Below are 46,419 nucleotides of genomic sequence, written 5' to 3'. Positions count from 1 at the left end.
GTCCAGGTGGTCGCCTTCGCCACTGGTGTTCCTTCCTATATCTACGCATTTCACCGCTACACAGGAAATTCCACCACCCTCTACCATACTCTAGCTCGACAGTTTTGAATGCAGTTCCCAGGTTGAGCCCGGGGATTTCACATCCAACTTAACGAACCACCTACGCGCGCTTTACGCCCAGTAATTCCGATTAACGCTTGCACCCTCTGTATTACCGCGGCTGCTGGCACAGAGTTAGCCGGTGCTTATTCTGTCGGTAACGTCAAGACACCAACGTATTAGGTTAATGCCCTTCCTCCCAACTTAAAGTGCTTTACAATCCGAAGACCTTCTTCACACACGCGGCATGGCTGGATCAGGCTTTCGCCCATTGTCCAATATTCCCCACTGCTGCCTCCCGTAGGAGTCTGGACCGTGTCTCAGTTCCAGTGTGACTGATCATCCTCTCAGACCAGTTACGGATCGTCGCCTTGGTGAGCCATTACCCCACCAACTAGCTAATCCGACCTAGGCTCATCTGATAGCGCAAGGCCCGAAGGTCCCCTGCTTTCTCCCGTAGGACGTATGCGGTATTAGCGTCCGTTTCCGAGCGTTATCCCCCACTACCAGGCAGATTCCTAGGCATTACTCACCCGTCCGCCGCTCTCAAGAGGTGCAAGCACCTCTCTACCGCTCGACTTGCATGTGTTAGGCCTGCCGCCAGCGTTCAATCTGAGCCATGATCAAACTCTTCAGTTCAAACATCTTTGGGTTTTGAGAAAACCCTAAACTTGGCTCAGCAATCGTTGGTTACATCTTTGATTTCTCGCGGAGTAACTTGCGATGCTGATAATCTGTTGACTAGCAGTCTGACTCCACAAGCACCCACACGAATTGCTTGATTCAGTTGTTAAAGAGCGGTTGGCTGAGTCTTTCGTCTCAACCGAGGCGCGCATTCTACAGCGCCCCGTGTATCTGTCAAGCGGTTATTTTTAGAAGTTTTCAAAGTTTCGCTTGGAAATCCTTAACAACTTCAACCACTTGCGCTTTCGATCTCTCGTTAGCGGGAGGCGAATTCTACAGCGTTAGTCGCTGCTGTCAACACCTCTTTTACACCGCTTTCGACCGAGAAGATCGAACCGTCGACAGGGCCAAACAACACCGCCCTACCCACTCCTTCCGTGCTTCGATGAACTGAAGCCCGCCCACATCGAAACCTACTTAACCCTTTGAAACTCAAGGAGTTTTCCGTTTCGACTGCGCCGGAAGTGGGGCGAATTATAGACACCCAGGATTTGCCGTCAACCCTTTATTTCGCTTTTATTGCAGAAGGGACTTTCTTGCCCAGCAAACGCGGGATCCGGCGCGTAACCGAAGGAAGCCTCAGCACTAATAGCAAGGCACCTATCAAGGCGTATATCGCCCACTCCTTGAGATCCGCACGCACGATCCACAGCATATGCAGTAACCCAAGCCCTAGAATTGGATAAACCAGGCGATGCAATTTCTTCCAGCGGACACCCAATCGCCGCTGGCTATAACGATTGGACGTGACCGTTAACACCAGCAAACCGAGGAACCCAAGCGCCCCAACAATGATGTAAGGCCGCTTGCTCAGCTCGACTCCCAACTGCGACCAGTCGAAACCTAGTATGAACGCCGCGTATCCGCTCAAATGCAGCACAACATAAGCGAAGCACCACAACCCCAACTGGCGCCTGACCGCGATCCACCCCGCCCACCCCGTCAACTTCTGCAGTGGCGTCATGCTCAAGGTAATCAACAACAGGATCAGCGTCCCCAACCCGAGCCGATCCACCAGCACCTTGCCTGGGTCCGGCCCCAGCGAATCCACCAAGGCCTCGTAGAGCCAGAGCAACGGCCAGACTGCCGTCCCGAGGAATACGCCGATCCGCCACGCAAGGAAACGCATCAGTAGTCCTTCCTTAAATCCATCCCCGCATATAAGGAAGCGACTTCATCCTGATAGCCGTTGAACATCAACGTATCGCGGACATTGGGACGGAGCAGCCCGCTCGGCAGACGACGTTCGCGCGCCTGGGTCCAGCGCGGATGATCGACTGTTGGATTGACGTTGGCATAGAAGCCGTACTCGTCAGACGCAATGCTTTGCCACGTGGTCTTCGGCTGCTCGCTCACCAAACTGATGCGCACAATGGACTTCACACTTTTGAAACCGTACTTCCATGGAACCACCAACCTCAGGGGCGCGCCGTTCTGGTTCGGCAACTCCCGCCCGTACATGCCAACCGCCAGGATAGCCAGCGGGTTCATTGCCTCGTCCAATCGCAGGCCTTCCACATATGGCCAGTCGATTAACGCAAAGCCTGAACGCTGCCCCGGCATGACCTTGGGATCCTGCAAGGTTTCGAAGCGTATGTACTTGGCGCTGGATGTAGGCTCGACTTGCTTGAGCAATGCGGAGATGGGGAAGCCGACCCAAGGAATGACCATCGACCAGGCCTCGACACAGCGCAGTCGGTAAATCCGCTCCTCCAACTGATAAGGCTTCATGAAGTCTTCCAACCCATAGCGCCCCGGCTTGCTTACCTCACCGTCCACAACCACGCTCCAGGGCTCGGTTTGTAGCGATCCAGCGTTGGCCGCCGGATCACCCTTATCGGTCCCGAACTCATAGAAATTGTTGTAGTGGGTGGCATCCTTGAACGGCGTGATCGGCTCATCCTTGACCGTCACAGCGCCCCATTGGGTAGAAGTAAGTTTTTCGGCTAACCAGGACGGCGCGTTGCCGGGCTCGACATCGGCATAACGCGCCGCATCGGCAGCGCTGGCCCACTGCGGCAAACTGCTCACGGCGAGACCCGCCATGGTCGCACCGAGCATCTGGCGACGGGAAAGATAGATCGATTCAGGCGTGACGTCCGACTCGCGACAGTCGGACGACTTGGGGATCTTGATCAGCATGACGACTCCGCAGCGTTGGGGGCAGATGCACCAATAGACTGCGGAGTATGGGTGAAATTACATTAAGGCAACATTTAGCGTCGGCGAAGACGCAACAAATATTGCACTGGGCCGGAAGCCGCATAGGCGAGGAATACCAACAACAAGATACGCGGCGGATCACTGAATACCACGGCAAAAACCAGCACCACAGCCAGGATCGCCACGAACGGCACGCGTCCCTTGAGATCGAGCTCCTTGAAGCTGTTGTACTTGATGTTACTGACCATCAACATCCCCGCCGCCGCGACCAGTAAAGCCACCAGGAAGGACATCTTCGACCCCTGGATGCCAAAGTCGCTGAATGCCCAGACCACCCCCGCCACGACACCCGCCGCCGCCGGACTGGCAAGACCAATGAAGTAACGCTTGTCGGCGGTGCCGACCTGGGTGTTGAAACGCGCCAGGCGCAGTGCAGCACCGGCGACATAGATGAAGGCAACCATCCAACCGACCTTGCCCATGTCGCCCAGGGCCCAGCCAAACGCCAGCAAGGCCGGGGCGACACCGAACGCAACCATGTCGGACAGCGAATCGTATTCGGCGCCGAATGCGCTCTGGGTATTGGTCATGCGGGCCACCCGCCCGTCCAGGCCATCAAGCACCATGGCGACAAATATCGCGATGGCGGCAAAAGCGAAATAGCGACTCGCGCCGGAGCTGTCGCCAGCGCTCAAAGCGGCCTGGGCGCTCATGGAACTGATGATGGAATAGAAACCGGCGAACAGGTTCGCGGTGGTGAACAGGTTCGGCAGCAGATAGATGCCACGATGCCGGACCTTACGGCCTTCAGCGTCATGGCCTTCTTCGACATGCTCGTCGATAGGCAACAGGCTTTCGGCGTCAGGAGCCTGGTTCGGCTCGTCGGGACGTTCGCTCATGGACAATACCTTGCAACGGTGTGAAAAGTTCGACAGGTGTCTGGGACGACGGTTCGGCCGCAAACGATGCAGCTTTATACCAGAAGCCGATGCCCAAACGAAAAAACGCGGCCTGGGCCGCGTTTTTTCAATCAAGCTCGCGACTCAGTTCTTGGCTTTGTCGACGATCTTGTTGGCACCGATCCACGGCATCATGGAGCGCAGTTGCTCACCGATGATTTCGATACCGTGAGCGGCGTTGTTACGACGCTTGGCGGTCATCGAAGGATAGCCGGTGGCGCCTTCGCTGATGAACATCTTGGCGTATTCGCCGTCCTGAATACGTTTCAGGGCGTTGCGCATGGCCTGGCGGGATTCGGCGTTGATGACTTCCGGACCGGTCACGTACTCGCCGTATTCAGCGTTGTTGGAGATCGAGTAGTTCATGTTGGCGATACCGCCTTCGTACATGAGGTCAACGATCAGCTTCAGTTCGTGCAGGCACTCGAAGTAAGCCATTTCTGGCGCGTAGCCCGCTTCGACCAGGGTTTCGAAACCGGCCTTCACCAGCTCGACGGTACCACCGCACAGAACGGCTTGCTCGCCGAACAGGTCGGTTTCGGTCTCGTCCTTGAAAGTGGTTTCGATGATGCCGGTACGACCGCCACCGACACCGGCAGCGTAGGACAGGGCTACGTTCTTGGCGTTGCCGGACGCGTCCTGGTAGATCGCGATCAGGTCAGGGATACCGCCGCCCTTGACGAACTCGGAACGTACGGTGTGGCCCGGAGCTTTCGGCGCGATCATGATCACGTCGAGGTCGGCACGTGGCACGACTTGGTTGTAGTGGATCGCGAAGCCGTGGGAGAAGGCCAGGGTGGCGCCCTTCTTGATGTTCGGCTCGATTTCATTCTTGTACAGCGCGGACTGGAACTCGTCCGGGGTCAGGATCATGACCAGATCGGCAGCGGCAACAGCGGAAGCCACGTCGGTGACTTTCAGGCCATGGGCCTCGGCCTTGGCAACGGTGGCCGAGCCTTTACGCAGGCCCACGGTCACGTCAACGCCGGAGTCTTTCAGGTTGCACGCCTGGGCGTGACCCTGGGAGCCGTAGCCGATGATGGCGACTTTCTTGCCCTGGATGATCGACAGGTCGCAATCTTTATCATAGAAAACTTTCATGAATTTCCCCTATATCCGGCCATTCAGGCCATTCGCTAATTTGGTTTAGATGCTCAGTACTTTGTCGCCACGGGCAATCCCGGTGACGCCACTGCGTACGGTTTCGAGAATCGAGGCAGTGCCGATCGATTGGATGAAGCTGTCGAGCTTGTCGCTGGTACCGGTCAACTGAACGGTATAGACGCTGGCGCTGACATCGACGATCTGCCCACGATAAATATCGGTAGTACGTTTGATCTCGGCGCGTTGGGCGCCGGTGGCCTTGACCTTGACCAGCATCAGTTCACGCTCGATGTGAGCGCTTTCCGACAGGTCCACCAGCTTGACCACCTCGATCAGCTTGTTCAGGTTCTTGGTGATCTGCTCGATGACTTCATCGTGGCCCACGGTGGTCAGCGTCAGACGCGACAGGGTCGGGTCCTCCGTCGGTGCCACGGTCAGGCTTTCGATGTTGTAGTTGCGCTGCGAGAACAGGCCCACTACACGAGACAGCGCACCCGGTTCGTTTTCCAGAAGCAGGGAAATAATATGTCGCATGATTAGGTACGCTCCGTCTTGCTCAGCCACATATCACGCATGGAGCCGTCTTTGATCTGCATCGGGTAGACGTGCTCGCTGGTATCGACCTTGATGTCGAGGAATACCAGGCGATCCTTCATCGCGAATGCTTCTTCAAGCCCGGATTTCAAATCTTTCAGGTCGGTGATGCGGATGCCCACGTGGCCATAGGCCTCGACCAGCTTGACGAAGTCCGGCAGCGATTCCATGTAGGAATGCGAGTGACGACTGCCATAACTCATATCCTGCCACTGGCGAACCATGCCCAGCACGCCGTTGTTCAGGTTGACGATCTTCACCGGCAAACCGTACTGCAAGCAGGTCGACAGCTCCTGGATATTCATCTGGATGCTGCCTTCGCCCGTGACGCAGGCGACATCGCTGTCTGGAAAGCTCAACTTGACGCCCATGGCCGCCGGGAAGCCGAAGCCCATGGTGCCCAGGCCGCCGGAGTTGATCCAACGGTTGGGTTTGTTGAACTTGTAATATTGCGCCGCGAACATCTGGTGCTGACCCACGTCGGAGGTCACGAAGGCATCGCCCTTGGTCACCTCGCACAGGGTCTCGATGACGGTTTGCGGCTTGATCACGCTGCCGTCGCCCTTGTCGTAAGGGAACAGGCCACGATCGCCACGCCACTCATCAACCTGCTTCCACCAGGCGGCCACGGATTCCTTGTTCGGAGCCTCGCCGATTTCCTTGAGGATGGCGACCATCTCGGTCAGCACGCTCTCTACCGGACCGACAATCGGCACGTCTGCCTTGATGGTCTTGGAGATCGACGCCGGGTCGATGTCGATGTGGATGATCTTGGCGTTCGGGCAGAATTTCGCCGGACCGTTGATGACACGGTCATCGAAACGCGCGCCAACCGCCAGGATCACATCGGCATGGTGCATCGCCAGGTTGGCGGTGTAGCTGCCATGCATGCCGAGCATACCGATGAACTGACGATCAGTGCCCGGGTAGGCGCCAAGCCCCATCAGCGTGTTGGTGACCGGCAGGTTGAGCATCTTGGCCAATTCGGTCAGCGGCGCGGAGCCACCACCGAGAATTACACCGCCACCCGCATAAAGCACGGGGCGCTTGGCCGCCAGGAGCATTTCGGCGGCCTTGCGAATTTGCCCAGAGTGACCACGTACCGCCGGGCTGTATGAGCGCAGCTTGGCTTTTTTCGGGTAGATGTACTCGAATTTCTCGGCCGGGTTGGTCATGTCTTTCGGCACGTCGACCACCACCGGGCCCGGACGACCGGACTCGGCCAGGTAGAACGCTTTCTTCATGACTTCCGGGATTTCCGACGCATGCTTGATCATGAAGCTGTGCTTCACGATCGGCCGGGAGATACCGATCATGTCGGTTTCCTGGAACGCGTCGGTACCCACCATGGTGCTAGGCACCTGGCCGGAAATGATCACCATGGGAATCGAGTCCATGTAGGCCGTGGCAATACCGGTAATAGCGTTCGTGGCGCCAGGGCCGGATGTCACCAGAACCACGCCGGCCTTGCCGGTGGCACGGGCATAGCCGTCAGCCATGTGGGTGGCCGCTTGCTCATGACGAACCAGGATGTGGGTCACTTCCGGTTCTTTGAACAGGGCATCGTAGACATGAAGAAGAGCACCACCGGGGTACCCGTAGATATATTTGACGCCTTCGTCACGCAAGAAGCGGACGAGCATCTCACCGCCAGATAAAAGCTCCACGTTGTTCACCTCTAAAACGCCAGAATACCGACCCACGAAAAGGGGACGGGTCTTAATAGGTTTACTTCTCGGCAGAGCATGAGCGACGGTGGTCGCCGACTACGTCAGCACTGACTGAGCAAGTATTGGGATCGTCCCAAGTGTTGCGGGCTTTTCCCACCCAGCGCGAGGTAACGCGTTGCGGGTGTAACAGGTCGGCGCGGATGTGCGCCTCATGATCTGCCGAGTGGGTCTGCTTCTGGCAGTCCCTCTACAGCGGACTTTGGATTCTTCTGTTTCGCCCTCTGCAAGTCAAGTCGTCAATGTGCTTTATTGAAGTAAGCACATGAGAACGCAAGAAAAAACCTTTAAACGGCTACTCTGTTAGCTTCAATTGCGCAACCCAGGACAAGGAAACAGCATGCGAATGATCCTTCTGACGGCCAGCCTGCTGGTTGGCCTGAGCCCGATGAGCATGGCCGGCCAGATCTATAAATGGGTGGATGCCCAAGGCGTTACGCACTTTGGCGCCCAGCCGCCCGAAGGGGTGCAGGCCACGACGGTGGGCAAATCTTCCCCTCCGGTGCCCAAACCACCGGCGCCCGCGTCGGGCGGGGTAATTGGCGACCAGAAAGCCATCGACCAAAAGGTGAAACAGCAAGTCGAGGAACAGGAAGCCCAACTCAAGGCGTTCTGCGAACAGGCCCGGACCAACCTGGCGCAATTGCAGAACAACCCCAGGGTGCGGGAGGACGTGGAAGGCGAAATGCGCCGCCTCACGGATGAAGAGCGGCGCCAGCGCATCGATGAGACCCGTACCCAGGTCGAAGAACACTGCCAGTAAAGGCAGTCAGCTGGCGTCACTGATCAACTGGTCGAACTCTTTTAGCAGGACCTGCAACTGCCGGTCCTTGCCCTGCACATTACGAGCAGCGAAGACCATTTCGGCCATTTCCTGAATCCCTGAGGCATTCGGCAACGGAAGATCCTGCTCGAGGATGGCCTTCATCCGCGGCAAGAAGATCCATTGCAGCCATTGCTCGAAATCCAGGGTGTCGACCGCGAACGGCTCGACACTCGCCAGCGCCTCGGCCGAGGGGGAAACATCGCTCCACCAACCCTGGACACGCAGTTCACGCTCGATCAGCAGCAATTGATCGGCGATCTGGGGAAAACGCACGTCCATCAGAGTGAAACCTTGGCCTTCTGGCGAGCCAGTGCCGCGCCTGCGGAATCGCCTTGCTTCTCGCGAGCCTGGGCAATCAGCTCCCAAAGACTTGCTTGAAGTGCCGGGCGACCGCTGGAGAATGTCAGGCCGCGACGGGCCAGTTGTTCGGCTTGCGGCGCATCACCCTGGGCCATGCGCACCTGCGCCAGTCGATAAAGGACCTGAGGTTCGCGCGGCGCTACACGCTGGGCGCGCTCGAGGCTGGAAGATGCACCATTGAGGTCACCGCCGGCCTGCTGCTGTTGAGCAGTGGTCAACAGTGCCAACACCGGGCCGTCCAGTTGCTCATCGGCGGACAAGCCACCCGAACTGGCCGAAGGAATGCTGCTCGGCGTCGACGGCATGTTGTAGCTGCCCTGGTCGATCGGCGAGGTCTCGACAGGGCCGGGCGTGATGGGACCCGGCGTGATCGGCGCGCTGCTGATCGGTGCCGACGTGGTTGCGCCGCCTCCCGGCACCATGACCACAACGCCCGTGTCGCCCTGGGGAATCGCCTGGACCTGGCCTGGCATCGGACGCTTGACCGTCGTTTGACGGAAACCACCGTTGGCCGAGACGCGCTCGCTATTGGACACGGCGGTGCCGGAGTCGACAACCGGAATCGAACCGCGCTGTACGGTAGAGCAACCACTGAGCAAAGCCACGGCGGTTACCGCTGGAATCAACCACTTGTTCACTTGAAACCCTCTTTGCTTAATTCATCCAGTCCTTGACCCAATCCATCACCGATTCGGCGGGATTCTGACCGCCGCATGCTGGGCCGGGCGGCGGTTCGCTGCCGCGAATATACGGCATCTGGACGGCGCCCGGGCAATTGGCGTCGGAGCCTTGTCCGGTGCGCGAATCGACCCAGGCCTGGACGATGTTGTCCGGCTGCGGCATATCCAGCGGCAACGGATCGGCCTTGCGCATGAAACTCGTCCACACCTGCAACGCACCGGTGGCGCCGGTGAACGGCGTCTTGCCGTTATCGTCACGTCCAAGCCAGACCACCGCCAGCAAATCCTGGCTGAAACCGGCAAACCAACTGTCGCGCGAATCGTTACTGGTGCCGGTCTTGCCCGCCAGCGTCAGGGTCCGGGGAAGCACGTTGTAGACCGAGCTGCCGGTGCCTTCACGCATGACCCGCTGCATGGCGCTCTGGATCAGGTAAATGGAAGCAGGATCGAAGCGCTGCTGGACCTGGAACGGATAACGCTTGAGTGGCTCGCCGTCAGCTGTGAGCACACTGCGAATGCCGCGCATCGGGGTATTGAAGCCGCCGTTGGCCAGGGTCTGGTACATGGCCGCCACTTCGATTGGTGTAAGGCCACCGGCCCCCAACAGCATCGATGGGAACGCCGGGAATTCGCGAGTCACTCCCAAGCGCGCCAGGGTCTTGAGCACGTTTGGCACACCGACTTCCAGCCCGAGCCGAGCAGTCGACAGATTGTAGGAATGCGCCAGGCCTTGATACAGGAACACCGTCCCGTGGGGACGACGATCATAGTTTTGCGGCGTCCAGACCTGACCGTCCGCGCCCTTGATCGAAAATGACTCGTCGGACAGCCAACTGGTCAGCGTGTATTGGCTCGGTTTTTCCAGGGCGGTCAGGTAAACCGCGGGCTTGATCAACGAGCCGATCGGGCGCACGGCGTCCAATGCCCGGTTGAAGCCAGCATAATTGGCCTGTCGGCTGCCGATCATCGCCTGCACTTCACCGGTTTCCGGGTTGGTCACCACCATGGCGGCTTCAACTTCATCGGAGCCCTTGCGCCCCGCCAATCGCTTGAAGGTATCGTTGACCGAAGCCTCGGCCTTCATCTGCAGGATCGGGTCGAAACTGGTGAAGATCCGCAGGCCTTCTTCGGTCAAGTCTTCGTCACGGTAGTCTTCGCGCAGCTGACGCTTGACCAGGTCCATGAAACCGGGGAATGAGCTGTCCGCCAGGCTGCCGCGCTTGGTCACGCCCAACGGCATCTTTTTCGCCGCCTCGACCTGCTCGGCTGTTGCCACGCCTTGTTGCTGCAACAGATCCAGCACCAGGTTGCGTCGCTCGAGCGCACGTTCCGGATTGCGACGCGGGTTGTAGGAAGACGGCCCCTTGACCATGCCCACCAGCAACGCGACCTGGTGCAGCTTCAGCTCCGACAAAGGCTGGCTGAAGAAGAATTGGCTCGCCAGGCCAAAGCCATGCACCGCCCGCTGGCCGTCCTGGCCGACGAACACCTCATTGAGGTACGCCTCAAGAATCTCCGGCTTGCTGTAGTGCAGCTCCAGCAACAACGCCATCATTGCTTCGGTCAGCTTTCGGGTCAGGCTGCGCTCGTTGGTCAGGTAGAAGTTCTTGACCAGCTGTTGCGTCAGCGTACTACCGCCCTGGCGCATGTGGCCGGAGGATGTATTGACCCAGACGGCCCGGGCAATCGACTTGGGCGAGACGCCAAAGTGATGATAGAAATCCCGGTCCTCGACAGCGATCAGGGTCTCGAGCAAGAACGGCGGCACCTGGTCGATCTTGATCAGAATCCGGTCTTCGAGGTTCTTGGGGTACAAGCCGCCGATCAATAGCGGCTCAAGGCGCACCACGGACAGCTTGGCGTTGTTGGCGCCGGTCAGCGCGGCCACGTAATCGCCGGAGAAACGCACCCGCACCGGTTGCGCCTGCTCCATCCCTTCATAAAACTGGAAGCCGCGAGTATTGAGGTCGACGGTATTGCCATTGATCGAGGCCGCGCCCGGGCCATTGGCAACGCTTTCACGGCGATAACCCAAAGCATCGAGTTCGGTCAGGAAATCATCCCGGCTCAGCTTCTGTCCGACGAACAGCTCTAGCGGCCGAGCGTAGACCTTGGCCGGTATGGTCCAGCGCTTGCCGGAGAATTTCTCCTGGACCACGGCGTCGAGGTAAACGGCGAAACCGGCGAGCACGACGAGGCCCACCAGGCCGAGTTTAAGGGCCCAGCCCAGCCAAGGCCGCAAGCGGCTGGCGGGTGGTTTTTTAGGGGTGCGGGGGGATCGGGTACGAGTCATGGCGGCGGATTATACGCACTTTGCTGCGCTTCAACATGAGCCCAACCACACAGGCCATCCGGTTTGCGTTAGCGCCGCTTGCCGCCATAATGACGGCCTTGAATTTTTCCAGACTCTGAAGGATCGCCCGTGAGCCAATCACTGATCGCTGCCCTGCAAAACCCTGCCCTTTTCCCGCATCCCGTCGAAGGGTTCCAGGTCATCGAGACCCATATTTCCTGGGTGTTGCTCACGGGGCCCTACGCTTACAAATTCAAGAAGCCGGTCAACTTCGGCTTCCTTGATTTCACCAGCCTCGAGGCACGCAAGCATTTCTGTGGCGAAGAGTTGCGCCTGAACCAGCGCTTGACCCAGGATCTGTACCTGGAAGTGCTGCCTATTACCGGCAGCACCGAAGCGCCAAGCCTGGGCGGCGACGGCCCGGCCATCGAATACGCCCTGAAGATGCGTCAGTTCCCCCAGAGCCAATTGCTCAGCACGCTGCAAGCCAACGGCGAGCTCACCACTGCGCATATCGACGAAATGGCCGCGCAGATTGCCCAATTCCACCTCTCGACGCCCAAGGTGCCCGCCGATAACGCCGCAGGTACACCGGACAGCGTCATGGCGCCAGTGCGACAGAACTTCGAACAGATCCGCCCATTCCTCAGCGACAAGGCAGACCTGCTGCAACTTGAAGCCCTGCAAGCCTGGGCCCAAAGCAGCTTCGAACGCCTCGAGCCGCTGCTGGCACAGCGCAAGGCCGAAGGCTTCACCCGTGAATGCCACGGCGACATCCATCTGGGCAACGTCACCCTGATCGACGGCAACGTGGTGATTTTCGATTGCATCGAATTCAACGAGCCATTCCGCTTCACCGACGTCTACGCCGACACCGCCTTCCTGGCGATGGACCTGGAAGACCGCGGTCTCAAGTCGTTGGCGCGGCGGTTCGTCAGCCAGTACCTGGAACTGACGGGCGATTACCGGGGCCTGGAGCTGCTCAACTTCTATAAAGCCTACCGCGCACTGGTTCGCGCCAAGGTCGCGCTGTTCAGCATGCCCGCCGAAGCCGACCCGGTACAACGCGCCACCACCCTGCGCCAATACCGCAACTACGCCAACCTGGCCGAAAGCTACAGCACCATTCCGTCGCGCTTCCTTGCTATTACCCACGGCGTTTCGGCCGTCGGCAAAAGCCACGTTGCGATGCGCCTGGTCGAGGCACTGGGTGCGATTCGCCTGCGCTCGGACGTGGAGCGCAAGCGCCTGTTCGGTGAGCAGCAAGTAGCGAACGACCCACAGGCCGGCATTTATAGCAGCGATGCCAGCAGCGCGACGTACGCCCGCCTGCATGAAATCGCCGACGTGATCCTGCATGCGGGGTTCCCGGTAGTGGTCGATGCCACTTACCTCAAGCAAGGCCAACGCGACGCGGCGGCCAAGGTTGCCGAGGGCACGGGCGCGCCTTTCCTGATCCTGGACTGCGACGCACCGCAAGCAGTGATCGAAAGCAGGCTCGCCCAGCGCCAAGCGGACCAGAAAGATCCCTCCGACGCAAACCTGGCCGTCATTGCCGCCCAACAGGCCAGCCGCGAAGCGTTGACCCCGGCTGAAATTCTCTGCAGCAAGCGGGTTCAGACCAACGAAAGCGGCACGCTGGATGTCGTGGTCGCACAAATCCGCCAACGCTTGCCGGGCTTGTAAGCAACTATTTCGATCGTGAAGCGACACCCGGCTTCACGGTCGCCAAATAGTGGCAGTATACTGGCGTCATAAAACCAACCGGTGATATGAAATGAGCCATCCCAAGCTTCTCGACACGCCGCTATATGCCTTGTTGCGCAAAGACGACATTACAGGCTTCAACACCGAACGCCCAAAGGGTCCGATCGACATGCGCGGCGGCGACTTCCGTGGCCTTGACCTTCGCGAACTGAACGCCGAAGACGTGGACTTCACTGACGCCTACTTCCGTTCCGCCGATCTGCGTGGCGTCGATTTTCGCAAGTCGTCGTTGGAAGGCGCGAGCCTCGCCCACGCCCAGATTTCCGGTGCCTACTTTCCGCCCGAGCTGTCTGCCGACGAGATCCTGATGTCGATGAATTTTGGTACTCGGCTGCGCTATCGCACTCGCTGAACCTCGTAATCGCGGCTGCGGCTTCCCACGATCTCCAGCGCCCCCGCCCGCGCTGGGCGACACGCCTTGCTTACCTTCCGCCCTTATCGTGCGTAATGCATTAGAAGCTTTGCGCCGCATCCCACCAAAGAATCACGCTTTTCCTACTGAGCGCTACACTCCTGTGAAGCTTGCCCACTGCACCAGTCGGCCGTTCGCAAGGAGGCTCGATGAATGATGAACTGCAACACCTGAAGAACCTGGGCAAGACATCAGCCCAATGGCTGCACGCCGCCGGCATTCACAGCGCCTCGGACCTTCGTCGGCTCGGTGCGGTGGACGCCTACCGCGCCGTTCGCACTCGCGGCTTTCGCGCATCCAAGGTATTGCTGTACGCCATCGAGGGCGCGCTGATGGACATGCATTGGAATGATATTCCCCCTGAGCGCAAGGAAGCCCTTAATAAACAGCTGGACGCCCTGGCGGCGCGCCACAAAGCCTGACCATTTCGTACGCATGCGCATTGTTGCAGCCCAAGAATTCGGGAAATCGAAAAACAGTGTTTGACTTGGTAATGAGAATCGCTATGATTACCACATCCAGTCGCGAGACTGGTCGATATTTGAACAGCCCTTGGTTCGGACTCTCAGATATCTCCTCATCAGGCTAATCACGGTTATTTGACCCGGCTTTTGCCGGGTCTTTTTTTTGCCCGCGAGAATCACTTTTGCTGCTGTTCGCGCATCTGTGCGCAGTAATCCTGAGGGGGCGTAGCCGGGGTGTACCATACATAATCCGCCATGGCCGCCGTGACCTCACTGCCCTCTTCGGCCAGCATCAGGACAACTGGCGCGTCGCTGCTTCCCAGATCAAGTACATGCAACGGCACGCCGACATCCCTTCTGGCGTGCCAGGCGCCGGCGAGCAACAACGCAGGTGTCGGCGCCTCAAGCAATCGCTCGGCCATGCGCCGGTCACGCTGCTGCTGGACAGCCAACATCGCCGGCATTTGCGATTCCGGCAGCAGATCGCAGTGGGATTCGCGGATTTGCTCCAGCAGCACGGTTTTCACAGCGGCCGTATTGGCATGGACACCGTTCAAGGCGGGAGCCCGGCGATAGACCTGCCGGATTTCGTCGTTATCAAGATTGGCCGCCAATACCGGATAAGGCTGCGCCAGGACGAACTCGACGACTGGCCCATACAGGCTCCAATCCCAACCCGGCGACCAATCCAGTGCATCGGGCAGATCCCCGGGCAAGGCAGGTAACCGGCGAACCGCGTCGACCCGCGGCTGCTGGCGCGGCGTCAGCATTTCCAAGAGCACGCTGCCTTGGGCACGCTGGGTGGCCAAGGCCTGGAGCAACCAGCCTTGCAGCGCATGGTGGTCACGATTGTCGTGCTGCTCCCCCAGCACCACCCGAGGAGCCGTTGCCAGCCGCTCAACCAGCATTTGTGGTGTGACGGATTGGCCGTTGTGCAGATCGCGGATCCGCCCGTCAACCGGTAGCGGTGCAACCGTTTGACACGCCGACAACAGACTCAAAGCCAGCACAAGCAACAGGCGCATCGACGTTCTCCAAGTAACCTCAGCGGGCAATGATCAATGGATGCCCGCGCTCAGGATGAGTTTGCACCAGCACCTCCAGGCCAAACACCGCCTTGAGCGGCTCCGGGCGCAGCACTTGCCGGGGCGTGTCCAGGGCCACCGGACGGCCCGAGGCGAGCAGCAACAGGCGATCACAGTAGCGCGCCGCCAGGTTCAGGTCATGCAGGATGACCAACACCGCAGCGCCGCGACCGGCAAACTCACGCACCGCTTGCAATATGGTGTGCTGATGCAGCGGATCGAGCATCGAGGTCGGCTCGTCCAGCAACAAGGTTTGCCCCGCTTCTCCCGGCCATAACTGCGCCAGCACGCGCGCCAAGTGCACCCGCTGGCGCTCGCCGCCAGACAGGGTCAGGTAGTTGCGGCCTTGCAGATGCGCGGCGTCGGCGGCCTGCAATGCCGACTCGATGATCTGCGCATCACGCACCAGGCCGCTCTGATGAGGCAGGCGTCCCATGCCGACCACTTCTTCTACACGGAACGCGAAATCCAGCGTCGAGGATTGTGGCAACACTGCCAGGCGCCGGGCACGCTCGGTACCGTCCCATTGGGCCAAGGGCCGGTCATCCAGCCAAACCTGTCCCTGGTCCGGGCGCAACTCGCCGCACAACCCGGCGAGCAAAGTGCTTTTACCCGCGCCATTGGGGCCGAGCACACCCAGCACTTCGCCAGGAATGAGTTCCAGGTCGACCTGCGCCAATACGGTTTGCCGGCCGCGATGGATGTGCAAGTCCTGCGCTCGCAACATCAGGCGCGCCCTCTTAGCAATAGATAAAGAAAGAACGGCGCCCCTATGAAAGCCGTGACAATGCCAATTGGCAATTCAGCGGGAGCCAACGCCAGGCGCGCCACCAGGTCGGCAAACAACAGCAGGCTCGCGCCGGCCAGCACGGAGGCGGGCAACAGGATGCGATGGTCGGGGCCGGCCATCAGCCGCACCAGATGCGGCACCACCAACCCGACAAAGCCGATCATTCCAGCCGCCGCGACCGCTGCCCCAACGCCCAATGCCGTGCAGAACACCAACTCCCGCTTGAGCCGTTCGACATCAATGCCCAGGTGCGCGGCTTCAGACTCGCCGAGCAGCAATGCATTGAGTGCCCGCGCTCGACGTGGCAACCAGATCGCCACGCCTGCGCTGACCAGCAGCAAAGGCCATAACCGCGCATAGCTGGCCCCGTTCAAGCTGCCCAGGTTCCAGAACGTCAGGGTCCGCAACGTCGCATCGTCCGCCAGGTAAGTGAACAAGCCGACCGCCGAGCCGGACAGCGCGGTCAGGGCAATACCCGCCAGGAGCATGGTGGCGACATGCGTCTGGCCGTTGCGCCGGCCAAGGCGATAGACCAGCGCCGTCACCCCGAGCCCGCCGATAAACGCACACAACGACAACACGTAGGGCCCCAACGCTTCGGGCAACCCGCCCAGCGCCGAGCCACCGACAATCGCAAAAGCGGCACCCAGCGCCGCACCGCTGGATACGCCTACCAGCCCCGGATCGGCCAGGGGGTTGCGAAACAGCCCCTGCATCGCCACACCGGAAAGCGCCAATACGCCGCCCACCGCCAGCCCGAGCAAGGTGCGCGGCAGGCGAATCTGGCCAAGGATCAGCTCGGCCTGCTCCAGCCCATCGGCGGCAACCGGCAGTCCCAACAGGCGCAAGGCGGCACGCGCGGTATCGAACAGGGGCAAGCTTACCGGCCCCAAGGCCAGGGACAGCCAGATCGCCAACAGACACAGCAGTCCCAGGCCGATGAACAACGCCCGCGGCTTGACCAATGTCGTCATGGCTTCTTGGCCGGGTAGAACCCGTTCGTCAACGCCTCCAGGCTTTGCGGCAATCTGGGGCCTAATCCGCCGACCAGTAACGTCGGATCCAGCTCCATGACGCGCCCGTCCTTGGCGGCTGGGGTCGAAGACAGGATTGGGTTTTCCTTGAACATCGCCCCGCGGGCTTCTTTTCCGCTCAAGGCACGATCAGCGAAGACCAGCACCTCAGGATTCAGACTGGCCAAGGTTTCCACGGAAAAAGGTTTGTAACCGCTGTGAGTCGCCAAATTTTCGCCACCGGCCTGTTGCAGCAGCCAATCGGCGGCGGTGTCCTTGCCAGCGATCAGCGTCTTGCCGCCAGCATTGCCCACCAGCAGCAATACGCCCGGCGGCTTTTGCTTGAGCCGGACTTCATTTAACCGGGCGCCGTGCTCGGCGAGTTGCTGTTGATAACCATCGAACAAGGCCGCGGCCCTGGTCTCGGCGCCCAGCAATTGTCCCAAGTGCCGCAAGTTGGCTTGCAGCGCCGCCAGGCTCGGCGCCGCCGAGAACAGTTCGACTTGCACCCCGGCGCTGCGGATTTGCGCCAGCACCGGAGGCGGCCCCATTTCCTCAGTGCCCACCAGGATCTGCGGACGCAAGCTCAACAAGCCCTCCGCCGAGAGCTGTCGCTGATAGCCAATACTGGGAAGCGCCCGCAACGATTCGGGATGCTGGCTGGTGGTGTCCACCCCCACCAGTTTCGATTCCCCGCCCAGCGCACTGACCCACTCCGACAAGGCACCGCCAGCGCTTACCCAGCGTTGCGGCAGATCGGCCGCCAGCGCTTGCTGGCTGGCGAGCAGGATGAGACAGAGCGCAGCAAGGCGAACATTCAGGCGCATCAGGCAGCTTCCTCAAGGATGTTTTTTGCAGGGCTGAACATGGAACCCTTCGGACCCAGTATCCTTGTCACCTGCAAAGGAGGCGCCATTTGATAATTGTTTTCATTTGACCGTCAAGCGCAGACACTTCCCGACACATCCAAATCGAGCGAGCCCGCTCACCGTTCGAGAACGACATGAAATTTCTGTGTGCCGCCGCCGAACTGCTCGACAACGGCAGTCGCGGCTTCGACATCGAGGGGCGCAAGTTGCTGGCCGTGCGCCGTGCAGGCCAGGCGTACGTCTATGTGAATCGATGCCCGCATCGCGGCGTGCCATTGGAATGGCAACCTGACCAGTTCCTCGACGCCAGCGCCAGCCTGATCCAGTGCGCCACCCATGGCGCGCTGTTTCTGATTGAAAGCGGCGAATGCGTCGCGGGGCCTTGTGCAGGCCAATCCCTCGCGGCGCTAGAAAGTCGGGAGGACGAGCAAGGCCTCTGGGTCGACCTGTAGCGGTTCCAACAGCACCGGCAGCGGGCGATCCACCCACATCTGCTGCGGCGTCAAGGTCACGCCATAAGCCAGTACTTCCACCCCTGCTGCCACCGCCTCGCGCAACGCGGCGGCATAGACAGGATCGATTTCCTGCGCCGGGCGCACCGCGTCGATGCCGCTCAGGTTCACGCAATACAACTGCACCGCCCGCACGCCTTGCCGGGCCAGACAGGCAAGCTCCCTCAGGTGCTTGGCACCGCGCAGTGTCACCGCATCGGGAAACGCCGCCACGTTCGTCCCGGCGAAACCCAGGGTGACGCTCTTGACCTCGACCCAGGCCGAACTGTGATCAGCGTAGTCCAATCGAAAGTCGATACGACTGTTTTCCACGCCATAGGCGACTTCCCGCTTCAACCCGGTAAAACCGTTCAGTTCGCGGATGACACCGGCGCGCAGCGCTTCCTCGACCAGGGCGTTGGCTCGCGCCGTATTAATGCAGGCCAACCGTCCCTGTGGGGTTTCGCCGATCTCCCAGGTGCCGGGCAACTTGCGCTTGGGGTCGCTGGAGCGGCTGAACCAGACGCGCGCGCCCTCGGCCATGCAATTGAGCATCGAACCGGTGTTAGGGCAGTGAATCGTCAACAGTTCGCCGTGAACGGTCTCGATATCGGCCAAGAAACGCTTGTAACGTCGAATCAGCCGTCCTTCTTCCAAATCAGGGGAAAAACGCATCAGCCTTGCCAGCTCCTTAATCCACGTCCAATTCGCTCCACCGCTTCCTGAAGCCGCGGCAGGCTTTGGGTATAGGCGAAACGCACATGGTGGCCGGCCTGATGGCGACCGAAATCCAGTCCCGGCGTGAACGCCACGTGTTCGGTTTCAAGAAAATGCTGGCAGAACGCAAAGGCATCGCCGCCGAATGCGCTGATGTCGGCATACAGGTAAAACGCGCCTTGAGGCTCGACCGCAATGCCGAACCCCAACCCACGCAAGGCGGGCAGCAGGAAGTCGCGGCGCCGCGCGAACTCGGCCCGACGCTGCTCGAAAATCTCGATGGTTGCCGGTTCGAAACAGGCCAAGGCCGCGTACTGGGCCATGCTCGGCGCACTGATGTAGAGGTTCTGCGCGAGCTTCTCCAACTCACCGATGGCCGCCGAAGGAGCCACCAGCCAACCGAGCCGCCAACCGGTCATGCCGAAATACTTGGAAAAACTATTAAGGACAAAGGCATCGTCATCGACTTCCAGCACGCTGGCGGCATCGGTGCCATAGGTCAGGCCGTGATAGATCTCATCCACCACCAGATGGCCGTTGTGCGCCTTGATGGCCTTCGACAGACCGGCCAGTTCATCGCGGTTGAGGATCGTCCCGGTCGGATTGGCCGGCGATGCCACCAACGCGCCAACACTGTCCTGGTCCCATTGGCGATCCACCAGCTCTGGAGTCAACTGATAGCGTACGTCCGGCCCCACCGGCACCAGTTGCGCCGCGCCTTCGATCAAGCGCAGGAAGTGGCGGTTGCACGGATAGCCGGGGTCGGCCAGCAGCCAATGCTTGCCTGGATCCACCAGCAAGGCGCTGGTCAGCAGCAACGCGCCAGAGCCACCCGGAGTGACCAGGACGCGCCGGGGATCGATGTCCACGCCGTAGCGCTGAGCATAAAAACCGGCGATCGCCTCGCGCAGTTCGGGAATGCCCCGCGCAGCGGTGTAGCGGGTCTTGCCCGCTGCCAGGGCGGCCTGGCCGGCACGGATGATTGGCTCGGCGGTGGTGAAGTCCGGCTCGCCGATCTCCAAGTGAATGACATCGTGCCCGACGGCCTGCAATTCGTTGGCGCGCGCCAGCAGCGCCATGACATGGAAAGGTTCGATGGCACGGCTGCGTGCACTGTAGGGCTGGGCCATTAGCCTTCCTTCGCCTGAAAAGAACCGATTCTACCCAACTCCGGAACCGGTGCGGGAACGAGCGCCAATCGAAAACGGTCCTAGCCCGTAGATCGCTGGAAATGGTTCCGGCGATTGGTCCAGGCTTGACTAGAATCAAGCATTAAGCAGGATTACGTCCCCACCGAAGCGAACCTGGCCACCTTTTGCAGGCCCCGAGCGTCCCAGGCTCGACAACCGGGAGTAGCGCGGCCCGATTTGATCTGGTAAGTTCGCCCGCTTGCAGCCGCAGGGCCGGCAGGTGTCGGTGATGGAGCAATCCTGCGTAGTGGATTACAAGAGTAGAGGCGGTCCATTCATGCCCACCCAAGCAAAGCAGAATCAAAATCAGTCGCTCAGCGGGTTTGAGCCATACGTGCCGCAACCGGGCGAAGAGTACATGGGCGCCCCGATGCGCGCGCACTTCACCAAGATCCTGAACAAGTGGAAACAGGACTTGATGCAGGAAGTCGACCGCACCGTTGACCACATGAAAGACGACGCTGCCAACTTCCCTGACCCGGCCGATCGTGCCAGCCAGGAAGAGGAATTCAGCCTTGAATTGCGCGCCCGCGATCGCGAGCGCAAGCTGATCAAGAAAATCGACAAGACTCTGCAACTGATCGAAGACGAAGAGTACGGCTGGTGCGAGTCGTGCGGTGTAGAGATCGGCGTCAAGCGACTGGAAGCACGCCCGACCGCTGACATGTGCGTCGACTGCAAGACCCTTGCGGAAATCAAGGAAAAACAGGTCGGCAAATAATCGCCGGGGCTGTCATTGAAACGGAGCGTTCATACGCTCCGTTTTTTGTTTCCGACGTTTCGCCAGCTGGCAAAACCCAGTCGGGGACAATCGGACCGCAAAATTTTTATTTCTGCCTGATTGAACTCAGTAACCTGCGCCCTATGACCATCACCGCCTCCTATATCGGTCGCTTCGCCCCTACACCAAGCGGCCACCTGCATTTCGGCTCGCTGGTCGCTGCACTGGCCTCGTACCTGGACGCCCGGAAGGCGGGCGGGCGCTGGTTGTTGCGCATGGAGGACCTCGATCCGCCACGGGAAGAACCCGGCGCGCAAATGGCAATCCTCAAGGCGCTGGAAAGCTACGGCTTTGAATGGGACGGCGAAATGGTGCGCCAGAGCGACCGCCATGAAGCCTACCAGCAGGTTATCGATCGTTTGTTCAGCCAAGGCCTGGCCTACGCCTGTATCTGTTCGCGCAAGCAACTGGAACCGTATCAAGGCATTTACCCGGGACTCTGCCGTAACGCCGGCCACGACACCGAGGACGCCGCCATCCGCCTGCGCGTCCCCGAGCTCGAATATCATTTCATCGATCGGGTCCAGGGCGAGTTCCGCCAGCACTTGGGTCGCGAAGCCGGTGACTTCGTGATCCGCCGTCGCGACGGACTCTACGCCTACCAGTTGGCCGTGGTGCTGGACGATGCCTGGCAGGGGGTCACCGATATCGTGCGGGGCGCCGACCTGCTGGATTCCACGCCGCGCCAGCTCTACCTGCAAGAGCTGCTCGGATTGCCGCAACCGCGTTACCTGCACGTGCCGTTGATTACTCAGCCGGACGGGCACAAGCTCGGCAAAAGCTACCGCTCGCCACCGCTGGCCGCCGATCAGGCCGCGCCGCTGCTGTTGCGAGCATTAAGGGCACTGGGCCAACAACCGCCTTGCGAACTGGACGACGCCAACCCTCGGGAGCTGCTGGATTGGGGCTCGCGTCACTGGGATGCGACGTTGATCCCGCGCACGCTGACCTTGCCCGAAGCGCAAATACGTTGACGGCCCTTGCAGCTTGGCGCCCATCCGTTACCATCGCCGCACGTTTTCGGGCACGCGCATAAACAAGAGAGGCCGGGATGTACATCTATCGCTTGGTCCTGCTCCTGGTAGTGGGGATTTACCTGTTCTCCCCGGCCATCATGGATTGGTGGATCGACGCCACGGGTGCCTGGTATCGGCCGTATCTGCTCTGGCTGATCCTGATCGTCGTGACCTTCATCCTGCAGAGCCAAAAAGATGCCGATGAGCTTTAGCCTGACCCAGATGATCCTGATCAGCGCCGCCTACCTGGCGGTGCTGTTCGGCGTGGCCTGGATCAGCGAACGAGGCATGATCCCACGGGCGATCATCCGCCATCCGCTGACCTACACCCTGTCGCTGGGCGTATATGCCAGCGCTTGGGCGTTCTATGGCACGGTTGGCCTGGCCTATCAGTACGGCTACGGTTTTCTGTCCAGCTACCTCGGGGTCTCCGGTGCGTTCCTGCTGGCGCCGGTGCTGCTTTATCCGATCCTGAAAATCACCCGCACCTACCAGCTCTCATCGCTGGCCGACCTGTTCGCCTTTCGTTTCCGCAGCACCTGGGCCGGCGCGCTGACCACCATCTTCATGCTGGTCGGCGTCTTGCCGCTGTTGGCCCTGCAAATGCAGGCCGTGGCTGACTCAATCAGTATCCTGACCCGCGAACCGGTGCAGCATCGCGTGGCGTTGAGCTTCTGCGTCCTGATCATCCTGTTCACGATTTTCTTCGGCTCCCGGCACATCGCCACCCGGGAAAAGCACGAAGGCCTGGTGTTCGCGATCGCCTTTGAGTCGGTGATCAAGCTGATCGCCATCGGCGGTGTCGGCCTCTATGCCTTGTACGGAGTATTCGACGGTCCGCAGCAGCTTGAGCTCTGGCTGCTGCAGAACCAGACCGCCCTCGCCGCCTTGCACACGCCCTTGCAAGAAGGCCCATGGCGCACACTGCTGTTGGTGTTCTTCGCTTCGGCGATCGTGATGCCGCACATGTACCACATGACGTTTACCGAAAATCTCAATCCCCGCTCGCTGGTCAGTGCAAGCTGGGGCCTGCCGCTGTTCCTGCTGTTGATGAGCCTGGCCGTGCCGCTGATCCTCTGGGCCGGGCTGAAACTGGGCGCCAGTACCAACCCGGAATACTTCACCCTGGGCATCGGCATCGCCGCGAACAACAAAGCCTTGGCCTTGCTGGCTTATATCGGCGGCCTGTCGGCGGCCAGCGGATTGATCATCGTGACCACGCTGGCGCTGTCAGGCATGGCCCTCAATCATCTGGTGCTGCCGCTGTACCAGCCGCCAGCGGAGGGAAATATCTACCGCTGGCTGAAATGGACTCGTCGGGCGCTGATCGTGGCGATCATCATGGCTGGCTACGGCTTCTACCTGATGCTGGGCGATGGGCAGGACCTGGCTAACCTGGGCATCGTCGCGTTCGTCGCAACCTTGCAGTTCCTGCCCGGCGTGCTGTCGGTGCTGTATTGGCCAACCGCCAACCGTCGAGGCTTTATCGCCGGGCTGTTGGCGGGGATCCTGGTTTGGCTGGTCGCCATGCTCTTGCCGCTGCTCGGCAACCTGCAAGGTTTCTATATTCCGCTGCTGAACATGATCTACGTGCTGGACGACACCAGTTGGCACATGGCAGCCATCGCCTCGCTGGCGGCGAACGTGCTGATGTTTACCCTGATTTCACTGTTCACCAACGCCAGCAGTGAAGAAGCCAGCGCCGCCGAAGCCTGCGCGGTGGATAACGTTCGTCGTCCGCAACGCCGCGAATTGCATGCCGCCTCACCCCAAGAGTTCGCTACGCAACTGGCCAAGCCCCTCGGTGCCAAGGCCGCGCAAAAGGAAGTCGAACAGGCCCTGCGCGACCTTTACCTGCCATTCGATGAACGCCGCCCCTACGCCTTGCGCCGCTTGCGGGATCGGATCGAAGCCAACCTGTCCGGCCTGATGGGCCCCAGCGTGGCCCAGGACATGGTCGAAACCTTCCTGCCTTATAAGGCGGGCGGCGAAAACTACGTGACCGAAGACATCCACTTCATCGAAAGCCGCCTCGAGGACTACCATTCGCGCCTCACCGGCCTGGCCGCCGAGCTGGATGCCCTGCGCCGCTATCACCGTCAGACCCTGCAGGAACTGCCGATGGGCGTCTGCTCCTTGGCCAAGGATCAGGAGATCCTCATGTGGAACAAGGCCATGGAAGAGCTGACCGGCATCGCCGCCCAGCGCGTGGTCGGCTCGCGCCTGAGCACCTTGGGCGAGCCGTGGAAAGGTCTGCTGCAAGGCTTCATCGATCTGCCCGACGAACACCTGCATAAACAACACCTGGCGCTCGACGGCCAGACCCGTTGGCTGAACTTGCACAAAGCGGCCATCGACGAGCCGCTGGCGCCCGGTAACAGCGGTTTGGTGCTGCTGGTTGAAGACCTGACCGACACCCAGATGCTCGAAGACAAGCTGGTCCACTCCGAACGGCTGGCCAGCATCGGTCGACTGGCCGCCGGCGTCGCCCACGAAATTGGCAACCCCATCACTGGCATCGCCTGCCTGGCCCAGAATCTGCGCGAAGAGCGCGAGGACGACGGCGAGCTGACGGAAATCAGCGGCCAGATCCTCGAACAGACCAAGCGCGTGTCACGCATCGTCCAGTCCTTGATGAGTTTCGCCCATGCCGGCGGCCACCAGCACAACGACGAACCGGTCTGCCTGGCCGAAGTGGCCCAGGACGCCATAGGCCTGCTGGCGCTCAACCGACGCAATTTCGAAGTCCAGTTTTTCAACCTGTGCGATCCGGATCATTGGGTCGATGGCGACCCCCAGCGACTCGCCCAAGTGCTGATCAACCTGTTGTCCAACGCCCGCGACGCTTCACCGGCCGGCAGTGCGGTGCGCGTCAAGAGCGAAGCTTTCGAACATACTGTCGACCTGATCGTCGAAGACGAAGGCAGCGGTATCCCACAGAACATCATGGACCGATTGTTCGAACCTTTCTTCACCACCAAGGATCCTGGCGAGGGCACCGGTCTGGGCCTCGCACTGGTCTATTCCATCGTTGAAGAGCATTATGGACAAATCACCATCGACAGCCCGGCCGATGTTCAGAGCCAACGCGGCACCCGTATCCGGGTAACCTTGCCACGTCATGTCGAAGCGACGTCCGCTGTGAACTGAGACCGTCGAGAGAATCGAATCAATGCCGCACATTTTGATCGTCGAAGACGAAACAATTATCCGCTCCGCCTTGCGCCGCCTGCTGGAACGCAACCAGTACCAGGTCAGCGAAGCCGGTTCTGTGCAGGAAGCACAAGAGCGCTTCAGCATTCCAACGTTTGACCTGATCGTCAGCGACCTGCGCCTGCCCGGCGCCCCCGGCACCGAACTGATCAAGCTCGGCCAGGGCACGCCCGTGCTGATCATGACCAGTTACGCCAGCCTGCGTTCGGCGGTCGACTCGATGAAAATGGGTGCCGTGGACTACATCGCCAAGCCCTTCGACCACGACGAAATGCTCCAGGCCGTGGCCCGGATCCTGCGCGATCGACAAACGGCGACCAGCCAGCCTTCGGAACCGACGAACGGCAAGGCGGCATCAGGCAAGGCAGGCGCCAGCAACAGTAACGGCGAAATCGGCATCATCGGTTCTTGCCCGCCCATGCAGGACCTTTACAGCAAGATTCGCAAAGTGGCACCGACCGACTCCAATGTCCTGATCCAGGGCGAGTCCGGTACTGGCAAGGAGCTGGTGGCCAGGGCGCTGCATAATCTTTCCCGTCGGGCCAAGGCACCGATGATTTCAGTGAACTGCGCAGCCATTCCGGAAAGCCTGATCGAGTCCGAGCTGTTCGGTCATGAAAAAGGCGCGTTCACTGGTGCCAGCGCCGGACGCGCCGGCCTGGTGGAAGCGGCGGATGGCGGCACGCTGTTCCTCGATGAAATTGGTGAACTGCCATTGGAAGCCCAGGCGCGATTGCTGCGGGTGCTCCAGGAAGGCGAAATTCGTCGAGTCGGTTCGGTCCAGTCGCAAAAGGTCGATGTACGCCTGATCGCGGCGACCCACCGAGACCTCAAGAGCCTGGCTAAAATCGGCCAGTTCCGGGAAGACTTGTATTACCGGCTGCACGTGATCGCCCTGAAGCTGCCGCCCCTGCGCGAACGCGGCGCGGACGTCAACGAGATCGCCAGCGCCTTTCTTGCCCGTCAGAGCGCGCGCGTCAACCGCACCGACCTGAAATTCGCCCCGGATGCCGAGCAGGCCATTCGTCACTACGCCTGGCCTGGTAACGTCCGTGAACTGGAAAACGCTGTGGAGCGAGCGGTAATCCTGTGCGAAAGCCCGGAAATTTCCGCTGACCTGCTGGGTATCGACATTGAATTGAGCGACCTGGACGATGACGAATTCATCGGTCTCGCACCTCAGCAAGGCGGTGCGAACAACAACAGCCACGAGCCTACCGAAGATCTGTCACTGGAAGACTACTTCCAGCATTTCGTCCTGGAACACCAGGATCACATGACCGAGACCGAACTGGCTCGCAAGCTGGGCGTGAGTCGCAAATGCCTGTGGGAACGCCGCCAACGCCTGGGTATCCCACGGCGCAAGACCGGGGTTGCCAGCGAGAGCTGACCCGTGCGGGTAACACAGTCGAATGTGAAAAAACTGTTACCCCAGCCTTTTCACGTAACAGAAGCCGGGGTTTACGGTAACGAAACCCCGGCTTTTTTTTGCCCTGAAAAAACCGCTATAACCATAGAACCCCCGGTTTCCCTGGGCCTGACAAAAGTTGGCACGCACCCTGCTATAGCTTTGGTACAAGAACAATAACAAGCAATGCACAAGACAATAAAAATAAGACGAATCGACTCACGCACAATAAAAACAAGACGGCGAGAGGCGCAGCTAACTGATTCTTTTGGAGAGGCGTTGTATTTGGGGCTTGCCCCGCAACCAGGCTGAGAACAATAAAACTGTCTCAAGACAGGTGCCTGAACTGGTTGGATCGATTGATCACTGCAACACAGCGACCAAAGCAATCCGTTTGCTCTTGGCTCCCGATTGGGAGGGTCACGAAGGGAAAACCTCGTGGCGCGGGCACTCAACAAAAACAAGAAGCCCGAAACCAATAATAAAAACGAGCACGCAACTAATTCTGGGGGAGCTTCGGCTCCCCTTGTGGTTTCTGGCATCCGGCCCTTCGAAGCAGCCTACAAGCCTTGGCGCCTATGGCCCGCACTCAAATCCGCTCCGTCCTACACCATCCCTCGACTAAATGCTAGAATCCCCGCCCATCATGCGGTCATTCTTTGTTTTTGGCCGAATATTCCTTCAAACAGTGCCTCCCATGCTGAAGAAGCTGTTCCAGTCATTCCGTTCTCCCTTGCGTCGTACGCAACACATTCGCAGCACGCCTGAAGTGCTCAACAGCGGCCAGCATTCATTGCAAAAGGCCCAATTCAGCCGTTATGCGGTGAACATCGTCGAACGCCTGCAGAACGCCGGCTACCAGGCTTATCTGGTCGGCGGGTGCGTGCGCGACATGCTGTTGAACATCACCCCCAAGGATTTCGACGTCGCCACCAGCGCCACGCCTGAGCAGATACGGGCCGAGTTTCGCAATGCACGAATCATCGGGCGCCGTTTCAAGCTGGTGCACATCCACTTCGGCCGCGAAATCATCGAGGTGGCGACGTTCCGCGCCAACCATCCGCAAAGTGATGAGGAAGAAGATAGCAACCAGTCTTCTCGCAACGAGAGCGGACGCATCCTGCGCGATAACGTCTACGGCACGCTGGAAGAAGACGCGCAACGCCGCGACTTCACCATCAATGCCCTCTATTACGACCCGGTCAGCGAGCGCATTCTCGATTACGCCAATGGCGTACATGACATCCGCAACCGTCTCATCCGGCTGATCGGCGATCCCAAGCAGCGCTACCAGGAAGACCCCGTGCGGATGCTGCGGGCCGTGCGTTTTGCCGCCAAGCTGGATTTCGGCATCGAGAAGCACAGCGCCACGCCGATTCGCGAACTGGCCCCGATGCTGAGGGAGATTCCTTCGGCGCGCCTGTTCGAGGAAGTCCTCAAGCTGTTCCTGTCGGGCCACGCCGCAGATACTTTTGAAATGCTCGTGGACCTGCAGTTGTTCGACCCCCTGTTCCCGGCCAGTGCCGAGGCGCTGGAATACAACCCTACCTACACCCACACCTTGATCAGCGAAGCGCTGATCAACACCGACCTGCGCATCAAGCAGAACAAACCGGTGACCCCAGCGTTCCTGTTCGCCGCCTTGCTCTGGCCTGCCCTGCCCGCCCGGGTATTGCGCTTGCAGGAGCGCGGCATGCCGCCGATCCCGGCAATGCAGGAAGCCGCCCATGAGCTGATTGCCGAACAGTGCCAGCGCATCGCGATCCCCAAACGTTTCACGATGCCGATCCGCGAGATCTGGGACATGCAGGAGCGCCTGCCACGGCGCAGCGGCAAACGTGCCGATCTGTTGCTGGACAACCCGCGTTTCCGCGCCGGCTATGACTTCCTGCTGCTGCGCGAAAGCGCTGGCGAACAGACCGATGGCCTGGGCGAATGGTGGACTGATTACCAAGATGCCAACGACAGCGAACGCCGCGACATGATCCGCGAGCTCAGCGGCAAGGACGACGGCGCCAGCGGCCCGCGCAAGCGTCGGCGCAGCAGTGGCGCCAAGCGTAAACGTGCCGGTGTGCCAAGCGCCTCGGACGAGTAATCGATGGAACGCGTCTACGTCGGCATGGGCAGCAACCTGGCCGAACCCGCCGAACAGTTGCGCAGCGCCATCGAAGCGCTGGCGCGACTGTCCGAGACTCGGCTGGTGGGGGTTTCAGCGTTTTATCAAAGCGACTCCCTGCTCCCCGGCCAGCCGCGCTACACCAATGCCGTGGCGGCGCTGGACAGCAGCCTTGCGCCACTGGACTTGCTCGATGCGCTGCAAGCCATCGAAACCGGCCAGGGCCGCGAGCGCCTGGAGCGCTGGGGTCCGCGCACCCTCGACCTGGATATCCTCCTGTTCGGTGATCGGCTGATCGACGAGCCCCGCCTCAAGGTCCCTCATTACCACATGCAAGCCCGGGCCTTCGTGCTCTATCCGCTGGCAGAGTTGGCGCCCGCCGACCTGCGCCTGGCCGACGGCCGCCTGCTCAAGGATCTGCTCGCCGAGTGCCCGTTTCTCGGCCTCGAGCGCCTGGCCCATCCTTAGGTTGCGGTACCAGACAGTCACAATTTGGGCGCGCCTCCCAGCTGAAACGCATCAGTAACCTAGGTAACACCCGGCGGTAACACATCCAATTGACTTCCCCGGTACTCCTCACGACTATAGGCATCCCGTTGCCGCCAACGCGGCGCTAAAGGGCGCAATCCGGGCCTTACAAGCACCACGCATAGAGGGTGCGCCTGTATTCGAGCGCCTAATGAGGACTTTTACATGCCAGCTATTACCCTGACCACGCTGCAAGGTCTCAAGCAAAAAGGTGAAAAAATCACCATGCTGACCTGCTATGACGCCACCTTCGCCCATGCCTGCAATGAGGCTGGTGTCGAGGTGCTGCTGGTGGGCGACTCCCTCGGCATGGTGCTGCAGGGTCACGACAGCACATTGCCGGTGACCACTGCCGAGATGGCCTACCACGTGGCCGCCGTCAAACGCGGTAACACCGATGCGTTGATCCTCGCCGACCTGCCGTTCATGGCCTATGCCACCCTCGATCAAACCATGACCAACAGCGCCATGCTGATGCAGGCCGGTGCCCACATGGTCAAGGTCGAAGGCGCGCTGTGGCTCGCCGACTCGATCCGCCTGCTGGCCGAACGCGGCATTCCCGTGTGCGCGCACCTGGGCCTGACCCCGCAGGCGGTGAATATCCTCGGCGGCTACAAGGTCCAGGGTCGTAATGAAAACCAGGCACGGCAGATGCGCGCCGATGCCATTGCCCTGGAGCAGGCGGGCGCGGCGATGTTGCTGCTCGAATGCGTACCCACCGAGCTGGCTGAAGAAATAACCCAGGCGGTGAAGATCCCGGTAATCGGCATCGGCGCTGGCAGCGCCACCGATGGCCAGGTGCTGGTGCTCCACGACATGCTCGGCCTGTCGATCACTGGTCGCGTGCCCAAGTTCGTGAAGAACTTCATGGCCGGGCAAAGCACCATCCAGGCCGCGCTCGCCGCTTATGTTGCCGAGGTGAAGGGCGTGACCTTCCCGGGCGCCGAACACGGATTCTCTGCATGAACACCGTCAAGACCGTACGCGAACTGCGCGCCGCCGTGGCCCGTGCCCGCAGCGAAGGCAAACGTATCGCTTTCGTCCCGACGATGGGCAACCTGCACAGCGGCCACATGGCGCTTGTGACCAAGGCGGCGCAACGGGCCGACTTTGTCGTGGCGAGCATCTTCGTCAATCCGCTGCAATTCGGCGCTGGCGAAGACCTGGACAAATATCCCCGCACCCTGGCGGCCGACCAGGAGAAGCTGCTCCAGGCCGGGTGTCATTTGCTGTTCGCACCAAGCGTCGAGGAAATGTATCCCGACGGCATGGCCGGACAGACCCGCGTCAGCGTCCCACAGCTGTCCGAAGGCCTGTGCGGTGCCAGCCGGCCAGGGCATTTCGAGGGCGTGGCGACGGTGGTCAGCAAGCTGTTCAACATGGTCCAGCCGGATCTGGCAGTGTTTGGCCAGAAGGACTTCCAGCAACTGGCGGTGATCCGCGCTCTGGTCCATGACCTGAACATGCCGATCCAGATCATCGGCGAGCCTACCGTGCGCGCCGAAGACGGCCTGGCGCTGTCGTCGCGCAACGGCTTCCTCAGTGCTGAACAGCGGGCCGTCGCGCCGGTGGTCTACCGTGCCCTGGGCCAGATCGCCGAGGCGATCAAGCAGGGACAACGGGATTATCCGGCGCTGATCGCCGAGCAGCTCAAGCAACTCGAAACCGCCGGTCTGCGTCCCGACTATCTGGAAATCCGGCACGCCAAGACGCTGCGCCCGGCCGTGGCCGAGAATCGCGACCTGGTGATCCTGGCGGCCGCCTTCCTGGGCACCACCCGGTTGATCGACAACCTGCATCTGGACCTCGACGCGCCTGCCTGAGCCCTCGTCCCCTGTGTCAGCGAGCAGGCTTGCACAGGGGCTGCGCAGTGTTATTGCCGCCTCGACAGCCTTCGGGCAAACTGCCCGCCGTTTGGACCCGACCAGAGGAAACACTCATGCACGCCATCATGCTCAAGGCCAAGCTGCACCGCGCCGAAGTCACTCACGCCGTGCTCGATTACGAAGGCTCCTGCGCCATTGATGGTGAATGGCTGGACCTGTCGGGCATCCGTGAATACGAACAGATCCAGATCTACAACGTCGACAACGGCGAGCGCTTCACCACCTACGCCATCCGTGGCGAGGAAGGCTCGCGGATGATCTCGGTCAACGGCGCCGCGGCGCACAAGGCCAAGGTGGGCGACCGCGTGATTATTTGCGCCTACGCCCATTACAGCGAAGCGGAGCTGCTCAATTTCAAGCCGCGCATGCTGTACATGGCACCGGGCAACGAACTGAGCCACACCAGCAACGCCATTCCGGTCCAGGTTGCCTGACCAGCCCCACCTGCTTTCCCCTTCCAGGCAAAAGCATTTCGCTTCCGCCTGTCGGACCATTCCCACCCCTTTTGTATAAAAAAGTACCGGGAAGCGGTCAGACAAAGTCAAGACAGATCGCAACGCGAGGTTTACTGTATTCGCCCTGTGCCCGGCGATCCTGTCGACGCAGTTGTCCGGACACCCTCCGCGGGCCTCGCCGGAATTTTTAGTGTACAAAAGGTCGTTCAAGTAAAAAGGAAACCCGCAGCGATGGCGTATTACCGAACTCCTCAAGACGTGACCGCTCTGCCCGCCTGGCAAGCGCTGAATGACCACCGCAAAGCCATGCAGGATTTCAGCATGCGCGAAGCGTTCAATGCCGATCCGCAGCGTTTCAATCAGTTCACCCTTTCCAGCTGTGGCTTGTTTCTCGATTACTCGAAAAACCTGATCAATGCCCAGACCCGCGACCTGCTGGTGGGCCTGGCCAACGAAGTCGACCTCCAGGGCGCAATCAAGGCGCTGTTCGAAGGCGAAATCGTCAATGCCTCCGAGAACCGCCCCGCCCTGCACACCGCCCTGCGTCGGCCGGTGGGCGACAAGCTGCTGGTAAACGGCTCCAACGTGATGCCCGATGTGCACAAAGTGTTGAACCAGATTACCGACCTGGTGGGCCGCATCCACGATGGCCTATGGCGCGGCTACACCGAGAAGCCCATCACCGACGTGGTGAACATCGGCATCGGTGGCTCCTTCCTCGGCCCGCAGCTGGTGTCCGAAGCACTGTTGTCGTACACGCATAAAGGCGTTCGCTGTCATTACCTGGCGAACATCGACGGCAGCGAGTTCCATGAGCTGACCATGAAGCTGCGCGCCGAGACCACGCTGTTCATCGTCTCGTCGAAATCTTTCAACACCCTTGAAACCCTGAAGAACGCCCAGGCGGCACGTGCCTGGTATCTGGCCCAGGGTGGCTCAGAAGCGGAGCTCTACCGCCACTTCATCGCGGTATCGAGCAACAACGCCGCCGCCGTGGCCTTCGGCATTCGCGAAGAAAATATCTTCCCGATGTGGGACTGGGTCGGCGGGCGCTACTCGCTGTGGTCGGCCATCGGCTTGCCCATCGCCCTGGCCATCGGCATGTCGAACTTCAAGGAACTGCTGTCCGGCGCCTACTCCATGGACCAGCATTTCCAGAGCGCGCCATTTGAACAGAACATGCCGGTGCTGCTGGCGCTGCTGGGCGTGTGGTACGGGAACTTCTGGGGTGCGCAGAGCCATGCGATCCTGCCGTACGACCATTACCTGCGCAACATCACCAAGCACTTGCAACAACTGGACATGGAATCCAATGGCAAGAGCGTGCGCCAGGACGGTACGCCGGTCTCCACCGACACCGGTCCGGTGATCTGGGGCGGCGTCGGCTGCAACGGCCAGCACGCTTACCATCAGTTGCTGCACCAGGGCACCCAATTCATCCCGGCCGACTTCATCGTGCCGATCGTCAGCTTCAACCCGGTTTCCGACCATCACCAATGGCTCTACGCCAACTGCCTGTCCCAGAGCCAGGCGCTGATGCTCGGCAAGACCCGCGCCGAGGCCGAGGCCGAGCTGCGGGACAAGGGCGCCAGCGAAGAAGAAGTGCAGAAACTGGCCTCCCACAAGGTCATCCCGGGCAACCGTCCAAGCAACACCTTGGTGGTCGAACGCATCAGCCCGCGCCGCCTCGGCGCGCTGGTTGCGCTGTACGAACATAAAGTCTTCGTCCAAAGCGTGGTCTGGGGCATCAACGCCTTCGACCAATGGGGCGTGGAGTTGGGCAAGGAGTTGGGCAAGGGCGTCTACAACCGCCTGGTGGGCAGCGAAGAAACCGCCGCCGAAGATGCTTCGACCCAAGGCCTGATCAACTACTTCCGCGGGCGTCATCGCGGCTGACCCTGGTCAGACACACTGCGGGGGCGGGCTTGCTCGCCCCCACACTGTTTCCATGTACAACTTGAACTGGATATTCACTCGGCGCATCTTTATGTCTTGTCGCAAAAACAAGAATAAGGAACCGTCATGTTCGATATCAGCCAGTACCCCCACGCCGATGCCGTCCGCCGGGCTGCGCAACTGAGTCAGGACGAGTACAAGCGGCTCTACAAAGAATCCATCGAGCACCCCAGCACATTCTGGGCTGAGCAAGCCACGCGCTTTCTCGACTGGATGACGCCCTGGCAGACTGTCCAGCGCTACGACCTCAAGAGCGGTGAAGCCAACTGGTTCGCCGGCGGCAAGCTGAACGTCAGCGCCAACTGCATCGACCGCCATATGGATACGCGCGGTGACCAGACCGCGATCATCTGGGAAGGCGACGATCCCGCCGAATCGGCAGAAATCACCTATAAAAAACTTCACCATCACGTTTGCCGGCTGGCCAACGTGTTGAAAAGCCGCGGCGTGAAGAAAGGCGACCGGGTCTGCATCTACATGCCGATGATTCCTGAGGCGGCCTACGCCATGCTTGCCTGCACTCGCATTGGCGCGGTGCACTCTGTGGTGTTCGGCGGTTTTTCGCCGGATTCGTTGCGTGATCGAATTCTCGACGCCGATTGCCGCACCGTCATCACTGCCGACGAAGGCGTGCGCGGCGGGCGGTTCATACCGCTCAAGCGTAACGTCGACAAGGCGCTGGAAAGCTGCCCGAACGTCAGCACCGTGCTGGTGGTCGAGCGCACCCAAGGTGAGGTGAACTGGGTCGAAGGCCGTGACCTCTGGTATCACCAGGCGATGCACGAGATGAGCGACGATTGCCCGCCTGAGCCAATGGACGCGGAGGATCCGCTGTTCATCCTCTATACCTCCGGCAGCACCGGCAAGCCCAAGGGCGTGCTGCACACCACTGGCGGTTATCTACTGCAAGCGGCAATGACCTTCAAGTACGTACTCGACTATCGCGACAACGAAGTGTTCTGGTGCACCGCCGACGTCGGCTGGGTCACCGGCCACAGCTACATCGTCTACGGCCCGCTGGCCAACGGTGCCACCACGCTGATTTTCGAGGGCGTACCGAGCTACCCGAGCAGTTCGCGCTTCTGGCAGGTCATCGACAAGCATCAGGTCAATATCTTCTACACCGCTCCGACCGCCCTGCGCGCGCTGATGCGCGAAGGCGCCGGGCCGTTGCAGGACACGTCCCGCAAAAGCCTGCGATTGCTTGGCAGCGTCGGTGAGCCGATCAACCCGGAGGCGTGGGAATGGTATTTCAACGTCGTAGGCGAGCAGCGCTGCCCGATTGTCGATACCTGGTGGCAGACCGAAACCGGCGGCATCATGCTCAGCCCCCTGGTCAGTGCCCCACGGCTCAAGCCAGGCTGCGCCACCCGCCCGATGTTCGGCGTGCAGCCTGTGCTGCTGGATGAAACGGGCAAGGAAATCAATGGCGCCGGCAGCGGCGTGCTGGCGATCAAATCCAGCTGGCCAGCGCAGATTCGCAGCGTCTATGGCGACCATCAACGCATGGTCGATACGTACTTCAAGCCCTACCCCGGCTACTACTTCACCGGCGACGGCGCCCGTCGCGACGAAGATGGCGATTACTGGATCACCGGACGCATCGACGACGTGATCAACGTTTCCGGACATCGCATCGGCACCGCCGAAATCGAAAGCGCCCTGGTGCTGCACGACAACATTGCCGAGGCGGCGGTGGTCGGTTATCCCCATGATCTCAAGGGTCAAGGCATCTATGCCTTTGTCACGCCAATGGATGGGGTGGAAGCCAACGACGAGTTGAAAAAGGAACTGCTCGCCCATGTCAGCAAGGAAATCGGCAGTTTCGCCAAGCCGGAACTGATCCAATGGGCGCCAGCCCTGCCCAAGACCCGTTCGGGCAAGATCATGCGACGGATTTTGCGCAAGATCGCCTGCAATGAACTCGACAGCCTCGGCGACACTTCGACCCTGGCCGATCCGAGCGTGGTGGAGGGGTTGATCGACACGCGACTGAACCGCTGAGACAACATAAACCTCCCGTGGCGAGGGAGCTTGCTCCCGCTCGGCTGCGCAGCAGACGCAAAATCGCGGTCGCCCTTGGAAAACAGGGGGGGCGCTTCGCACCCCAGCGGGAGCAAGCTCCCTCGCCACAAAAGCGCTGCCTGACTCAAACCTTCAGGCAATACCCGAGTATGCATAACTGCTAAACTCCCGCGCCTCATTTCCTTAAGGCGCGCACGGCATGTCTTCCTTGAATCTGGCGCTGCGCGCCGCCCTCGACCAGCGCCAGCCGCTTCTTGGCCAACTGCACCAGCAAGGCACCGACTGCTATCGCCTGTTCCACGGCAGCCAGGAAGGCGCGCCCGGCTTGACCGTGGACCGCTACGGCCCGCAGCTGCTGGTGCAGAGTTTTCACCAATCGCTGGCGCGGGAGGAATTGCTGCAGTTGCACGCCATCGTCAACGAACGGCTGGGCCTGGACACCCTGCTTGTCTATAACGACCGCGCCCGGGGCAACTCGCGCGTCGATCGCCAGGACAACGTCTATCAGGCTGACGAGGCCGCGCTGCAAGACTTGGTCGGGCATGAATGGGGCCTCAATTACCGCATCCGCGGGCGGCATGCCGGGCAGGATCCGTTGCTGTTCCTCGACCTGCGCAACGCCCGTGGCTGGGTCAAGGACCATAGCCGGAACAAAAGTGTGCTGAACCTGTTCGCCTACACCTGCGGCGTGGGCCTCAGCGCGGCGGCAGGTGGGGCGCGCGAAGTATGCAATCTGGATTTTGCCGAGGGCAACCTGGCGGTGGGACGCGAAAACGGCCTGCTCAACCCCGATCTGCCAGCGATGGAGTTCGTGCAATCGGATTATTTCCCGGCGATCCGCCAGTTGGCCGGCCTGCCCATCAGCCAGCGGCGCGGACAGAAACTGCCCAGCTACGTGCGCCTGGAACAACGCCAATACGACCTCGTGCTACTCGACCCGCCCGCCTGGGCCAAAAGCGCATTCGGCACGGTCGATCTGTTGCGCGACTATCAAAGCCTGCTCAAGCCGGCATTGCTCACGACCGCCGACGACGGCGTGCTGATCTGCTGCAACAACCTGGCGAAAGTGCCCATGGATGACTGGCGCGAACAAGTGTTGCGTTGCGCGCAAAAGGCCGGCCGCCCGGTGCGCGAGTGGAGCGTACTGGCGCCAGGTGACGATTTTCCGTCGCTTGATCAACAGCCGCCGCTGAAAACATTGATCCTTCAGTTCTGATCGCGCTCGGCAATCCCACGAAAAAACGGACAAATCTGATAAAACACAGTGGCTTCGGAACCGTAAACGCATGCCATACTCCAAGGCACTCCGATTCACACCAGACGAAGCCACACATGCCCAAAGGATTGATTCGCGCTATCGGCGCCCTGTTGACCGCACTGGCCCTCTACAGCCTGTTGGGCTTCCTGATCCTGCCGGGCATTGCCTTGCGCATCGCCAACCAGCAATTGGCCGCCCACGCGACGGTGCCCGCCCAGATCCAGCGTATCGAACTCAATCCCTTCAGCCTTGAAGTAACGCTCTGGGGCCTGAATGTCGGCGAGCCCGGCAAGGAGCAGCTCGGTTTCGAACGGCTGTACGCAAACCTGCAACTCGACAGTTTGTGGTCCGGCGCCCTGCACCTGGCCGACATCGAGCTGGACAAGCCCAAGACCGAAGTCATGTTCGCCAAGGACGGTCAGCTGAACCTGCTGGGATTGTTCAAGCTGCCGCCCAGCGAGCCGACCCCGGCAGATCCCGACGCCAAGCCGTTCCCGTTGCGAGTCGACCGGATCAAACTTGCCAGCGGCTACGTTCACTTTCAGGACCTGCGTCCCAGCGAGCCCATCGAATTCCTGTATGACACCCTCGATTTCGAGCTGAAAAACCTCAGCACCCTGCCCGATGACAGCGCCGACATGACTCTGGTGGCGATCAGTCCACAAGGCGGCCAACTCGACTGGACCGGCAATTTCAGCCTCGCGCCGATTGCCTCCGAGGGCACGCTGAAAATCACTCGCGGCCAGATGAAAGCGTTCTGGCCCTACGTACGTGACGCGGTGCCCCTGGTGTTGGAAAACGGTGTACTGGACCTGAGCACGGACTACAAGCTCAACCTCGCCAAAGGCACGGAACTGCTGCTCAGCAACGCCGCCGTCAGTGTCGCGCCCTTCGCCATCAAGGCGCCTGATGGTCGCCCGCTGGTCAAGCTGGAGCGCCTGGACGTGAGCGAAACCTCGCTGGACCTGGCCAAGCAGCAAGTGATCGTCGGCAAGATCCGCAGCCAGAAACTGGAAACCTGGGCAGCACGGGAAGCGGACGGGCAATTGGACTGGCAGAAACTCTTCGCCAGCCAACCGGCCAAACCTGAGGTCAAGGCTGAACCGGCATCGGCCCCGGCAGCCGCCGACTCACCCAAAGCGGAGCCTACAGCGCCGAGCAAGCCGTGGCAGGTGCTGTTGAAGGACGTGCAACTGCGCGATTACCACGTGCATCTGGCCGACCGCCAGGCACAACCGGCCGTGGCGCTGGACGTCGGCCCGCTGAACCTCGACTTGCAGAATTACGACACGCTCAACGGCTCGCCTTTCAACCTCAAGCTCGACACCGGCCTGGGCAAGCAGGGCAAGATCCAAGCCGACGGCGTGGTTAACCTGAATCCGGTCACGGCGAAGCTCAACGTCAAGACCCAGGACATCGACCTGCGGGTTGCCCAGTCCTATATCAACCCGTTCATTCGCCTGGAACTGCGCTCCGGGATGCTCGGCAGCGACCTGGTAGTAGACCTCAAGAGCACCGAGCCGCTGGCATTGGCCGTCACGGGCCGCGCCCAGGTCGATCAGTTGCATACCCTCGACACGCTCAAGACCCGCGATTTCCTCAAATGGCAGCGCCTGGAAATCCAGGGCCTCAACTACCAGCATGGCGACAGCCTGTCGATCAACAAGGTCAACCTGTTCCAGCCGTACGCGCGCTTCATGATCAACGACGACCGCACCACTAACGTCGACGATCTGCTCATACCACAACCGGCCGACGGCGCGACCAAGACCACCGGAGCCAAACCGGCCTCGAAGGAAAAGCCGCTGGGTATCCACATCGGCGGCATCGCCATCAATGACGGCTCAGCCAATTTCGCCGACTTCAGCCTGACGCCCAACTTCGCCACGGCCATCCAGCAGCTCAACGGTGAGATCGGCACCATCGACAGCCGCCAGGCCAAGCCGGCCACCGTGGACGTGAAAGGCAAGGTCGACCGTTACGCACCTGTGACGATCAAGGGCGCGGTCAACCCCTTCGACCCGATGGCCAGCCTCGACATCGCCACCAGCTTCAAGCGCGTCGAGTTGACGACCCTGACGCCTTACTCCGGCAAATTTGCCGGCTATCGCATCCGCAAGGGCCGGCTCAATCTCGACCTGCATTATCGAATCACCAAGGGCCAGCTCCAGGCCGACAACAAAGTGGTGGTCGAGCAATTGCAACTGGGTGAAAAGGTCGACAGCCCGGATGCCGTGAGCCTGCCGCTTAAACTCGCCGTTGCCCTGCTCAAGGATTCCGAGGGCCGGATTACCATCGAGCTGCCGGTGTCCGGCAACCTCAACGACCCGCAGTTCAGCGTGATGCCGATCGTCTGGCAGACCCTGCGCAATCTGGTGGTGCGAGCGGCCCAGGCGCCGTTCAAGCTCATCGGTGGGTTGGTGGCTGGCGGTGGCTCGGAAGACCTTGGCAGCGTGGCTTTCGCGGCGGGGGCCAGTGAGCTGAGCAAGGAAAATGAAGGCGTATTGCTCAAGTTGGCCGAAGCCCTGGGCAAACGTCCGGAGTTGAAGCTGGAGATCGAAGGCACCGCCGCCCAAAGCAGCGACGGCCCGCTGCTCGCCGCCCAGCGCCTGGAGCGCGAATACCAGTACAACTACTACAAGATGCTCCAGCGTCGGGGCGACAAAGTCCCGGCCAAGGCTTCGTTGCTGGAAGTGCCCGAAGATGAGAAGGCCCCGCTGCTGGAAGGAATCTACCGCACCCGCCTGAAGACCCAACCGCCGGCCGAATGGACGCAACTGGATAAAAAGGCCCGCATCGACAAACTCCGTGAAGGCGTCATCAACTTCTGGAGCGGCAGCGACCTGCTGCTGCGCGAACTGGGCCAGGAGCGGGCGAGCAGCATCAAGGATTTCCTGGTGGACAAGGGCAAGCTGGCCGACGACCGCGTGTACTTCATCGACGCCAGCCTCGGCCAAGCCGAGAGCGACGGTACCGTCATCACACCGATGCACCTGGATGCCGAATGACATGAACCGCCTGTGCGGACTTGGCCTGGGTATGTTATTGGCCGCTGGCCACGTGTCGGCTGCCAATACGCTGCGCTGCGGCAGCCAGTTGATCAGCGTCGGCGATCGCTCCAGCGAGGTGCTGCAAAAGTGCGGTCAGCCCGCGGCGCGCGATGACCTGGGCTACAAGCGCAGCGTCAATCGCCGGGAAGAATACCCGGTGGAAGAATGGACCTACGGGCCCCATAGCGGCATGTATCAATACCTGCGCTTCGAGGGCAATCGGCTGGTGGAGATCACCAGCAAGCGTGGGCGCTGATCGTCACTCCGCAACACGCACCTTTTCCCGCCCCAGAATAGAACAGGCCCCCGGCACGAATGCCGGGGGCCTGTAATGGCCACGTCCGTGTGGCCTTTCGCATGAACTCCAAAGCAACGACAAACGTATATCTCAGCCCGCTTGCCGTGCCTTCTCCCAGTCCAGGCGAGAAGCTCTAGCCTTACTCGGCTTTCAGGCCGTCAGCCGATACGGCCTTGACGCCTTTGATTTTCTTGGTGATTGCCACAGCGGTGTCTTTTTGTGCCTCAGTGACTTTGGTCATCGAAGATAGGGACACAACACCTTTGTTGGTTTCGACTTTGATGTCGCTGCCTGGAATGCCTTTTTCGGTAACCAGGTCAGCTTTGACCTTGGTGGTGATCCAGGTATCGGAAACGTCTTCCTTAGCCTCTGTCACTTCGCCCGCAGCCAGCATCATCGGGGCCTGAGTAGCTTGAGTGGTCTCGGCGAAAGCGCTAGCCATGGACAGGGTCAGTGCAGTGGCAGCAGCGGCAGTGATAGCGAACTTCTTCATACGAGTAACTCCTGTTTTTCTCAGAAACTGCCGCAAGTGCATCTCGGCAGGTTGTCAGGAGTAGTGCGAACGCTGTGCCAGTTTTGAAACAATAATATTCTTCTTATAAATCAGATAGTTAAGCGAAGCGGCTTTTTTCGCAATCATGCAAATTGCATGACCGGGTGATTTGGGACATGCAACTTGCGGGTTTTCATCGGGCGCTAAGCTTATGAATTCCCGAGCTTTTATTTAAGGACCTGAACGCCCCTCTGCATCCACCACAAAGCCCCGCAGGAGCGGGGCTTTGGTTGGATTTCAAGCTGTCTTTAGCCAGCGGGAGCGGCAGCAGCGCCGCCTGTACAGCCAGCTGGCAAGTATTCCTGAGCGGCTGTGGAGCCACAAGTCCAAACCCCTTTATCAGAGCGGGACAGCGTAATTGTTTTACCAAGCACAGGGGCTGGTGCATTAAGCAAAGTGCACGCGATTGAGCCAGTTCCAGCCGACGCGGTACCTGAAATGGTCATGGTGCAGTTACTGGTGGGCGACGTGCCACCAATGTTTTCCAAGGTCGGGCTTGTCCCCTGATTCATGACGTCTTCAAAAGGCACCTTCAATGCAGACACCTCCGCCAGCCCCGCCGTCGCCTTCGCCCGCGCCTGATACTTCGAATATTGCGGCAACGCGAACGTCGCCAGAATGCCGATGATCGCCACCACGATCAGCAGCTCGATCAGCGTAAAACCCTTCTGCTTATTCATAGACATCTCCCATGCATGAGCCGAAATCTCATGACCTGATATGTCTGCTGCATGGCACATGCCAACCCGCCCGCCCCCGTCCCGCCTGGCATTCGGGCCAGCGAACGGCAACGTCCTACCCCAACAACCGCACTATCTGACGCTTTTTGTCACCTGCCTCCACTGGTTAGGCGTCGAGGCTTGACTAGGCTATAAGACATGAACAGCCCGCGTCCGGTATCCCCATGAATGACATCGCCCTCAGCGGCCTGGCCAAGCAATTGGTGCTGGCCGAACTGATCACCGAACAAAGTGCCCAGCAGGCCTACCAACAGGCCCAGCGCAATCGCCTGCCCCTGGTCAGTTACCTGGTGCAGAACAAACTCGTCCAGAGCCGCCAGGTGGCAGAAATCGCTTCGGAGCATTTCGGCATCGCCCTGCTCGACCTCAACAGCCTGGACAAGGACACCCAGCCCGCCGGACTGGTCAGCGAGAAACTGGTGCGCCAGCATCACGCCCTGCCGTTGTGGCGGCGCGGCAACAAGCTGTTCGTAGGCATTTCCGACCCGACCAATCACCAAGCCATCAACGACATCCAGTTCAGCACTGGCCTGACCACCGAAGCCATCCTGGTGGAGGACGACAAGCTCAGCGATGCCATCGAGAAGTTCTTCGAGTCCAGCAGCACGGGCCTGGAAGGCATGGGGGATGTCGACCTCGACGGCCTGGACATCGAATCGATCGACGACCGCAAGCAAGACGCCATCGCCGGCCAGGACGGCGACGATGCGCCGGTGGTGCGTTTCGTCAACAAGATGCTGCTGGATGCGATCAAGGGTGGTTCTTCCGACCTGCACTTCGAGCCTTATGAAAAAAGCTACCGGGTGCGGGTGCGCACCGACGGCATCCTCCGTGAGGTCGCCAAGCCACCCATTCAGTTGGCGAACCGCATCGCCGCGCGCCTCAAGGTCATGGCCAGCCTGGACATTTCCGAACGACGCAAACCTCAGGACGGCCGGCTGAAGATGCGCCTGTCGAAAACCAAGTCCATCGACTTCCGGGTCAACACGCTTCCCACTCTCTGGGGCGAAAAAGTGGTGATCCGGATCCTCGACCCCTCCAGCGCGCAAATGGGCATCGATGCCCTGGGCTACGAGCCGGAACAGAAAGACCTGTACATGGCGGCCCTCAAGCAGCCGCAAGGCCTGATCCTGGTGACCGGGCCGACCGGCTCGGGCAAGACCGTTTCGCTCTACACCGGCTTGAACATCCTCAACACCGTGGACATCAATATCTCCACCGCCGAGGATCCGGTGGAAATCAATATGGAAGGCATCAACCAGGTCAACGTCAACCCGCGCCAGGGGCTGGACTTTGCCCATGCCCTGCGCTCGTTCCTGCGCCAGGACCCGGACGTGATCATGGTCGGCGAGATCCGCGACCTGGAAACCGCCGAAATCGCCATCAAGGCGGCCCAGACCGGGCACTTGGTGTTGTCCACGCTGCACACCAACAGCGCCGCCGAAACCCTGGTCCGCTTGCAGAACATGGGCATCCCCGGCTTCAACATCGCCACGGCGGTGCACCTGATCATTGCCCAGCGCCTGGCACGCAAACTGTGCACCCACTGCAAGAGAGCCATCGAGATTCCCGAGGAAACCTTGCTCAAGGAAGGCTTCCCTCGGGAACGCATTGGCTCGTTCACGATCTATGAGCCGGTCGGTTGCGAGCAATGCAACAACGGCTACAAAGGTCGCCTGGGGGTCTACGAAGTGGTGAAGAACACGCCTGAGCTGCAGCGGCTGATCATGGCCGAAGGCAACTCCCTGGAAATCGACCTTCAAATGCGCAAGGACGGCTTCAATGACTTGCGCACCTCGGGGCTGGCCAAAGTGATGCAAGGCATCACTAGCCTCGAAGAAATCAACCGGGTCACCAAGGATTGAACATGGCGGTCAAGGCAGTAAAAACCGACGTCTATACGTGGGAAGGCAAGGACCGCAAAGGCACGAAGATGTCCGGCGAACTGACCGGCCAGAGCCCGGCGCTGGTCAAGGCGCAGTTACGCAAGCAGGGCATCAATCCGGGCAAGGTGCGCAAGAAGTCCACGTCGATATTCAGCAAAGGCAAGCGCATCAAGCCGCTGGATATCGCCCTCTTCACGCGGCAGATGGCGACGATGCTCAAGGCCGGCGTGCCCCTGCTGCAGGCGTTCGACATCATTGGCGAAGGCTTCGACAACGCCAACATGCGCAAGCTGGTAGACGAGGTGAAACAGGAAGTCGCCGCCGGCAACAGCTTCGCCGCCTCGCTGCGCAAGTGCCCACAATATTTCGACGAGCTGTACTGCAACTTGGTGGATGCCGGCGAGCAGGCCGGCGCCCTGGACACGTTGCTGGACCGAGTCGCGACCTACAAGGAAAAGAGCGAAGCGCTCAAGGCCAAGATCAAGAAAGCCATGACCTACCCCGCGGCGGTGATCCTCGTCGCGGCCGTGGTCACGAGCATCCTGCTGATCAAGGTCGTGCCGCAGTTCGAATCGGTGTTCTCCGGCTTCGGCGCCGAACTCCCGGCCTTCACGCTGATGGTCATCGGCCTGTCGGAATTCATGCAAGAGTGGTGGTGGATGCTGCTTGGCGGAGCGGTGGGGGCATTCTTCGGTGTGAAATATGCCCTCAGGCGCTCCCAGGCGTTTCGGGACTGGCGAGACAAATGGCTGCTCAAGCTCCCGCTGATCGGCACCTTGATGTACAAGTCCGCCGTGGCCCGCTACGCCCGCACGCTCTCGACCACCTTCGCGGCCGGCGTACCGCTGGTGGAAGCCCTCGACTCGGTCTCGGGCGCCACCGGCAACGTGGTATTCAAACGCGCGGTGCAACGCATCCGGCAGGACGTTTCGACCGGCATGCAGCTGAATTTTTCCATGCGTACTTCCGGGATCTTCCCGAACCTGGCGATCCAGATGACCGCCATCGGCGAAGAATCCGGTGCGCTGGATGACATGCTCGACAAAGTGGCGAGTTTTTATGAAGCCGAAGTGGATAATCTGGTGGACAACCTCACCAGCCTGATGGAACCCTTCATCATGGTGGTCCTGGGGGTGGTCGTCGGTGGCCTGGTGGTCGCGATGTACATGCCCATCTTTCAACTCGGCTCTGCGATCTGACATGCCCCTGAGCGAATTCTTCGTGCTTTACCCCGCAGCCTTCGTGCTGACGGCCCTGTTGCTCGGGCTGGTCATCGGCAGTTTCCTCAACGTGCTGGTGTGGCGCCTGCCCAAGATGCTTGATCGCGAATGGCGCCTGCAGGCCCATGACCTCCTTGGTCTTCCTGCCGAAGCCCCCGGCCCGACCTATAACCTGATGCTGCCCCATTCCCAATGTCCTCACTGCGGCCATCGCATCCGGGCTTGGGAAAATATCCCACTGTTGAGCTACCTGATGTTGCGCGGCCGCTGTTCCAGTTGCGCCACGCCCATCGGCAAACGCTATCCGTTGACCGAATTGGCTTGCGGCGTCTTGTCGGCGTTTGTCGCCTGGCACTTCGGCTTCGGCTGGCAGGCCGCGATGGTGATGGTGCTGGGCTGGGGCTTGCTGTCCATGAGCCTGATCGACGCCGAACATAAACTGCTGCCCGATTCGCTGGTACAGCCGCTGCTGTGGCTGGGCTTGATCGTCAACAGTTTCGGGCTGTTCGTCTCGCTGGACCAGGCGTTGTGGGGCGCGGTGGCCGGTTATCTGGTCCTGTGGTCGGTGTTCTGGGTCTTCAAATTGATCACTGGCAAGGAAGGCATGGGCTACGGCGATTTCAAGTTGCTGGCGATGCTGGGGGCCTGGGGCGGCTGGCAAATCCTGCCGCTGACGCTGCTCTTGTCTTCGCTGGTGGGCGCGGTTATCGGGGTCATTATGCTGCGCCTGCGCGACGCGCCAACGTCGACACAGATACCGTTTGGCCCCTATCTGGCAATTGCCGGCTGGATTGCCTTGCTCTGGGGTGGTCAAATAACCGACTTCTATTGGCAGTCAGTCGGTTTCTAATGAAAAGCTCTGCGCAAAAACCCTGGATTCTCGGCCTGACTGGTGGCATCGGCAGCGGCAAGAGCGCGGCGGCCGAGCATTTCATCGACTTAGGCGTACACGTCATCGACGCCGACCACGCGGCGCGCTGGGTCGTCGAACCCGGGCGCCCGGCACTGGCGAAAATCGCCGAGCACTTCGGCCCTGGCGTATTGCAGGCAGACGGCGCGCTGGACCGCGCGGCGCTGCGCAAACTGATCTTTGAAAATGCCGAGGAGCGCCGCTGGCTCGAGGCGCTGTTGCACCCTTTGATTGCCGAGGAAATCGCCCTTCATCTGGCCCAGGCAAAATCGTCCTACGCGATCCTGGTCTCGCCGCTGCTGATCGAGTCAGGCCAGTACGCCATGACCCAGCGGATCCTGGTGATCGATGCGCCGGAGCAGTTGCAGATCGAGCGCACCTTGCAGCGTGACCAGACCAGCGAACAGCAGGTCCAGGCGATCCTCAAGGCCCAATCCAGCCGCCAGGACCGCCTGAGCCATGCCGACGACGTATTGGTCAATGACCGCGACCTCGCCTGGCTGCATAGCGAGGTCGAGCGCCTGCATCACTTTTACCTAACTTTGCGTGGAGGCCAATCATGAGCCAAGCCCCAACCGTTGATTGCCCAACTTGTGGCGCCCCCGTGGAATGGACCCCAGGGAATAAATTCCGGCCGTTCTGTTCCGACCGTTGCAAGCTGATCGACCTGGGCGCCTGGGCGTCGGAGGAGCACAAGATCCCGGTTGCCCCAGACGCCGAAGATGAGCTGTTCAGCGAAGACTTCAATCCTCGCTCCCATCATTAAGGTCGTTAAGGCCGCATGAAACCGTAGTCCTGGCTGTCGTCGAGATTTTCCGCCAGGAAACTCAACT

The 46,419-nt window shown here is 60.5% G+C and carries 43 protein-coding genes and 1 rRNA gene (2 of these 44 cut by a window edge); 25 read left to right on the top strand and 19 right to left on the bottom strand.

Features of this window, described 5'->3' with window-relative positions; translation table 11 throughout:
* The 7 genes from HU742_RS21265 to HU742_RS21235 all read right to left on the bottom strand — a co-directional run.
* Positions 1-738 (bottom strand): 16S ribosomal RNA (locus HU742_RS21265) (it extends 799 nt beyond the left edge of the window).
* A gap of 550 nt (positions 739-1,288) precedes the next feature.
* Positions 1,289-1,912, bottom strand: coding sequence for a protein-methionine-sulfoxide reductase heme-binding subunit MsrQ (gene msrQ / locus HU742_RS21260; protein ID WP_186641501.1), 624 nt, complete (start codon positions 1,910-1,912; stop codon positions 1,289-1,291).
* On the bottom strand, positions 1,912-2,925 hold the full coding sequence (gene msrP, locus HU742_RS21255) for a protein-methionine-sulfoxide reductase catalytic subunit MsrP (protein ID WP_186645142.1): 1,014 nt from the start codon (positions 2,923-2,925) through the stop codon (positions 1,912-1,914). Before msrP ends, msrQ begins: the two co-directional genes overlap by 1 nt.
* 74 nt (positions 2,926-2,999) lie before the next feature.
* On the bottom strand, positions 3,000-3,845 hold the full coding sequence (gene pssA / locus HU742_RS21250; protein WP_186641505.1) for a CDP-diacylglycerol--serine O-phosphatidyltransferase: 846 nt from the start codon (positions 3,843-3,845) through the stop codon (positions 3,000-3,002).
* Between the two features lie 144 nt (positions 3,846-3,989).
* On the bottom strand, positions 3,990-5,006 hold the full coding sequence (ilvC, locus tag HU742_RS21245) for a ketol-acid reductoisomerase (RefSeq protein WP_003185459.1): 1,017 nt from the start codon (positions 5,004-5,006) through the stop codon (positions 3,990-3,992).
* 45 nt (positions 5,007-5,051) lie between these two features.
* Positions 5,052-5,543: an acetolactate synthase small subunit gene (ilvN, locus tag HU742_RS21240; RefSeq protein WP_003176102.1), complete on the bottom strand. Its 492-nt coding sequence runs from the start codon at positions 5,541-5,543 to the stop codon at positions 5,052-5,054.
* A gap of 2 nt (positions 5,544-5,545) precedes the next feature.
* On the bottom strand, positions 5,546-7,270 hold the full coding sequence (locus HU742_RS21235; RefSeq protein WP_186641507.1) for an acetolactate synthase 3 large subunit: 1,725 nt from the start codon (positions 7,268-7,270) through the stop codon (positions 5,546-5,548).
* A gap of 400 nt (positions 7,271-7,670) precedes the next feature.
* Here HU742_RS21235 and HU742_RS21230 point away from each other — a divergent pair, with 400 nt between their 5' ends.
* Positions 7,671-8,093, top strand: a complete 423-nt coding sequence (locus tag HU742_RS21230) for a DUF4124 domain-containing protein (RefSeq protein ID WP_186645144.1) — start codon at positions 7,671-7,673, stop codon at positions 8,091-8,093.
* A 6-nt stretch (positions 8,094-8,099) separates the two neighbouring features.
* Here HU742_RS21230 and HU742_RS21225 read toward each other — a convergent pair whose 3' ends face one another.
* Genes HU742_RS21225 through mrcB form a run of 3 tightly spaced genes read right to left on the bottom strand, consistent with a single transcriptional unit; the run spans position 8,100 to position 11,489 of the window.
* Positions 8,100-8,435: a YqcC family protein gene (locus HU742_RS21225; RefSeq protein WP_186641511.1), complete on the bottom strand. Its 336-nt coding sequence runs from the start codon at positions 8,433-8,435 to the stop codon at positions 8,100-8,102.
* Positions 8,435-9,154, bottom strand: coding sequence for a tetratricopeptide repeat protein (locus HU742_RS21220; protein WP_186645146.1), 720 nt, complete (start codon positions 9,152-9,154; stop codon positions 8,435-8,437). Before HU742_RS21220 ends, HU742_RS21225 begins: the two co-directional genes overlap by 1 nt.
* Before the next feature lie 16 nt (positions 9,155-9,170).
* Positions 9,171-11,489 carry a penicillin-binding protein 1B gene (gene mrcB, locus HU742_RS21215; RefSeq protein WP_186641515.1) on the bottom strand — a complete coding sequence of 773 codons (2,319 nt, stop codon included), beginning with the start codon at positions 11,487-11,489 and terminating at the stop codon, positions 9,171-9,173.
* 129 nt (positions 11,490-11,618) lie between these two features.
* Between mrcB and HU742_RS21210 the strand changes: the two genes are divergently transcribed.
* The 3 genes from HU742_RS21210 (at position 11,619) to HU742_RS21200 (ending at position 14,090) form a co-directional block, all read left to right on the top strand.
* A complete protein-coding gene (locus tag HU742_RS21210) occupies positions 11,619-13,175 on the top strand; it encodes an AAA family ATPase (protein WP_186641517.1) in 1,557 nt (518 codons plus the stop codon).
* A 91-nt stretch (positions 13,176-13,266) separates the two neighbouring features.
* Positions 13,267-13,608, top strand: a complete 342-nt coding sequence (locus HU742_RS21205) for a pentapeptide repeat-containing protein (RefSeq protein WP_186613136.1) — start codon at positions 13,267-13,269, stop codon at positions 13,606-13,608.
* 209 nt (positions 13,609-13,817) lie between these two features.
* Positions 13,818-14,090, top strand: coding sequence for a TfoX/Sxy family protein (locus tag HU742_RS21200; RefSeq protein ID WP_186641519.1), 273 nt, complete (start codon positions 13,818-13,820; stop codon positions 14,088-14,090).
* 218 nt (positions 14,091-14,308) lie between these two features.
* Here HU742_RS21200 and HU742_RS21195 read toward each other — a convergent pair whose 3' ends face one another.
* From HU742_RS21195 to HU742_RS21180, 4 genes are read right to left on the bottom strand one after another with little or no spacing between them, the layout of a single operon-like run.
* Complete coding sequence (locus tag HU742_RS21195; RefSeq protein WP_186641521.1) at positions 14,309-15,157, bottom strand: ChaN family lipoprotein; 849 nt, start codon at positions 15,155-15,157, stop codon at positions 14,309-14,311.
* A 19-nt stretch (positions 15,158-15,176) separates the two neighbouring features.
* Entirely contained in the window at positions 15,177-15,944 is a 768-nt protein-coding gene (locus tag HU742_RS21190) for a heme ABC transporter ATP-binding protein (protein ID WP_186641523.1), read from the bottom strand.
* On the bottom strand, positions 15,944-16,927 hold the full coding sequence (locus HU742_RS21185; RefSeq protein ID WP_186641562.1) for a FecCD family ABC transporter permease: 984 nt from the start codon (positions 16,925-16,927) through the stop codon (positions 15,944-15,946). The genes HU742_RS21190 and HU742_RS21185 overlap by 1 nt, the downstream gene beginning before the upstream one ends.
* A gap of 50 nt (positions 16,928-16,977) precedes the next feature.
* Entirely contained in the window at positions 16,978-17,847 is an 870-nt protein-coding gene (locus HU742_RS21180) for a heme/hemin ABC transporter substrate-binding protein (protein ID WP_186645148.1), read from the bottom strand.
* Between the two features lie 176 nt (positions 17,848-18,023).
* Here HU742_RS21180 and HU742_RS21175 point away from each other — a divergent pair, with 176 nt between their 5' ends.
* Positions 18,024-18,341 carry a Rieske (2Fe-2S) protein gene (locus tag HU742_RS21175; protein ID WP_186641526.1) on the top strand — a complete coding sequence of 106 codons (318 nt, stop codon included), beginning with the start codon at positions 18,024-18,026 and terminating at the stop codon, positions 18,339-18,341.
* Here the strand turns inward: HU742_RS21175 and sfsA are convergent.
* Together sfsA and HU742_RS21165 are read right to left on the bottom strand one after the other, a co-directional pair.
* Positions 18,297-19,055, bottom strand: coding sequence for a DNA/RNA nuclease SfsA (gene sfsA, locus HU742_RS21170; RefSeq protein ID WP_186641527.1), 759 nt, complete (start codon positions 19,053-19,055; stop codon positions 18,297-18,299). The genes HU742_RS21175 and sfsA overlap by 45 nt on opposite strands.
* The gene (locus HU742_RS21165) at positions 19,055-20,227 is read right to left on the bottom strand and encodes a pyridoxal phosphate-dependent aminotransferase (RefSeq protein ID WP_186645150.1); all 1,173 of its coding nucleotides are present in this window, start codon (positions 20,225-20,227) and stop codon (positions 19,055-19,057) included. The genes sfsA and HU742_RS21165 overlap by 1 nt, the downstream gene beginning before the upstream one ends.
* 337 nt (positions 20,228-20,564) lie before the next feature.
* Between HU742_RS21165 and dksA the strand changes: the two genes are divergently transcribed.
* The 15 genes from dksA to HU742_RS21090 all read left to right on the top strand — a co-directional run bounded on the left by dksA (position 20,565) and on the right by HU742_RS21090 (position 40,235).
* Positions 20,565-21,008: an RNA polymerase-binding protein DksA gene (dksA, locus tag HU742_RS21160; RefSeq protein WP_186613120.1), complete on the top strand. Its 444-nt coding sequence runs from the start codon at positions 20,565-20,567 to the stop codon at positions 21,006-21,008.
* Positions 21,009-21,157: 149 nt separating this feature from the next.
* On the top strand, positions 21,158-22,042 hold the full coding sequence (gluQRS, locus tag HU742_RS21155; RefSeq protein WP_186641564.1) for a tRNA glutamyl-Q(34) synthetase GluQRS: 885 nt from the start codon (positions 21,158-21,160) through the stop codon (positions 22,040-22,042).
* 77 nt (positions 22,043-22,119) lie between these two features.
* Positions 22,120-22,296, top strand: coding sequence for a hypothetical protein (locus tag HU742_RS21150; protein WP_003176118.1), 177 nt, complete (start codon positions 22,120-22,122; stop codon positions 22,294-22,296).
* A complete protein-coding gene (locus HU742_RS21145) occupies positions 22,280-25,234 on the top strand; it encodes a sensor histidine kinase (protein WP_186641529.1) in 2,955 nt (984 codons plus the stop codon). Before HU742_RS21150 ends, HU742_RS21145 begins: the two co-directional genes overlap by 17 nt.
* 22 nt (positions 25,235-25,256) lie before the next feature.
* Positions 25,257-26,687 carry a sigma-54-dependent transcriptional regulator gene (locus tag HU742_RS21140; RefSeq protein ID WP_186645152.1) on the top strand — a complete coding sequence of 477 codons (1,431 nt, stop codon included), beginning with the start codon at positions 25,257-25,259 and terminating at the stop codon, positions 26,685-26,687.
* A gap of 715 nt (positions 26,688-27,402) precedes the next feature.
* Entirely contained in the window at positions 27,403-28,800 is a 1,398-nt protein-coding gene (locus HU742_RS21135; protein ID WP_186641531.1) for a polynucleotide adenylyltransferase PcnB, read from the top strand.
* 3 nt (positions 28,801-28,803) lie between these two features.
* Positions 28,804-29,289 carry a 2-amino-4-hydroxy-6-hydroxymethyldihydropteridine diphosphokinase gene (folK, locus tag HU742_RS21130; protein WP_186645154.1) on the top strand — a complete coding sequence of 162 codons (486 nt, stop codon included), beginning with the start codon at positions 28,804-28,806 and terminating at the stop codon, positions 29,287-29,289.
* Positions 29,290-29,514: 225 nt separating this feature from the next.
* Entirely contained in the window at positions 29,515-30,315 is an 801-nt protein-coding gene (gene panB, locus HU742_RS21125; protein WP_186613110.1) for a 3-methyl-2-oxobutanoate hydroxymethyltransferase, read from the top strand.
* Positions 30,312-31,172: a pantoate--beta-alanine ligase gene (panC, locus tag HU742_RS21120; RefSeq protein ID WP_186645155.1), complete on the top strand. Its 861-nt coding sequence runs from the start codon at positions 30,312-30,314 to the stop codon at positions 31,170-31,172. The genes panB and panC overlap by 4 nt, the downstream gene beginning before the upstream one ends.
* 116 nt (positions 31,173-31,288) lie before the next feature.
* A complete protein-coding gene (gene panD / locus HU742_RS21115; protein WP_003228271.1) occupies positions 31,289-31,669 on the top strand; it encodes an aspartate 1-decarboxylase in 381 nt (126 codons plus the stop codon).
* 252 nt (positions 31,670-31,921) lie between these two features.
* Positions 31,922-33,586 (top strand): glucose-6-phosphate isomerase, encoded by a 1,665-nt coding sequence (gene pgi, locus HU742_RS21110; protein ID WP_186613108.1) that lies wholly within the window; start codon positions 31,922-31,924, stop codon positions 33,584-33,586.
* A 126-nt stretch (positions 33,587-33,712) separates the two neighbouring features.
* A complete protein-coding gene (gene acs, locus HU742_RS21105) occupies positions 33,713-35,650 on the top strand; it encodes an acetate--CoA ligase (protein ID WP_186641535.1) in 1,938 nt (645 codons plus the stop codon).
* 220 nt (positions 35,651-35,870) lie between these two features.
* Positions 35,871-36,887 (top strand): class I SAM-dependent rRNA methyltransferase, encoded by a 1,017-nt coding sequence (locus tag HU742_RS21100; protein WP_186645156.1) that lies wholly within the window; start codon positions 35,871-35,873, stop codon positions 36,885-36,887.
* A 116-nt stretch (positions 36,888-37,003) separates the two neighbouring features.
* Positions 37,004-39,937 (top strand): DUF748 domain-containing protein, encoded by a 2,934-nt coding sequence (locus HU742_RS21095; protein ID WP_186645157.1) that lies wholly within the window; start codon positions 37,004-37,006, stop codon positions 39,935-39,937.
* Between the two features lies 1 nt (position 39,938).
* Positions 39,939-40,235 carry a DUF2845 domain-containing protein gene (locus HU742_RS21090; RefSeq protein WP_186641540.1) on the top strand — a complete coding sequence of 99 codons (297 nt, stop codon included), beginning with the start codon at positions 39,939-39,941 and terminating at the stop codon, positions 40,233-40,235.
* 181 nt (positions 40,236-40,416) lie between these two features.
* On the opposite strand, the gene HU742_RS21085 is transcribed toward HU742_RS21090, so the two are convergent.
* Both HU742_RS21085 and HU742_RS21080 read right to left on the bottom strand, forming a co-directional pair.
* Positions 40,417-40,770 carry a BON domain-containing protein gene (locus HU742_RS21085; protein WP_186613098.1) on the bottom strand — a complete coding sequence of 118 codons (354 nt, stop codon included), beginning with the start codon at positions 40,768-40,770 and terminating at the stop codon, positions 40,417-40,419.
* Positions 40,771-41,078: 308 nt separating this feature from the next.
* On the bottom strand, positions 41,079-41,510 hold the full coding sequence (locus tag HU742_RS21080) for a pilin (RefSeq protein WP_186645158.1): 432 nt from the start codon (positions 41,508-41,510) through the stop codon (positions 41,079-41,081).
* 224 nt (positions 41,511-41,734) lie between these two features.
* Here HU742_RS21080 and pilB point away from each other — a divergent pair, with 224 nt between their 5' ends.
* From pilB to yacG, 5 genes are read left to right on the top strand one after another with little or no spacing between them, the layout of a single operon-like run.
* Positions 41,735-43,435, top strand: a complete 1,701-nt coding sequence (gene pilB, locus HU742_RS21075; protein ID WP_186641544.1) for a type IV-A pilus assembly ATPase PilB — start codon at positions 41,735-41,737, stop codon at positions 43,433-43,435.
* Between the two features lie 2 nt (positions 43,436-43,437).
* A complete protein-coding gene (locus HU742_RS21070) occupies positions 43,438-44,655 on the top strand; it encodes a type II secretion system F family protein (protein ID WP_186641546.1) in 1,218 nt (405 codons plus the stop codon).
* Between the two features lies 1 nt (position 44,656).
* Positions 44,657-45,526, top strand: coding sequence for a prepilin peptidase (locus HU742_RS21065; protein WP_186645159.1), 870 nt, complete (start codon positions 44,657-44,659; stop codon positions 45,524-45,526).
* Entirely contained in the window at positions 45,526-46,149 is a 624-nt protein-coding gene (gene coaE / locus HU742_RS21060) for a dephospho-CoA kinase (RefSeq protein WP_186641550.1), read from the top strand. Before HU742_RS21065 ends, coaE begins: the two co-directional genes overlap by 1 nt.
* On the top strand, positions 46,146-46,352 hold the full coding sequence (gene yacG / locus HU742_RS21055; protein ID WP_186641552.1) for a DNA gyrase inhibitor YacG: 207 nt from the start codon (positions 46,146-46,148) through the stop codon (positions 46,350-46,352). Before coaE ends, yacG begins: the two co-directional genes overlap by 4 nt.
* Positions 46,353-46,357: 5 nt before the next feature.
* Here the strand turns inward: yacG and HU742_RS21050 are convergent, their stop codons facing one another.
* A protein-coding gene (locus tag HU742_RS21050; RefSeq protein WP_030140257.1) for a hypothetical protein crosses the window boundary here: on the bottom strand, positions 46,358-46,419 show its end. It continues 154 nt past the right edge of the window; 62 of the gene's 216 nt are visible here — the last part of the coding sequence; its start codon lies off the right edge, out of view — the gene reads right to left on this strand; it ends in the stop codon at positions 46,358-46,360.

This window comes from Pseudomonas marvdashtae, assembly GCF_014268655.2.
GTDB lineage: Bacteria > Pseudomonadota > Gammaproteobacteria > Pseudomonadales > Pseudomonadaceae > Aquipseudomonas > Aquipseudomonas marvdashtae.
Note: the sequence above shows the minus strand (reverse complement) of the source record. Positions and strands in the feature narration are given on the sequence as shown.

Excerpts from the sequence above, each read along its gene's own strand:
- acs (WP_186641535.1), top strand. The coding sequence starts at position 33,713 with ATGTTCGATATCAGCCAGTACCCCCACGCCGATGCCGTCCGCCGGGCT.
- coaE (WP_186641550.1), top strand. The coding sequence starts at position 45,526 with ATGAAAAGCTCTGCGCAAAAACCCTGGATTCTCGGCCTGACTGGTGGC.
- HU742_RS21205 (WP_186613136.1), top strand. The coding sequence starts at position 13,267 with ATGAGCCATCCCAAGCTTCTCGACACGCCGCTATATGCCTTGTTGCGC.
- HU742_RS21225 (WP_186641511.1), bottom strand. The coding sequence starts at position 8,435 with ATGGACGTGCGTTTTCCCCAGATCGCCGATCAATTGCTGCTGATCGAG.
- HU742_RS21100 (WP_186645156.1), top strand. The coding sequence starts at position 35,871 with ATGTCTTCCTTGAATCTGGCGCTGCGCGCCGCCCTCGACCAGCGCCAG.
- HU742_RS21080 (WP_186645158.1), bottom strand. The coding sequence starts at position 41,510 with ATGAATAAGCAGAAGGGTTTTACGCTGATCGAGCTGCTGATCGTGGTG.
- HU742_RS21200 (WP_186641519.1), top strand. The coding sequence starts at position 13,818 with ATGAATGATGAACTGCAACACCTGAAGAACCTGGGCAAGACATCAGCC.
- panB (WP_186613110.1), top strand. The coding sequence starts at position 29,515 with ATGCCAGCTATTACCCTGACCACGCTGCAAGGTCTCAAGCAAAAAGGT.
- panD (WP_003228271.1), top strand. The coding sequence starts at position 31,289 with ATGCACGCCATCATGCTCAAGGCCAAGCTGCACCGCGCCGAAGTCACT.
- HU742_RS21165 (WP_186645150.1), bottom strand. The coding sequence starts at position 20,227 with ATGGCCCAGCCCTACAGTGCACGCAGCCGTGCCATCGAACCTTTCCAT.
- HU742_RS21145 (WP_186641529.1), top strand. The coding sequence starts at position 22,280 with ATGCCGATGAGCTTTAGCCTGACCCAGATGATCCTGATCAGCGCCGCC.
- HU742_RS21195 (WP_186641521.1), bottom strand. The coding sequence starts at position 15,157 with ATGCGCCTGTTGCTTGTGCTGGCTTTGAGTCTGTTGTCGGCGTGTCAA.
- HU742_RS21180 (WP_186645148.1), bottom strand. The coding sequence starts at position 17,847 with ATGCGCCTGAATGTTCGCCTTGCTGCGCTCTGTCTCATCCTGCTCGCC.
- HU742_RS21175 (WP_186641526.1), top strand. The coding sequence starts at position 18,024 with ATGAAATTTCTGTGTGCCGCCGCCGAACTGCTCGACAACGGCAGTCGC.
- HU742_RS21140 (WP_186645152.1), top strand. The coding sequence starts at position 25,257 with ATGCCGCACATTTTGATCGTCGAAGACGAAACAATTATCCGCTCCGCC.
- HU742_RS21090 (WP_186641540.1), top strand. The coding sequence starts at position 39,939 with ATGAACCGCCTGTGCGGACTTGGCCTGGGTATGTTATTGGCCGCTGGC.
- pgi (WP_186613108.1), top strand. The coding sequence starts at position 31,922 with ATGGCGTATTACCGAACTCCTCAAGACGTGACCGCTCTGCCCGCCTGG.
- pssA (WP_186641505.1), bottom strand. The coding sequence starts at position 3,845 with ATGAGCGAACGTCCCGACGAGCCGAACCAGGCTCCTGACGCCGAAAGC.
- sfsA (WP_186641527.1), bottom strand. The coding sequence starts at position 19,055 with ATGCGTTTTTCCCCTGATTTGGAAGAAGGACGGCTGATTCGACGTTAC.
- dksA (WP_186613120.1), top strand. The coding sequence starts at position 20,565 with ATGCCCACCCAAGCAAAGCAGAATCAAAATCAGTCGCTCAGCGGGTTT.
- msrQ (WP_186641501.1), bottom strand. The coding sequence starts at position 1,912 with ATGCGTTTCCTTGCGTGGCGGATCGGCGTATTCCTCGGGACGGCAGTC.
- HU742_RS21135 (WP_186641531.1), top strand. The coding sequence starts at position 27,403 with ATGCTGAAGAAGCTGTTCCAGTCATTCCGTTCTCCCTTGCGTCGTACG.
- ilvN (WP_003176102.1), bottom strand. The coding sequence starts at position 5,543 with ATGCGACATATTATTTCCCTGCTTCTGGAAAACGAACCGGGTGCGCTG.
- HU742_RS21085 (WP_186613098.1), bottom strand. The coding sequence starts at position 40,770 with ATGAAGAAGTTCGCTATCACTGCCGCTGCTGCCACTGCACTGACCCTG.
- mrcB (WP_186641515.1), bottom strand. The coding sequence starts at position 11,489 with ATGACTCGTACCCGATCCCCCCGCACCCCTAAAAAACCACCCGCCAGC.
- HU742_RS21230 (WP_186645144.1), top strand. The coding sequence starts at position 7,671 with ATGCGAATGATCCTTCTGACGGCCAGCCTGCTGGTTGGCCTGAGCCCG.
- HU742_RS21150 (WP_003176118.1), top strand. The coding sequence starts at position 22,120 with ATGTACATCTATCGCTTGGTCCTGCTCCTGGTAGTGGGGATTTACCTG.
- HU742_RS21065 (WP_186645159.1), top strand. The coding sequence starts at position 44,657 with ATGCCCCTGAGCGAATTCTTCGTGCTTTACCCCGCAGCCTTCGTGCTG.
- yacG (WP_186641552.1), top strand. The coding sequence starts at position 46,146 with ATGAGCCAAGCCCCAACCGTTGATTGCCCAACTTGTGGCGCCCCCGTG.
- folK (WP_186645154.1), top strand. The coding sequence starts at position 28,804 with ATGGAACGCGTCTACGTCGGCATGGGCAGCAACCTGGCCGAACCCGCC.
- pilB (WP_186641544.1), top strand. The coding sequence starts at position 41,735 with ATGAATGACATCGCCCTCAGCGGCCTGGCCAAGCAATTGGTGCTGGCC.
- panC (WP_186645155.1), top strand. The coding sequence starts at position 30,312 with ATGAACACCGTCAAGACCGTACGCGAACTGCGCGCCGCCGTGGCCCGT.
- msrP (WP_186645142.1), bottom strand. The coding sequence starts at position 2,925 with ATGCTGATCAAGATCCCCAAGTCGTCCGACTGTCGCGAGTCGGACGTC.
- HU742_RS21190 (WP_186641523.1), bottom strand. The coding sequence starts at position 15,944 with ATGTTGCGAGCGCAGGACTTGCACATCCATCGCGGCCGGCAAACCGTA.
- ilvC (WP_003185459.1), bottom strand. The coding sequence starts at position 5,006 with ATGAAAGTTTTCTATGATAAAGATTGCGACCTGTCGATCATCCAGGGC.
- HU742_RS21070 (WP_186641546.1), top strand. The coding sequence starts at position 43,438 with ATGGCGGTCAAGGCAGTAAAAACCGACGTCTATACGTGGGAAGGCAAG.
- HU742_RS21095 (WP_186645157.1), top strand. The coding sequence starts at position 37,004 with ATGCCCAAAGGATTGATTCGCGCTATCGGCGCCCTGTTGACCGCACTG.